The 57,671-nt window shown below is 59.3% G+C and carries 52 protein-coding genes (1 of these 52 running past the window's edge); 31 read left to right on the forward strand and 21 right to left on the reverse strand.

Translation table 11 applies throughout. The annotated features are described in order from the left end of the window. Positions 1-74: 74 nt before the first annotated feature. From Q1A91_RS21515 to Q1A91_RS21545, 7 genes are all read right to left on the reverse strand, one after another. The gene (locus Q1A91_RS21515; protein WP_299882495.1) at positions 75-239 is read right to left on the reverse strand and encodes a hypothetical protein; all 165 of its coding nucleotides are present in this window, start codon (positions 237-239) and stop codon (positions 75-77) included. Beyond that, positions 236-475, reverse strand: coding sequence for a hypothetical protein (locus Q1A91_RS21520; protein ID WP_299882496.1), 240 nt, complete (start codon positions 473-475; stop codon positions 236-238). Before Q1A91_RS21520 ends, Q1A91_RS21515 begins: the two co-directional genes overlap by 4 nt. Positions 476-1,258: 783 nt before the next feature. Continuing rightward, positions 1,259-2,263 carry an ABC transporter ATP-binding protein gene (locus tag Q1A91_RS21525; RefSeq protein WP_299882499.1) on the reverse strand — a complete coding sequence of 335 codons (1,005 nt, stop codon included), beginning with the start codon at positions 2,261-2,263 and terminating at the stop codon, positions 1,259-1,261. Further along, positions 2,260-3,261, reverse strand: coding sequence for an ABC transporter ATP-binding protein (locus Q1A91_RS21530; protein ID WP_299882501.1), 1,002 nt, complete (start codon positions 3,259-3,261; stop codon positions 2,260-2,262). The genes Q1A91_RS21525 and Q1A91_RS21530 overlap by 4 nt, the downstream gene beginning before the upstream one ends. Further along, a complete protein-coding gene (locus tag Q1A91_RS21535) occupies positions 3,258-4,400 on the reverse strand; it encodes an ABC transporter permease (RefSeq protein ID WP_299882503.1) in 1,143 nt (380 codons plus the stop codon). The genes Q1A91_RS21530 and Q1A91_RS21535 overlap by 4 nt, the downstream gene beginning before the upstream one ends. A gap of 5 nt (positions 4,401-4,405) precedes the next feature. Next, the gene (locus Q1A91_RS21540) at positions 4,406-5,410 is read right to left on the reverse strand and encodes an ABC transporter permease (RefSeq protein WP_299882505.1); all 1,005 of its coding nucleotides are present in this window, start codon (positions 5,408-5,410) and stop codon (positions 4,406-4,408) included. Positions 5,411-5,510: 100 nt separating this feature from the next. Then, positions 5,511-7,550, reverse strand: coding sequence for an ABC transporter substrate-binding protein (locus tag Q1A91_RS21545; protein ID WP_299882507.1), 2,040 nt, complete (start codon positions 7,548-7,550; stop codon positions 5,511-5,513). 412 nt (positions 7,551-7,962) lie between these two features. Between Q1A91_RS21545 and Q1A91_RS21550 the strand changes: the two genes are divergently transcribed. From Q1A91_RS21550 to Q1A91_RS21605, 12 genes are all read left to right on the forward strand, one after another. Further along, a complete protein-coding gene (locus tag Q1A91_RS21550) occupies positions 7,963-9,072 on the forward strand; it encodes an FAD-binding oxidoreductase (protein ID WP_299882509.1) in 1,110 nt (369 codons plus the stop codon). A gap of 39 nt (positions 9,073-9,111) precedes the next feature. Beyond that, on the forward strand, positions 9,112-10,011 hold the full coding sequence (locus Q1A91_RS21555; protein ID WP_299882511.1) for a MurR/RpiR family transcriptional regulator: 900 nt from the start codon (positions 9,112-9,114) through the stop codon (positions 10,009-10,011). After that, on the forward strand, positions 10,008-11,531 hold the full coding sequence (locus Q1A91_RS21560; protein WP_299882513.1) for a M81 family metallopeptidase: 1,524 nt from the start codon (positions 10,008-10,010) through the stop codon (positions 11,529-11,531). The genes Q1A91_RS21555 and Q1A91_RS21560 overlap by 4 nt, the downstream gene beginning before the upstream one ends. 166 nt (positions 11,532-11,697) lie before the next feature. Then, positions 11,698-12,537 carry an EamA family transporter gene (locus tag Q1A91_RS21565; RefSeq protein ID WP_299882515.1) on the forward strand — a complete coding sequence of 280 codons (840 nt, stop codon included), beginning with the start codon at positions 11,698-11,700 and terminating at the stop codon, positions 12,535-12,537. 466 nt (positions 12,538-13,003) lie between these two features. Continuing rightward, positions 13,004-13,480 carry a BLUF domain-containing protein gene (locus Q1A91_RS21570; protein ID WP_299882517.1) on the forward strand — a complete coding sequence of 159 codons (477 nt, stop codon included), beginning with the start codon at positions 13,004-13,006 and terminating at the stop codon, positions 13,478-13,480. 58 nt (positions 13,481-13,538) lie between these two features. Then, positions 13,539-14,090 (forward strand): 2OG-Fe(II) oxygenase, encoded by a 552-nt coding sequence (locus tag Q1A91_RS21575; protein WP_299882519.1) that lies wholly within the window; start codon positions 13,539-13,541, stop codon positions 14,088-14,090. Positions 14,091-14,637: 547 nt separating this feature from the next. Next, positions 14,638-14,991 (forward strand): hypothetical protein, encoded by a 354-nt coding sequence (locus Q1A91_RS21580; protein ID WP_299882521.1) that lies wholly within the window; start codon positions 14,638-14,640, stop codon positions 14,989-14,991. A 115-nt stretch (positions 14,992-15,106) separates the two neighbouring features. Beyond that, complete coding sequence (locus Q1A91_RS21585; RefSeq protein ID WP_299882522.1) at positions 15,107-15,808, forward strand: hypothetical protein; 702 nt, start codon at positions 15,107-15,109, stop codon at positions 15,806-15,808. Next, positions 15,757-17,076 carry a DUF1611 domain-containing protein gene (locus Q1A91_RS21590; protein ID WP_299882637.1) on the forward strand — a complete coding sequence of 440 codons (1,320 nt, stop codon included), beginning with the start codon at positions 15,757-15,759 and terminating at the stop codon, positions 17,074-17,076. The genes Q1A91_RS21585 and Q1A91_RS21590 overlap by 52 nt, the downstream gene beginning before the upstream one ends. Next, complete coding sequence (locus Q1A91_RS21595; protein ID WP_299882524.1) at positions 17,073-18,194, forward strand: alanine/ornithine racemase family PLP-dependent enzyme; 1,122 nt, start codon at positions 17,073-17,075, stop codon at positions 18,192-18,194. Before Q1A91_RS21590 ends, Q1A91_RS21595 begins: the two co-directional genes overlap by 4 nt. Before the next feature lie 49 nt (positions 18,195-18,243). After that, complete coding sequence (locus tag Q1A91_RS21600; RefSeq protein WP_299882526.1) at positions 18,244-18,468, forward strand: hypothetical protein; 225 nt, start codon at positions 18,244-18,246, stop codon at positions 18,466-18,468. A 68-nt stretch (positions 18,469-18,536) separates the two neighbouring features. Next, positions 18,537-18,818 carry a hypothetical protein gene (locus tag Q1A91_RS21605; protein WP_299882528.1) on the forward strand — a complete coding sequence of 94 codons (282 nt, stop codon included), beginning with the start codon at positions 18,537-18,539 and terminating at the stop codon, positions 18,816-18,818. A gap of 228 nt (positions 18,819-19,046) precedes the next feature. Here Q1A91_RS21605 and Q1A91_RS21610 read toward each other — a convergent pair whose 3' ends face one another. Then, entirely contained in the window at positions 19,047-20,435 is a 1,389-nt protein-coding gene (locus tag Q1A91_RS21610) for an IS1182 family transposase (protein WP_299882639.1), read from the reverse strand. A gap of 365 nt (positions 20,436-20,800) precedes the next feature. Continuing rightward, positions 20,801-21,616 (reverse strand): GntR family transcriptional regulator, encoded by an 816-nt coding sequence (locus Q1A91_RS21615; protein WP_299882530.1) that lies wholly within the window; start codon positions 21,614-21,616, stop codon positions 20,801-20,803. Positions 21,617-21,705: 89 nt separating this feature from the next. Between Q1A91_RS21615 and Q1A91_RS21620 the strand changes: the two genes are divergently transcribed. Genes Q1A91_RS21620 through Q1A91_RS21650 form a run of 7 tightly spaced genes read left to right on the forward strand, consistent with a single transcriptional unit; the run spans position 21,706 to position 28,768 of the window. Next, complete coding sequence (locus tag Q1A91_RS21620) at positions 21,706-22,884, forward strand: NAD(P)/FAD-dependent oxidoreductase (protein ID WP_299882532.1); 1,179 nt, start codon at positions 21,706-21,708, stop codon at positions 22,882-22,884. Continuing rightward, positions 22,881-23,603: an SDR family oxidoreductase gene (locus Q1A91_RS21625; protein ID WP_299882534.1), complete on the forward strand. Its 723-nt coding sequence runs from the start codon at positions 22,881-22,883 to the stop codon at positions 23,601-23,603. The genes Q1A91_RS21620 and Q1A91_RS21625 overlap by 4 nt, the downstream gene beginning before the upstream one ends. Further along, the gene (locus Q1A91_RS21630; protein WP_299882536.1) at positions 23,600-25,111 is read left to right on the forward strand and encodes an aldehyde dehydrogenase; all 1,512 of its coding nucleotides are present in this window, start codon (positions 23,600-23,602) and stop codon (positions 25,109-25,111) included. The genes Q1A91_RS21625 and Q1A91_RS21630 overlap by 4 nt, the downstream gene beginning before the upstream one ends. An 18-nt stretch (positions 25,112-25,129) precedes the next feature. After that, a complete protein-coding gene (locus Q1A91_RS21635; protein WP_299882538.1) occupies positions 25,130-26,131 on the forward strand; it encodes a TRAP transporter substrate-binding protein in 1,002 nt (333 codons plus the stop codon). Further along, positions 26,131-26,685 carry a TRAP transporter small permease gene (locus Q1A91_RS21640; RefSeq protein ID WP_299882540.1) on the forward strand — a complete coding sequence of 185 codons (555 nt, stop codon included), beginning with the start codon at positions 26,131-26,133 and terminating at the stop codon, positions 26,683-26,685. The genes Q1A91_RS21635 and Q1A91_RS21640 overlap by 1 nt, the downstream gene beginning before the upstream one ends. Beyond that, a complete protein-coding gene (locus Q1A91_RS21645; RefSeq protein ID WP_299882541.1) occupies positions 26,685-27,998 on the forward strand; it encodes a TRAP transporter large permease in 1,314 nt (437 codons plus the stop codon). Before Q1A91_RS21640 ends, Q1A91_RS21645 begins: the two co-directional genes overlap by 1 nt. Continuing rightward, a complete protein-coding gene (locus Q1A91_RS21650) occupies positions 27,998-28,768 on the forward strand; it encodes a hypothetical protein (protein ID WP_299882543.1) in 771 nt (256 codons plus the stop codon). The genes Q1A91_RS21645 and Q1A91_RS21650 overlap by 1 nt, the downstream gene beginning before the upstream one ends. Positions 28,769-28,777: 9 nt before the next feature. Here the strand turns inward: Q1A91_RS21650 and Q1A91_RS21655 are convergent, their stop codons facing one another. Next, on the reverse strand, positions 28,778-29,761 hold the full coding sequence (locus tag Q1A91_RS21655; protein WP_299882641.1) for a sterol desaturase family protein: 984 nt from the start codon (positions 29,759-29,761) through the stop codon (positions 28,778-28,780). A gap of 102 nt (positions 29,762-29,863) precedes the next feature. Here Q1A91_RS21655 and Q1A91_RS21660 point away from each other — a divergent pair, with 102 nt between their 5' ends. Further along, complete coding sequence (locus Q1A91_RS21660; RefSeq protein WP_299882545.1) at positions 29,864-30,796, forward strand: LysR family transcriptional regulator; 933 nt, start codon at positions 29,864-29,866, stop codon at positions 30,794-30,796. Between the two features lie 148 nt (positions 30,797-30,944). Here Q1A91_RS21660 and Q1A91_RS21665 read toward each other — a convergent pair whose 3' ends face one another. The 6 genes from Q1A91_RS21665 to Q1A91_RS21690 form a co-directional block, all read right to left on the reverse strand. Next, positions 30,945-32,933, reverse strand: a complete 1,989-nt coding sequence (locus tag Q1A91_RS21665) for a proline/glycine betaine ABC transporter permease (RefSeq protein WP_299882547.1) — start codon at positions 32,931-32,933, stop codon at positions 30,945-30,947. After that, complete coding sequence (locus tag Q1A91_RS21670; RefSeq protein ID WP_299882549.1) at positions 32,933-33,949, reverse strand: glycine betaine/L-proline ABC transporter ATP-binding protein; 1,017 nt, start codon at positions 33,947-33,949, stop codon at positions 32,933-32,935. Before Q1A91_RS21670 ends, Q1A91_RS21665 begins: the two co-directional genes overlap by 1 nt. A gap of 97 nt (positions 33,950-34,046) precedes the next feature. Then, complete coding sequence (locus tag Q1A91_RS21675; RefSeq protein WP_299882551.1) at positions 34,047-34,994, reverse strand: ABC transporter substrate-binding protein; 948 nt, start codon at positions 34,992-34,994, stop codon at positions 34,047-34,049. 299 nt (positions 34,995-35,293) lie between these two features. Next, the gene (locus tag Q1A91_RS21680; protein ID WP_299882553.1) at positions 35,294-36,808 is read right to left on the reverse strand and encodes a tripartite tricarboxylate transporter permease; all 1,515 of its coding nucleotides are present in this window, start codon (positions 36,806-36,808) and stop codon (positions 35,294-35,296) included. Between the two features lies 1 nt (position 36,809). Then, entirely contained in the window at positions 36,810-37,292 is a 483-nt protein-coding gene (locus Q1A91_RS21685; protein WP_299882555.1) for a tripartite tricarboxylate transporter TctB family protein, read from the reverse strand. A gap of 67 nt (positions 37,293-37,359) precedes the next feature. After that, positions 37,360-38,346: a tripartite tricarboxylate transporter substrate binding protein gene (locus Q1A91_RS21690; protein ID WP_299882557.1), complete on the reverse strand. Its 987-nt coding sequence runs from the start codon at positions 38,344-38,346 to the stop codon at positions 37,360-37,362. Between the two features lie 120 nt (positions 38,347-38,466). Here Q1A91_RS21690 and Q1A91_RS21695 point away from each other — a divergent pair, with 120 nt between their 5' ends. From Q1A91_RS21695 to Q1A91_RS21720, 6 genes are all read left to right on the forward strand, one after another. Continuing rightward, entirely contained in the window at positions 38,467-39,132 is a 666-nt protein-coding gene (locus Q1A91_RS21695) for a response regulator transcription factor (RefSeq protein WP_299882559.1), read from the forward strand. Beyond that, the gene (locus Q1A91_RS21700) at positions 39,125-40,489 is read left to right on the forward strand and encodes a sensor histidine kinase (protein ID WP_299882561.1); all 1,365 of its coding nucleotides are present in this window, start codon (positions 39,125-39,127) and stop codon (positions 40,487-40,489) included. The genes Q1A91_RS21695 and Q1A91_RS21700 overlap by 8 nt, the downstream gene beginning before the upstream one ends. Next, positions 40,468-41,484, forward strand: a complete 1,017-nt coding sequence (locus tag Q1A91_RS21705) for an ABC transporter substrate-binding protein (protein WP_299882563.1) — start codon at positions 40,468-40,470, stop codon at positions 41,482-41,484. Before Q1A91_RS21700 ends, Q1A91_RS21705 begins: the two co-directional genes overlap by 22 nt. A gap of 272 nt (positions 41,485-41,756) precedes the next feature. Beyond that, the gene (locus Q1A91_RS21710; RefSeq protein ID WP_299882565.1) at positions 41,757-44,978 is read left to right on the forward strand and encodes a CHASE domain-containing protein; all 3,222 of its coding nucleotides are present in this window, start codon (positions 41,757-41,759) and stop codon (positions 44,976-44,978) included. Between the two features lie 134 nt (positions 44,979-45,112). Further along, a complete protein-coding gene (locus Q1A91_RS21715; protein ID WP_299882567.1) occupies positions 45,113-46,762 on the forward strand; it encodes a PAS domain-containing sensor histidine kinase in 1,650 nt (549 codons plus the stop codon). Positions 46,763-46,774: 12 nt separating this feature from the next. Beyond that, positions 46,775-47,143 carry a response regulator gene (locus Q1A91_RS21720; protein ID WP_299882568.1) on the forward strand — a complete coding sequence of 123 codons (369 nt, stop codon included), beginning with the start codon at positions 46,775-46,777 and terminating at the stop codon, positions 47,141-47,143. Between the two features lie 93 nt (positions 47,144-47,236). Here Q1A91_RS21720 and Q1A91_RS21725 read toward each other — a convergent pair whose 3' ends face one another. From Q1A91_RS21725 to Q1A91_RS21740, 4 genes are all read right to left on the reverse strand, one after another. Then, on the reverse strand, positions 47,237-47,554 hold the full coding sequence (locus Q1A91_RS21725; RefSeq protein WP_367278704.1) for a phosphorelay protein: 318 nt from the start codon (positions 47,552-47,554) through the stop codon (positions 47,237-47,239). Positions 47,555-47,610: 56 nt separating this feature from the next. Continuing rightward, complete coding sequence (locus tag Q1A91_RS21730; protein WP_299882570.1) at positions 47,611-48,582, reverse strand: response regulator; 972 nt, start codon at positions 48,580-48,582, stop codon at positions 47,611-47,613. A gap of 193 nt (positions 48,583-48,775) precedes the next feature. Continuing rightward, positions 48,776-49,969, reverse strand: a complete 1,194-nt coding sequence (locus Q1A91_RS21735; protein ID WP_299882572.1) for an FAD-binding oxidoreductase — start codon at positions 49,967-49,969, stop codon at positions 48,776-48,778. Positions 49,970-50,050: 81 nt separating this feature from the next. Continuing rightward, the gene (locus Q1A91_RS21740; protein WP_299882574.1) at positions 50,051-50,662 is read right to left on the reverse strand and encodes a 2-hydroxychromene-2-carboxylate isomerase; all 612 of its coding nucleotides are present in this window, start codon (positions 50,660-50,662) and stop codon (positions 50,051-50,053) included. Between the two features lie 198 nt (positions 50,663-50,860). Between Q1A91_RS21740 and Q1A91_RS21745 the strand changes: the two genes are divergently transcribed. From Q1A91_RS21745 to Q1A91_RS21760, 4 genes are all read left to right on the forward strand, one after another. Next, on the forward strand, positions 50,861-51,262 hold the full coding sequence (locus tag Q1A91_RS21745) for a DoxX family membrane protein (RefSeq protein WP_299882576.1): 402 nt from the start codon (positions 50,861-50,863) through the stop codon (positions 51,260-51,262). Positions 51,263-51,344: 82 nt separating this feature from the next. Beyond that, positions 51,345-52,325 carry a membrane dipeptidase gene (locus Q1A91_RS21750; protein ID WP_299882578.1) on the forward strand — a complete coding sequence of 327 codons (981 nt, stop codon included), beginning with the start codon at positions 51,345-51,347 and terminating at the stop codon, positions 52,323-52,325. Continuing rightward, positions 52,322-53,977: a hypothetical protein gene (locus tag Q1A91_RS21755; protein WP_299882580.1), complete on the forward strand. Its 1,656-nt coding sequence runs from the start codon at positions 52,322-52,324 to the stop codon at positions 53,975-53,977. Before Q1A91_RS21750 ends, Q1A91_RS21755 begins: the two co-directional genes overlap by 4 nt. Beyond that, positions 53,967-54,485 carry a hypothetical protein gene (locus Q1A91_RS21760; protein ID WP_299882582.1) on the forward strand — a complete coding sequence of 173 codons (519 nt, stop codon included), beginning with the start codon at positions 53,967-53,969 and terminating at the stop codon, positions 54,483-54,485. The genes Q1A91_RS21755 and Q1A91_RS21760 overlap by 11 nt, the downstream gene beginning before the upstream one ends. Before the next feature lie 3 nt (positions 54,486-54,488). Here the strand turns inward: Q1A91_RS21760 and hrpB are convergent, their stop codons facing one another. Beyond that, positions 54,489-56,903, reverse strand: a complete 2,415-nt coding sequence (gene hrpB / locus Q1A91_RS21765; RefSeq protein WP_299882584.1) for an ATP-dependent helicase HrpB — start codon at positions 56,901-56,903, stop codon at positions 54,489-54,491. Between the two features lie 81 nt (positions 56,904-56,984). On the opposite strand from hrpB, the gene meaB reads away from it, so the two are divergent. Further along, positions 56,985-57,671 carry the 5' portion of a methylmalonyl Co-A mutase-associated GTPase MeaB gene (gene meaB / locus Q1A91_RS21770; protein WP_299882586.1) on the forward strand. It continues 294 nt past the right edge of the window, so the window shows 687 of its 981 coding nt (coding positions 1-687); the start codon lies at positions 56,985-56,987; the stop codon falls past the right edge of the window.

A 57,671-nucleotide genomic window follows, 5' to 3' on the forward strand; every position in this document is an offset into this window, starting at 1 on the left:
CTTTGGTCGCTTGTTGGCCATGTGTCTCCTCCGTTTTCCTAAACATAGCGGAGGACCAATTCAGTGGGGGAGGATCAGGCGCTCAGCGTCATGCCCGCCGCCAGCTCCTCTAGCTTGGCGCGTTCTTCTGCAGTCATCCGCAACGTGACGGGGGAAAGGGTTGGATTGGGCTTTTTCTGAGAGGTTGCGTCAAATGCCGTTGTGAGTGGTGGATCAACCTCAGGTCTTGCAATGCTCATGGCGATGGCTCCCATGTTGCAGGCACATCGGGCGCGTCATCTAATGTGTCGATTGAGCCTTCGGAGGCGTCCGCAAATGCCGCTAACCTGTGGATAACTTCGGGCTCAGACTTGAGAACCTCTGTCCAGTTCTCTAACTCTTGAAGCAGTTCCGGGGCAGAAAAAGGTTCTAGTTTGTTCCCCTCCGGTGCACCATTTAAATCAAACAAATACAATATCTTGCTGTATTTCTGCATCGCAGCATGAATCGATGAAAACCCGAAAATACCCTATCACAGTGTTAGCACAGTGCGTTGTGTGCGCCGCGCCGTGCACCTAGCACAGTTCTAGCACACCGCCCTAGCAACGCTCCTTGCCGTGCTTATGGTGCTTCACGTGAGTAAGCTGTTGGGATTTCTGATAGAAACGTGCGAATGTCACAGATCATTGCCAAATGACTGATACAGGGCCATTTCAGCAAGTTTCCACGGTGTTCAATTGGCCCATTGCCACGCCCACACCTGCGAAGAACTAGGGCCTTCTGCCGGAAAACTCCTCTGAGAACTTTCCTCAGGAAGATTTCTTCGAGTTCTTACGCTGAGACAGAGGTAATCGAAAAGTTGATTAAATCAGATTTTCCAGTGATCCAGCCTCTCGCCGCACGGTGCTAGAACGTTTGAGTTTCATGGGTATAGGTGGAACGCATCCCGCAGGATGTGATCTCCAGCATATTCGTTGTATCTCATGAGGTAGTCCTTTTGCTGCTCCTATTTACTCAGCAGCAGGCCTGCCAATCAGCTGTTTTCAGCTCTGCGTGCCAAAATCGCTGCAAAGAGCAGCTTGACGAATATTGGAGCTTCCGAGCACGGCAAAGTTGGTCAACGTCCGCTTGGGAGAAGCCGCATCGCGGCGCGCGGGATACAAGTGAACCGCATCAAAGGACCGTCTTCAAAGGTCGATCACATCGTACGAGCCTTGCCGCTGCAAACACCTCAATGACAGTTCTGAGTCCTTTTTCACTTCTTTGAGCATCCGAAGCGCTAGTTGGTCTGATCACGGAGTTCCTGCCAACGGTGGCACGCAACGTGATGCTCTGTTCCTGCAGGCTCAAGCGATGGTTCCTGGATGCGGCAGACATCGATTGCGTGGGGGCAGCGGGTCTGAAACTTGCACCCCGGCGGCGGGTTGGTGGGCGAGGGGATTTCGCCTTCCAGCTTCTGCACCTTGCCACGGTCATCGGGATCAAGCGAGGGGATCGCGGACAACAGAGCAGACGTATAGGGATGGCGCGGGTTCGAGAAGAGCGTGCGCGTCGGGGCCGTTTCGACGATGCGGCCCAGATACATGACGGCGACATGGTCGCAGACATGCGCCACCACGCTGAGATCGTGACTGATGAACAGAAACGTCAGCCCCATGTCTTCCTGGATCGCCTTGAGCAGATTGAGAACATCGGCCTGGATAGACACATCGAGCGCCGCGACGCTTTCATCGGCCACGATGAATTTGGGGCCAGACACCAAGGCGCGCGCGATTGAGATGCGCTGGCGCTGTCCGCCTGAAAAAGCGTGTGGGAAACGGCGCAGATGTTCGACGTTCAGTCGGCATTTGGCGGCAATTTCGCGCACGCGTTCGTCCGTCTCGGCCCGCGAACTGGTCAGACCCATCACTTCGAGGGGTTCCGCAATGATATCGCGCACTGTCATCCGGGGGCTGAGCGCCGCATAGGGGTCTTGAAAAATCAACTGGGCACGTTTGCGATAATCCTTGAGGTCCTGTTTTCCCAGATTCTTGAGGGAGTAAGACACTTCGCCATCGTCAAAATGCACGTCGCCCCTGCTGATTGGAGCCGCGCGTAACATCGCACGACCCAGCGTGGTCTTGCCTGAACCGGATTCGCCGACCAGACCGAAAAAGCTGCCTGACGCGATCTCGATGTCCACGTTCTCGACCGCACCCACGTAGGGTTTGGGGCCGATCAGGCCGCCGCGTAGCGCGTAATGGACCGACAGGCCCTGCGCGCTGATCAAGGTGGGCTGGCTCATGCGGCGCCCTCGCTTGCATCATGGATGTGGCATGCGGCTGCGTGGTTCGTATCGACCTGCAGGAACTGTGGAGCCTCGGCAGAACAGCGCGGGCCAATGACCTCCTGGCAGCGGGTGTGATAGACACAGCCCGAGGGCCGTTCGAGCGGTGAGGGGATGTCGCCGGGGATCGGTGTCAGCGGGGCGTCGATGTCGTCCAGCGTGGGCAGGGCCGCCAACAGGCCACGTGTGTAGGGATGCGCCGGGCGGCGGATCACATCGCGTACCTCTCCCTGTTCGACCAGTTTACCCAGATACATCACCGCGACCTTGTCGGCGGTTTGTGCAATGACACCCAGATCATGGGTGATGAAAATGATCCCCATGCCAAACTCGGTCACGAGGTCTTTCATCAGGTCGATCACCTGCGCTTGAATGGTCACGTCAAGCGCAGTGGTCGGCTCATCCGCGATCAGCAGTTTGGGTTTGGTCGACAGCGCCATGGCGATCATTGCACGCTGCCGCATGCCGCCCGACAGCTCAAAGGCGTATTGGCCAAAGCGCGTGCTGGGATCGGAAATGCCGACCCGGTCGAGCATTTCAATCGACAGCTCCTTGGACTGCGCCTTGGTGAAATCCGTGTGGATCATCAACTGTTCGACCATCTGATCGCCGATGGAGATGGCGGGGGCGAAGCTGGCCATCGGTTCCTGAAAAATCAGTGAGATTGAGCCACCCCGCACGATCTTCATTTCAGTGTCGTTTTGCAGGGACATCACGTCGACGGGGCCGTCTTCCAGATGCAGCGTGATCCTGGTGTCGGGGCCATAGACAGCATTCCGCGGGTTCAGCTTCATCAGCGATTTTGCCGTCACGGATTTGCCCGATCCGCTTTCGCCGACCAGTCCCATGACTTCGCCTGCCTCTAGGCTGAAGGACACATTGTCTACCGCCGTGATACGTCCTTCGTCGGTGTCAAATTGCAGGGTCAGGTTCTCGACATCGATCAGGCGGCTCATTTCTTGGTGTCTCCGTAGGGGTCGGCCGCGTCGCGCAGACCGTCACCGACAAAGACGAAAGCCATCACGAGGATGATGAAGAAAATGACCGGGATGAAATACCATTGGTAGTTCAACAGCACGTCCGCACTGGTGACATTCTGTAGCATCACGCCAAGGGAGTTCACCGGGTCTTTCAGACCCAGCCCGATAAAGCTGAGCGCGGTTTCGGAAAGCACCATGTAGGGGAAGGAAATCACCAGATCGACGATGATGTAGCTGGTGAAGCTGGGCAGCAGGTGCTTGCGGATTACATGGCCTGAGGAGGCGCCGCACAATTGCGCGGCCAGCACATATTCCTGATTGCGCTCGGTCAAGAGATGCGTCCGCACACGCCGCGCCAGCGTCGGCCAGCCGATGAAGCCAAGGATGATCGAGATGAAGAAAAACCGTTCTTCCGCGCTCCAAGTGTCGGGGATGAAAGCCGCGAGCGCCATGAACAAGGGGATGGCCGGAATAGTGCGCACTGCGTCTGTCACCATCTGGATAAAACTATCCACCCAGCCGCCGTAGAAGCCGGAGATGCCGCCGATCACCAGCGCCAGCACAAAGGCGATAAGCACGCCGATGGTGCCGACCGCCAGCGATGTATTGATGGCGTGGAAGGTCCGCGAAAAGATGTCCTTACCCGTCGAATCCGTTCCGAAAAGGTGGACATAGCCGTCTTCTATGCCGAAAAGATGCGTGTCGAAGGTCATGAAAAACAGCTTGTATTCAGAACCTTCGACAAAGAACTGCATATACTTGCGTTCGTCGGTGTTGACCGTGGTGACCCATCTGAAATTCGTGGCGGCGGAGCGTTCGCGCTCAAGCGCATAGACAAAGGGGCGGAATGAGCAGCCGTTGTCGTCGCAGAATTGCGGGATGGTGGGTGCGCCGTTCAAATAGTCCTTGTCGCGCCCCGCGATGGTGGGGTCATAGGGCGTCAGGAAGGGCGCAAAGAGGCCTGACAGGATCAAGGCCAGCAGCACCCACGCGCCGACCATTGCAGCCTTCTGTTTTTTGAACCGGGTCCAGATCAGCTGCCCTTGGGAGGCCGTGAAATAGGCATCCTTGGCCGATTGATCCACTGCGGCATCATAGATGTTGGTTTCAGTCATATCCGTTATCCCAGGATGCTGCGGCGAATGCGCGGATCGAAGATGGCCAGCGCGATATCGGTAATGAAATTGATGGCGACGATGCTGCCCGTCAGGAAAAAGATAATCGCCCCGGCAAGCTGCTGATCGTTCGAGCGGGCGAGCGCTTCGATCAGAAGCGAGCCTGCCTCGGTCAAGGTCAGGATCAGGGCGACGATGGGCAATTCGTTAAAGATGCGGTTCAGATCGAAGCCGAGCGAGTTGATGATCGGGCTCAGCGCATGGCGCGCGGGGTATCGCATCAGCAGTCGGCGCCCCGACACGCCGCGCGCCGATGCCGCCGTTACATAGAGCTTGCTGATCTCATCCGACATCAGGGCGCGCACCGTCTGGATGGCAAAGGCGGTGGCGGACCAGCCGAGGATGAACACAGGCAACCAGACGTGACCCAGAAAATCCTTGATCTTGGCCATATCCCAAGGCGCATCGCGGTATTCAGGGGAAAAGAGGCCCGTCAGGCTGTTGCCGAAGACCACTGTCGCGAACAGCATGATCATCAGCGCCAGCAGAAAGTTCGGCAGGGCAAGGCCGAGATAGCTGACCAGACGCAGGCCATTGTTCAGAAAGGGATTGCGCGATGTGGCGGCAACGACGCCCACCGGGATCGCGATGGCATAGGCCAGAAACAGGGAGCCAAGGCAGATGCCGATGCTCAGCCAGACCTTCTGGCCCAAAAGCTGGTTGATGTTCAAGCGCAGAATGCAGCTGTCGCCAAACTCTCCCTGAAAGGCGTTGAAGATCCATTTGACCCATCGTTCAAAGAACGGCCGGTCCAGACCCAGCCGCACACGCTCGGCTTCGATGTCGGCAACGGAGATTTGCGCGCCTTGGCTGTTCTTGAAGGCAAGGTAGCGTTCGGCGCAGTCACCCGGCACCAGTTCCATCAGGGAAAACACGATGAACGACACAAGGCAGAGTGTCAAAAAGCCAAGGGCCGCACGGATACCTGCAAATCGTAAGAACTGAACCATCAGACTGCGTGCCCCGCATCTAAGACACACCACGCAGGGCCGTCTTGTTAGTATCGCGGGCCGGTTCTGCGGCCCGCGACAGTTTCATCAATTCGCGCGCTTATTCGTCCAGAAACCACTGCGACGGACGATAGGGGTATGTCCTGTAGTAGGCATAGGAGGCCGTTTTGAACGTTGGGACATTCTTGAGCGCCGCTGCGCGATAGATCGGCTTTTGCTCTTTCACAGTGCCGATGAACAACAGGTTCCCCGTCATGTTCTCGACCAGCTTGAGACCCAAAGCATCCGATTCAGGCGTGCCGACTGCCGCTGCCTGAAATGCGTTGATGTCTTCCATCATGGTGAGGACATACGCAGGAGGTTCCACACCCGCAGACCCATCAGATTCAACCCATTCGCCCCACAACATCGCGGTCCGCATGTTGAAGTAGTTGTCGAATGGCGGGATGAAGATCTCCGGATTGCCCAGAACAGTGGTCAGCGGAACGCTTTTCTCCCACATGGTGACATCAAGCTGGTTGGAGGATTGCGCCGAACGATATTCGTCCGTCGTGACCTCTTTGACCGTGTTGTCGATGCCAACTTCACGCCAGCTTTGGCCGACCAGTTCCACGATCTTGATTGACATGCCTTGGGTCGCAACCTGCAGGTTCAGCGTCAAGGCATCCCCATTCGGCAGTTCGCGCATGCCATCACCGTCGGTGTCGACAACACCGATTTCGTCCAGCAGGGCCTTGGCCATGTCCGGATCATGCTGCGTCAAGTAATTCTCCCACTCAGGCGTGATGAAATCAGGAGACGGCGAGAACCCGACGTATTGTTGTGGTGTCCCAAGGCCGAACATCGCAACTTCGTTGATCTCATCGCGGTTCATCGCGACAGACATCGCCTGACGGAATTTCAAATCACCAAAAACCTTGCGCTTTTCAGGGTCCTCTGAAGTGACGTTGAAGGCAAAGGTCGGCATCGTGATGTCAGGTTTCAGATCGACAACAAAGCCGCCTTTCTCCTGACTTTCCATCAGCAACGGCACATAGTCGGTTTGCAGCGCCTGGGCTTTGTAATCAACTTCACCGTTGACCAATTTCAGCAGCCGCACTTCGCTTTCGCCAACAAAGATCTCATCCATCTCGTTGATGTAAGGTAGCTGATTGCCCGCCGTATCGACCATGAAATAGTAGGGGTTCGCAACAAACTGGCGTCCCTCGGTGGTCTCGCCAATCACGATGTGGCTTTCAAGGGTGGGTGCCGCATCAAGAGGCAGATTGGCGACCTTGTCGGGATGCGCCAACATCGGTGTCGGTGTGTCCATCCAGTCGGAACTGCCGTAATAGGCCTTGATCGCGTCATAGCCATTCTCAAAGCCAAACGATTGGGCAAACGTGTCGGCATCCGGGTTGATGTCCGGATGGAATTGCCCAAGGAAATGCTTGGGCTGGAAGCCCTGTCCGTAGTGGTTTGCAAAATGTGCCAGGAAGCCCAGTTTTGGCGAAGGCATATTGAAGCGCACCGTCAGCGGATCAAGGACATCAACCGTCATCTGCTCGCCACCCGCCAGCAGCCACGCTTTCGGGACTTCGATCACGTTGGTGTCCATGTTCAGGTTTTCGTACCAGAACTTGACATCTTCGGCGGTGAAGGGCTGGCCGTCGGACCATTTGTGACCCTCCCGAAGCACAAATGTCAGCTGTGTGTAGTCGTCATTCCACGCCCAACTTTTTGCGACATGCGGCACGATCGTCGTCAGATCGTCGGAAAAGCGGACAAGGTTGACGTGGCGCACCGACATGAAGTCGGACGTGCCTGCTTCGGTTGCGTTGGACAGCGCATTGAACGTGCCGCCATAGCTGCCGATCATGTCATAAGGGGCAACGACCAGCGGTTCGGACGGCAGACGCATCGCCAAGGCAGGCATCTCGGGGTTGCCGCGGATACGCGCGTTCATCGCGGCGATGTCGGGGTTTTCAGACATCTCCATCGTACAATCAGCAAGGCCTTGGAATTCCGTCAGTTCGTATTGCTGCGGGAATGCCCCCGCGGCGATGCCCATGGGGTCCGAAACGGTCACAGCCGGACAGGCGGCCATCCCGGCCCCTGCGAAGGCAGAAAGCGCCGCGCTTGATAACAGGATCTTCTTCATTGGTGTCTCCTTGTTGGTTGTTCGGTGCGTATCCAAGAGGGGACCGCGCAGGCGTTTTGCCCATTCTTAAATTCTGGTTCAGGCCGGATATCGCCGCGACAGCGGGCGGACGTACGCCTGATGTCACAGGTCCGATGTGCCAAATTATTGGTGTGGGGAGCGAGCAGCAGACTTCCTTTGTGGCCATGTGCAGACCTCGGCTCACGCCCGAGCCGAGGGTCCGCGTATGCTGAATGCTGGAACAGCACAGGCGATGACATTGGCTTTGAAACTTCCCACGAGATAGCCGAAGTAAGAAATATTACTTTCAAAGAGTCAACAAATTACATTTTTCTTGCATATGCCGCGAAAGGGGTCTCCTTTGAACCCGGCCATCCGCTTTTTTGCATATGCCGTCTGAAAGGCAGGTTCGTTGACCTACGATTTTCTGATCATTGGAGGCGGGATCGCAGGTGCATCAGCAGCGGATATGCTTGCGCGCCACGGCTCCGTGCTGCTGCTGGAAAAGGAAGACACCCCGGGATACCATGCAACGGGACGGTCGGCGGCACTCTTTACGCGAAACTACGGCAACCCCGTTGTGCGGCAGGTGAACGCTGCAAGCGCGGCATTTTTCCATACCCCGCCTGACGGGTTCTGCGAAACACCTCTTTTGACGCCGCGCGGCTGTCTGACGGTGGGGCAGGGGGACGACACAGGCGAACTTGATGCCCTGCTGGCCCTCTCGAAACCTGGGGAGGAAGTCACCAGGCTGGATGTCGACGAAGCCTGCGCCATGGTCCCTTTCTTGCGACCCGACCGGGTGAAACAGGCAGTGTTCGAAGCCAATGTCGCCGATATCGACGTGGCGACCTTGCATTCATCTTACCTCAAGGGCGCAAAGGCGCGCGGCGCTCTGATCGAGACAAAGCAGGCTGTAACGGCAATGACACGGACAAACGGGATCTGGAACGTTCAGACCGCCCGGAACAGTTTTTCAACCGGCATCGTGATCAATGCTGCCGGTGCCTGGGCGGATCAGATCGGGGCAATGGCCGGTGCACGGTCGATCGGGCTTGTGCCAAAGCGGCGCACAGCGATTATCATCAAGCCTCCGGCCGGCATCACCAGTGCCACCTTACCAGCGGTGGATTTTGTGGGATCAGATGCCTACCTGAAGCCAGAAGGAGGCATGCTGATGGCCTCCCCCGGAGATGCCACCCCGGCGGAGCCGCACGACGCATGGCCTGACGATATGGAAATCGCCGAGCTTGCCGATTGGATCGAGCGCGAGACGACAATCAAAATCACCAAGATCGAACACAGCTGGGCCGGATTGCGCAGCTTTGTGGAGGATGAGGCGCCGGTCGTCGGATATGACACCGAGGTCCCAGATTTCTTCTGGCTGGCTGGGCAAGGCGGATTCGGGATCATGATGGCACCCGCTCTGGCCAACCTGACTACCGAGATAATCAGCACGGGACGTCCTGGTACGCAATCGGAGGATTTTGCACACGCCTTGTCACCGGCCAGGCTTTTGTGAAAATTGCGCCAATTGTATGAGCCAGGAAGGGAGGGGGTCATGACAAAAACTCTGCGTGAACGTCTGAGTGATGCGGTCTTGTCCACATCCAAGGCGGATCGGGCCCTTGCCACCTATATGCTGGCGGAATTCGGGACATTGCCCTTTGAGACAGCCGCCAGCCTCGCGGCCAAGGTCGAGGTCAGCGAGCCGACGGTTGGACGTTTCTGCCGGGCGATTGGCTATGATGGGTTCAAGGACCTCAAGTTGAACCTGCGCAGTGACATGGGCGACCAACCTTGGCTGATCAAGGACAGGCTGCGCGACCTTCAAGAACGGACACTCGCTGGAGAAGATCAGCTGACCCGCGGTCTGGAGTTGGAAATGGCGGCCCTCGTTGCGGTTTATGAGGCCGCCTACACACCGGAATGGAAGCGGGTGGTCAAACGACTGGCCACGGTGCCTTCGGTTTTCGTTGTTGGATTTCAGACCGAGCGCGGCATCGCCGAGGTGTTTGCGCATCAGTTGCAATACCTCCGGGACAAGGTGCAGTTGCTTGATCTTGCCAGCGGCAATTTTGCCGACCTGCTTGCGACTGACAACACTGAAACTGCCCTCGTGATGTTCGAGGCGCGCCGCTATTCCAAGAATGCGCCGTTGCTGGCGGCAGAGGCGAAGGCGGCGGGTATTCCGGTGACCCTGATCACCGATCCCTATTGTGATTGGGGCCACAGTGTTGCCGACGAGATTTTCGTGGTGCCGACCTCGTTCAACCTGTTCTGGGAATCGACGGCGCAGATGGCCAGCCTTGCCAACCTGCTGGTCAACGGTGTGTTCATGGAACTGGGTCCACAGGTCGAGGCCCGCATGAACAGAATTGCGCAGCTCTACGGAAAATTCACGGGCCATGTGGATCACACCGCGCCTCACAAACCAAAGACCAAGGGAAAACGATCTTGAGCTTGAAGGTTCTGAGCGCCGAAATTTCCCATGAAACCAACACGTTCAATGTGTATCCCACGACGTTGCGATGCTTCGAGGATCGCTATTTTCTGGAAGGCGATCAGGCGATTGCAACACGGGGCGACAAGAACACGGAGCTGGCCGGGCTACTCGATGTCGGGCGTGACTACGCCTGGGAGGTGACCCATGTCATCAGTGCGGCCGCCGGGCCGGGTGGCAAGGTGACGCGCGCGGCGTTTGATGCACTGATCGCCCCACTGATTGCCGCGGCCGAAACCAGCTGGGATGGCGTGTTCCTGATGCTGCACGGCGCAATGGTCACTGACTTTTGTGAGGATGGCGAGGGAGAGATACTGCGGCGCCTGCGCGCAGTAATCGGCCCTGATGTGCCCATCGCCCTCACGCTGGACCCGCATGCCAATGTCACGACGGAGATGTGCGATCTGGCGCAAATCCTCGTATCCTTCACGACCTATCCTCATGTTGACGTCCGTGCCACGGGTCGGCGCGCGGCTGAGCTTTTGCAGCGCACCATGACGGGCGACATCCACCCGTGCACCTTGCGCTTTCATGTGCCCATGCTGGAAGAGGCCAATGGCGGACGTACCGACCTTGGCCCGATGATCGAACGCCATGCCCTGGCCCGCGCATTTGAGACCCGCAAGGGTGTCTATGCCATCAGCATCAACGGCGCGTTTCCCTGTGCAGATATCTCCGAGGTTGGCCCAACGGTTTTGGTCACATGCGACGGAGACTGCGCGGAGCATCGGAAAATCGGAAACACGCTGGCCGATGACATCTGGGCGCGACGCGGCGAAGTGGTGAACGTCTATGTGAGCAGTGCCGAAGCCGCGGATGAGGCCCGGACCTGGAACGCCAGCGCCGGGCCGCTGATCCTCGCAGACTACGCGGACAATCCCGGATCAGGCGCCTACGGCGATGCGACAGGCCTGTTGTCTGCATTGCTTGAGGCGGGTGTGGACAACGCATGCTTTGGCCCCCTCATCGATCCGGTGGCGGCGGCGTATCTGAACGCGCAGCCCTTGGGTGCTGAGGTGACACTGCCCATCGGTGGGAAAACCGCGCCAGAGTTTGGCGGGGGGCCTTTGAGTGTCACTGGCACGGTGAAATGGACCGGCGATGGACGTGTTGTGGGCAGTGGTCCGATCCTTGGTGGACTGGAACGCAGCTTTGGCCCCACTTCCGTATTGCATGTGGCGGGCATTGATATCCTGATCGTCACCATTGCCCACCAGATGCTGGATCTGAAACAATTCGAAACCTTCGGCATCGATCCCGCTCGCAAGGCCGTTGTTGCGCTCAAGTCCATGCAGCATTTCCGGGCGGCTTTCGCCCCAATTGCAGGGCGGATCATCGTTTGCGACAGCGGCGCGCTGTGCACACTGAATTACGGGTCGCTGGAGTACAGGTTTGTGCCGCGCCCGATGTTTCCGTTGGACGCGTGCCCCGACAATCCTGCGGCGTCTTCAAGACGCGGGGCGGGTTGCGCTGGGTAAACAGGCTCGGTTGCGATGCTATTGCTGCGCGATCATAGGTGATCGACGGGAGCTACATGTCGCACGTTAAGGTGCATCGCGAACGTTGATTTCACACAAGCTGCGCTTTGGGCTGGTGAAGGAGGCGAGGTCCGATACTCTGGCATCGAATCCTTTAAGGAAAATTATGTCCCCGTTCATCGTGGCGCTCATCCTGTCGGCGGCCTTGCTGCATGCCGTCTGGAATACAATCATCAAAACCGCAGCGGATCGCACCGCAACTCTGGGTCTGGTCGCCCTGGGTCACGTCATACCCGGCGCGGTGTTGATTGCCCTGCTGCCGCTGCCGAGTGCTGAAAGCTTTGTCTACATCGGCCTTTCGACGGTTGTGCACTTTGCATATTTCTATCTGCTGGGGCGCGCGTACCATCACGGGGATCTTGGCGTGGTGTACCCCATCGCGCGGGGCAGTGTACCGGCCCTTGTGGCCCTTTGGGCCTGGTTGCTGTTGGGAGAGGTGTTGCCGCCTTTGGTATGGACCGGCATAGGTCTGATCAGTGCGGGCATCTTGTTGAGCAATTGGAAGGCTCTGAGATCGGGCGTTGGTGCCACGGCCCTGTCATTGTCGTTGGCAACCGGGTTTTGCATTTCCGTCTATTCGCTGGTTGACGGGGTCGGCGTGCGCCTGTCGAGCAACACGCTGAGCTATTGGGCATGGGGTGCGTTCCTGCATCTCTTCATCGCCGCGTTCGCCGGATTTCGCAGGCGGCAGACTTTGAGCGCATTGCCGCTGCGCACCTGGTGCGCTGGAATCGCGGGAGGTATGGTTTCAATGACGGCCTACGGTCTTATCCTCTACGCCAAGAACTTCGCTCCTTTGGGCGCGGTATCCGCCTTGCGCGAAACCTCTGTGATCTTTGCCACGCTGATCGGTTACTTCCTCTTGAAGGAGGGCAATTGGAAGCGTCGCGTAGGCGCGGCTGTGATTATGGTGTTTGGCATCGCTTTGATCGGTCTCAGCACGTAGCGCCAAAACGGGCAGACACTGCTTTGGGTCAGAAAGCGCATGTCGCTCTTTGGACAGTGCTGGTATTCGGCGATCGGTTAAGTGGCTGTTTCTACACAAATCATGGCATCTGCATCAAAGCGCTGCACCACCAAATGAGTGATGCTGCATGGGCGAGATACTTCTGCGCTCATACCGGTTGCATCTGCCCGAAACCGCTTCGTCCCGCGTTGCCGGCCCTGAAGGCGCGCAAGCAACAAGAAAGCCTGATTGAAAGCGTCAGATGTCTCCAATGTGCCCATCCTGTGAGCGCACAGTTTCCCGCAGCACGCGCGCGCAGCGTAGAACATGCGGCAAATGTCTAACCTTTGGTGCTGCAATGGCGCCAGGCTCTCGATGGTGAGCCGATTTTCTCCAAACTGGCCGTTCGTTCGCTTTAGTCGAGACTCGGCGCCGCATAAGCCCTACGGTCTTTATCTGAAGCGATGTGATCGTGCGTCTGTCAAAGTATGCTCATGGTTCGCTTAATCCCGCAGGGAGCCAAACCATCACAAAGCTCATCCAGATTATTTATGTGTCTCAGCCGTTTGGCTTCGATGAGCCGACACTGGCAGGCATTCTGCTCGATGCCAGACGCTGCAACAAGCGGGATGACGTTACTGGCGCGTTGATTTGTCGACATGACATCTACCTTCAACTGCTGGAAGGCCCCGAACGTCCAGTGCGCGCAGCTTACGCACGCATTCGTCAAGATGATCGTCATGCCGGGGTCAGAGAACTCCTGAATGGGGAGATACAAAGTCGGTTGTTTGCAAATTGGGCGATGCTTCATGATCCTGCAAAGACATGGATTTGGACAGAAGAGGAAATCGCAAACGCGGCACTTGATCGCGCGGATGCCGTAGAAATCATAAGAATATTCAAAGGCCTATCGGATCGCTCCGGGAATCCGGCTGTGAATTGATGCAAGCCCTTCGCGCGTCGACGCAAACCCGATCCACGATGTGTATGAGGTGGACGGGATGATGACGCTGCACTCAGTGCCCGATGCGTTTACCACGGGGGAGTGTGATCGCATTGTAAAGGCAATTGCGAACATGCCCACCGATGACGCGCTGCTTGTGGGTCACAATCGGGATCACAATCTACGCAATGCAGAACTTGTTTGGATGGACGATGTAGGCGACCTGAGTTGGGTGATGACCCGGTTGATTGACCTTGTCAGGCGTTCCAACAAGCACCAGTTCAACTTCGATGTGCACGAATTTGCGGAAAGCCCGCAAGTGGCCAGCTATGAGGCAGCCAAGGGTGGCCATTTTGCGTGGCATTCTGACATTGGCCATGGTCTTGCTGCTGGTAAAAGAAAGCTCACGCTTGTGCTGCAATTGAGCAATCCGGACACTTACGACGGGGGGGACTTGGAAATCAGGCCAAGTGCTCAAATCCTATTGGCCAATCGGGCGCAGGGATCTGTAAGCGTGTTTCCGAGCTTTGCTCTGCATCAAGTCACGCCGATTCAGCGGGGCATTCGGCGTTCGCTGACCGTCTGGGCGCATGGCCCTCCGTTTCGCTGAAAGCGGCTCGAAGAAGCCAAAGTGATAGAAAACGTCGAATTCTCTGACACTACCTTACCAGATAAGCAACATCCGGGCTCCAATTTCGCTAAGATGCGGATCCGCTATCACCATAGGCGCATCCCTTGGCGGACACGCAATATTGGCGGCCCATCCGCGCGCCTTACTTCAGAACCATCGACGGTGTTGCAGAAAAGGCCAGGTTCGTCAGCATTGTAAACTGGGCGCGAAGCGACTACATACGAAACACAAAGTTGTGGTATTCTTCGGCAAAGGCGCATCGCTCTGCCAGAGCCAACTGCAATCATTATCATTGAAATTCGATTGTCACATTCCGGAGCAGGGATCTGACGTTTGGGAAGGTTGTCGATTTCGACCACATCGACCATCCGTCATGCTCATTCGCTTCGATGGCGGGAAAACCCGCGATTTGGAATTGGACATGGACAGCGCGCTGTCAATCAGACGATTTCGAAAAGGCCCTGACAAAATGCCTTGTCAGCGCAACAAAAAGTGAGGCGGCACGTTCTCCGTCAAAGGATCAAAAATGACTTTTCCTGAATGGACGAAACCCGGCCTCTACGGGGCTTTGGGTGGCGCAGTTGCTGTTTCTCTCCTTGGCTTCACCTGGGGGGGCTGGACAACAAGCAGCAACGCCCAAACCATGGCGCAGAACCTGGCGACTGACGAAGTAACCTTGGCGATGGTTCCGGTGTGTCTCAACATGTCTGCGGCTGATCCGACGCGCACGGAGAAGCTCGCAAGTCTCCGGGAACTTTCCGGCTTTGGCCGCCGCAATGCGATGATGGAAACCGGTTGGGCGACCCGCCCCGGTTCAGATGCGCCAGACCGTGACCTTGCAGACGCATGTCTCGCGGGGCTTGAGTTGGATGGATCGTAATTCAAAGACTGCGCTGCACTCGTCACAAGCAGTCTGCGGGACACCTATGAAGGCGGGCGCCCACAATCTGTGGGTCATTTTGATGGGCCCCATTTTCGCTCTCGTTGTGTTTGCAATGCCCGTGCTTGCCCAAACCATGCCGGAAAACGCCAGCGCAAGGAGCTATGGTGACGGTTGGGACTGCAACGTCGGGTATCGGCCTGCCGGTGATACCTGCGCCGCTGTTTTGGCACCGGAAAATGCGTTTGAGACGAACCGCACATATGGTTCTGGATGGGAATGCCTGCATGGGTATCGCAAGGTCGAAGGAACGGAGTGTGTCGCCGTGGCTGTCCCAAACAATGGGTTCCTCGATCCTTCTGGCGAACGCTGGCACTGCCTGCGTGGATTTCTGAAAGTTGATGATGCTTGCCAAAAGGTCGTCGTCCCGGAAAACGGCCATCTGGTGGAGACGTCTTATGGATCCGGGTGGAAGTGTGATCGCAGCTTCGAGCGGGTGGCTGATCTTTGCACTGCCATTGCGGTTCCGACCAACGGATATCTGAATACAGCGGGTTTCGGTCAACCCTGGACATGTGAACGTGGGTTCTTTGAACGGGACGGTCGCTGCGAGGCTGTTGTCATTCCGGAGTTCGCATACTTCGATGATGCAGCCTACGGCGAAGGATGGAAGTGTCAGAGGGGATATGAAGCCTCCGATGCTGGCTGCGACTCGATCGAAGTCCCGGCAAACGCCCATCTTGACAGGTCTGGAAACCGTTGGGCATGCAACCGGAATTTCCAGAAGTCCAAGGGGCTGTGCGTTCTGAAGAACTAGGCTCATCTCACGGTGTTTCGCCCGCGTCTCTTCGGCGAAGGACCTGTTGCTCTCAAAAGGAAAACAGCATGAAAACCGAACTTCAATCGGCGGATACCGTTCGCCGTCCGGTCAGAGGTGCACAAATGCCGCCTCTGACCCGTGACACACCGACACAAATGGCTTCGCTCACTGAGATCGCGGCGCAGCCGACTGCGGTTGTCTATTGCGAGGGCAACTTTGCCAGGATTGATGGCAAAACAGCCAATGGCCTTGTGCGTCATTCAGAGGCCTACCGGATCGTCTCGGTCATCGATAGCACCCACAGTGGCGAAAACAGCGGGCTGGTTCTTGATGACGCGATCAACAGCACTCCCATATTCGAGAGTCTGGATGCCGCGGTTGCCCAGGAAGCCAGCATGCCCGATACTTTCATCTATGGAATGGCCCCCTCAACCGGGCGCCTTTCGATGGCTGACCGAGGTGTTATTCTGGATGCGATTGCGCGCGGTATGAACATTGTCAGTGGCTTGCACGAATACCTGAGCGAGGATGTCGAAATTGCACAAGCGGCATCGGAAAGACAGGTCAGCATCCGCGACATCCGCAAACCCAAGCGCAGCAAAGATATGCGCTTGTTTGATGGCAGCGTCGCAGATGTTCACGCGCTGCGCATCGCTGTTCTTGGGACCGATTGCGCCATCGGAAAGCGGACCACTGCGACGGTTTTGGCCCGTGCGTTGAACGCGAAGGGCATCAAGACCGTGCTGGTTGGCACCGGCCAGACGGGTCTGATGCAGGGCGCAAAATATGGTGTGGCCATGGACGCCGTCCCGCCCCAATTCTGCTGTGGCGAACTTGAAGGCGTGATTGTTGCGGCGTCAGAGGCTGAGCAACCCGATGTCATTTTGATCGAGGGTCAAGGCGCGCTCAGCCACCCTGCCTTCTGCACATCGGCCTTTATCCTGCGCGGCAGCCAACCGGACGCCGTTATTCTCCAGCACGCACCAAAGCGCGCCCATCGCTGTGACTTTCCCAATATGCCAATGCCCACCCCGGCAAGCGAAATTGCATTGATCGAGGCGTTTTCCGATACCAAGGTCATTGGTATGACGCTCAATCACGAGGGTATGTCTGACGCCGAGATCAAAAGTACGATTGCGGCCCAAAGCGAAAAACTGGGACTACCCGTCACTGATGCGCTCAGCCGACCGGCGGCACATTTGCTGGCGATGGTTGTCGGGGCCTATCCCGGCCTGGAGCAAGGCATACCCAAGGTCGCGGTTTGAACTGCCCGCGCATTGATGTTGATCTGCGGAAGATACGCCACAACACGCAAACTATTGTCGGGAGGCTGAATGCGCGGGGCATCCGCGTGACCGCCGTGACCAAAGCCGCAAGTGGACATCCGGCCATCGCACGGGCCATGCTTGACGGTGGCGCTGCGGGCCTTGCCGAAGCGCGTTTGAGCAACGTGAAGCGGTTGCGCCATGCTGGCGTGACTTGCCCGATCACGTTGATCCGCACGCCGATGCTGAGCCAGGTCGATGACGTCGTGCAGGTCTGTGAGGCGAGCTACAACACCGAGATGGCTGTGATCTCGGCGCTCGCCGCTGCGGCGGTCCGGCACAACACGGTTCACGGCATTATCCTGATGGTTGAGATGGGTGATCTGCGCGAAGGGATACTGCCGCACGACCTTGGCGACATGGCACAGCGCGCGGTGGATATGCCCGGTGTAGCCTTGAAGGGCATTGGGGCCAATTTCGCCTGTCTGAGCGGCAACGCCCCGACTGCGGCAAAGATGCAGGCACTGTCTATTCTTGTGAACGAGGTCGAGGGGCAGTGTGGCCCTTTCATTGAAACAGTATCGGGCGGCAACTCTGCAAACCTGCCGTGGGCGCTTGGGGGGCGTGCGACGGGTCGGATCAACGATCTGCGCATCGGTGAAGCCATACTGCTGGGTGTTGATCCGATCACAGGGGATCAGATTGATGGCATGTATCGGGACGCGTTCACGCTTGTTGCCGAAGTCATTGAGACGGACGCAAAGTCTGTGCCTCCGCTGATCGGCCAAGCTGATCCAGCCGTCGCAAAGATCCGCCTTGTCCCTGACACGTCAGAAACCATGCGCCTTATCTTTGCGATTGGGCATCAGGACACGGATGCGACCGGGCTGACAATGCCGCCAGGATATACCTTTGTCGGTGCAACAAGCGATCATCTGGTTATTGCGACGCAAGATCCGACGCTCTGCGTGGGGTCGGAAATGCGGTTTCAGATGAACTACAGCGCTTTGATGCGGGCCATGGCCGCTCCCGACATTCAGATACGAACACGCAATGCTCGACCGTGGCCAAGCCCACGCACTGCCAAAAGTCCAAGCAACCATCTGGCCTTGGTTTGAACGCCAACAATCCGATGTGCCCCGACAAAAACAAAGAGGAGATTGACACTTGGCAAAGCTGACAAAAACAAGCGTCTTCAAAGCACAAGGTCCCGGTGCGGAAACACCGATGGACAAGACAACCCGCATCGTTCGTGAGATGGTCGAAGAAGAAGCCGAGCAGCGGCAAGCCAAGATCGACCGCCTCCGTAAGGCGCGCCTCGAAAGAGAAGCGAACACACCGATAAAGCCGTCGCGTGGGAGAAAGAAAGCTTCATCCAAAGTTGCCAAATAGCGACCAAGAACTCTTCAGCCGCGCCTGTCCATTGACGGGGCGACCGAACACATCTGAAGGATTTTCTCATGACGGATGCAGACAAGAGCACAACAAAAGTCCACTATATCTGTCAGACATATGTGGAACAGAAGCCTGGACGTGATGGGCAGGCAGGCCTGAAAATTGGCAAGCAATTCCAGTATTCTACCGCAGCAGAGGCCCAAAACAGAGCCGAACGGGAAGCCCAGAACGCGGATTGCGCTGGGGCTGATGCCTATATGATCAGCGAAGATCCAGACAGCGGTGAAGTCGGATCACCAAGCTTTCTTGTCAGGCTTGGGAATGTCCCGGAGACTGATGATTTCTAGAACTGAATTTCTGACAAAGGATCTTCTGCAAGCCATCCCACAAGCATGGGCGGCGTTCACAAAAAAAGCGGCCCTTGGCGCTCGCGCAGCGAAATGGCGCTATGTCCTATTTTGTTGAAGAAGTCGCTGTGATTTGGGGAGTTGGGCGCGTCGGTGCGTTGACCGCGGGCTTAGTTTTCCGCCTGTTGCACTGGGCGGCTTGTTGGTCTGTGGTTTTGCCGTTTCAGATCATATCGCGATCCTCGTTTCGTGCGTCTTGGGTCTTAGTTTTGCGAGTTTTCGGAGATTTTGGGCGATTGCTGCGAGCGTAAAATCGTCCTGCACACCGCATGGCCCTCGAAGTCTGAGCCTCCCGAGGCCAAGAATGCGTTTGAGATGGGCAAAGAGCATCTCAACCTTTTTGCGTTTGGCTTGCGCCTTGGGATTGAAGGGTGATTTGGCAGCCAGCCTGGCAAAGTCGCGTGCGTCCTCGTGCTCCTCACGACCGATAAAGCGGGTGTTGGTATTCGGGCAGCATTTTGATTTCGATGGGCAGGCATCGCAAATGGCTTTGGTGGCGCGGTAGCGGCGGCGGCCGGTTTTGGGTTCTCTCCTGCGTGGGTCAGAGTAGTTGCGCCGAGACTGCAACAGGTGCTGGCCTTCTGGGCAAGTATAGCGGTCGTTGTCTTCGTCCCATTCAAAGTCTGAACGGGAGAACGTGCCGTCTGTGCGCTCGCCCTTGTCGACCAAAGGAATGAACGGAATGATGCCGCGCTTCTTTGTCAGCCAAGCCAGGTTCTCTGCCGATCCATAGGCTGTGTCCGCCACCAACCAGTCGGGTTTGATGCTGAAGCGGTCCTCGGTCCGATCGATCATGGTTTGTGCGGCACCCACTTCGGCCTGTCTGATTGAGCGTGTCGCTTCGACGTCCACAATCACAGAATGATCTGTGTCGATCAGATAGTTGTTCGAATAGGCGAAGATCGCAGGTCCCTTGCGCGCGGCAGTCCATTGGCTGGCAGGATCAGAATGTGACGTAAACTTCGGCTTGACCGGTGTCGAAGCCCCAAATGCCTTGTCGTCAAGAACGTCGAGATATTCCCGGACAGCCCGGGGCGCATCACCAGGATCGATGGTGGATGTATCCCAATCTGCCTGCGCTGTTGAGTTCATCCTGTCGACATCTGCTTCGACCAGACTTGCATCAACAGCAAAGCCGTGGCCGCCGACAAGACCTTCAGAAATACAGCGGGCAACGGTGGCTTCGAACACGGATCGGAGCAAATCGCTGTCTCGGAATTTGCCGTGGCGATACTTTGAGAAGGTGCTGTGATCCGGCACTTTGCCCTCAATGCCAAGACGACAGAACCACCGATAAGCCAGGTTCAGATGGACTTCATCACACAGACGTCTTTCAGATCGGATGCCGAGAACATAGCCAACCACCAACATCCGCACGATCAACTCCGGGTCAATCGAAGGACGGCCTAGATGGCTATAGTGTGGCGCAAGTTGCTGCCGGATAGTGCAGACATCCAGAAACCGATCAATCTCGCGGAGAAGATGGTTTGCAGGGACATGTGCCTCCAAATCGAAGTCGTAAAACAGCCGCGCTGGAGCTTCCTGAACACCCATCATCGCCAAATTCTTCCTCATCTTACAAAAAGAAGTGAATCAAACGACTTGAACCAAAGCAACTCCGACTTCTTCAACAAAATATCCCAAGATGTGTGCCCGCTCCCAACCATTCCTTCCGCAATCCTATCGGTTTCCCTCCAGCACATCGTACCTGCCTGGAGCGGGAGGCCACGTCAGAAGCCATTTCACCCCGGTTCACCTTCGTAAGAGATGATGTTTCCTGCTTCAGCCGCACAAATGCCGTTTGCATTTCTGTGAACTTGCTTCGCGCCGAAAAACCCTCCTTCTCCCGCAAATGGCACCAAAGATAGAAAAACGCCCGACGGTTGGGGCCACACTCTGGACAGCAGGCCAAAGGGCAGGGGTTACAGGCTGCGCAGGCGGTCTGGGGCGTCGGATTGCCAGGTGCGCCCCGCCTCTGCGGTGACGCGGCGCATGGAGATCTCAAAGCGGTACATTTCCGGACGGTAGAGCACGCGGATCATTTCAACAGGTCGGCCTGCCGTGTCGCGCACCAGCCGGTTTACTTCGATCAAGGGTGATCCGGCGGTTACCGACAAGGCCCGCGCGACTTCTGCATCTGCGATTGTTGCGCTGATGGTCTGGGTGGCAGCAGCGACCGGGACTCCGGCCTCTTCCAGCAACAAGAGCAGCGGTATCTGCGACAAATCCTTGCCCTCGATCCGGTGTCCGATGTCTTCGGGAACAACGGTCACAAGGTACGACATCGGTGCGCCTCCCAAGGCACGTACCCGCACGGCCCGCTGTACGGTTGAGCCCTCCTGAAGCTCCAGCACCTCAGCCACTTCGGCGGTGGCGGGCAGGTAGCTGAAATCGAGCACCTTCACCGTCGTGGTGCGCCCCATGTGGCCGACGTTCTCAAGCAGGCCATCAAGTGAGGCTGTCATGGCTGCGGGGGGGCGTTCGAAGGGCAGCACGCGGGTGCCTCTGCCCCGTTCGCGCACCACCCGGCCCATCGCTGCGAGTTCATTCAGGGCCCGCCGCGCCGTGATGCGGGAGACGCCGAATTCAGCGCTGACCGCTGCTTCTCCGGGCACAGGGTCGCCGGGCCGAAGGGTGCCTGCGTTCATGCGGTTGGTCAGGATGACCACGATTTGCCGGTAGAGCGGCAAACCACTGGCCGTGTCGAGCGGCATCGGGGGGGCTTCGGGTGGCGACATGAGACGGGCACCTGTGTGGAGGGAAAGAACGCTATTGATATAATGGTATACTATAATAACATTATTGAACACTGAAAGGGATCTGCTGGGTGGAATTGGCGGGGGAACCGATATTGATTGTGGGGGCAGGGCCGGTCGGTCTGACCCTTGCCTGGCGCTTGGCGCAATCGGGATTGCCTGTGCAAGTCTTTGAAGCGGAAGATGCAATTGCCGATCAGCTGCGTGCCTCCACGTTCCATCCGCCGACCCTTGATTACTTCGAGCAGAGCGGCGTCACAGCGGAGCTGATTGCCGCGGGGCGCATCACGCCGACATGGCAGATTCGCATGCATACCTCCGGTGAACGCGCTGAATTCGACCTTGCCGTGCTGCGCGAAGACACTGGCCACCCTTACCGGTTGCAATGCCGTCAGGCGTTGCTGAGCCGGGCTCTGGCCGCGCGGCTGCCGGATGGTGTTGTGCATTTTGGCGCAGCCGTGACCGAGGTCGCTCAAGACGCCGATGGCGTGTCCATCACCGTGAATGGAGAGATGGTGCGCGGCAGTGCCCTTGTCGGCTGTGACGGTGCCCGCAGTCTGGTCAGGGAGGCGATCGGGGCGGCGTTCGAAGGCTCGACCTATCCGGAGAACACGATCCTTGTGACCACCCATTTCCCCTTCGAGGCGCATCTGAGCGGGTTGTCAGGCGTAAATTACATCTGGAAACCCGGCGGCACGTATTCCTTGCTGAGATTGCCGGACCTTTGGCGCATCTCCCTGCATCCAACTGACGGGCAGACGCCGGAACAGGCGCTGGAGGACGATGCGATCCGCGCGCAAACCCGCGAGGTGCTGCCACAGGCCGATGACCTCGATATCGTTGAGAAGCGGATCTACCGGGTGCACCGGCGAGTGGCGCGGCAATACCGGAAGGACCGCATGTTCATCGCAGGCGATGCCGCGCATCTCAACAGCCCCAAAGGGGGGATGGGCATGAATGGGGGGATACATGATGCCTGGTGTCTTGCGGATGTGCTGACCCAAGTGGCAAACGGCGGGGATCCTGGACTGCTGGACAGCTATGAAACCCGCCGCCGACCAATTGCGCGCGACGACATTGTCGCACAGGCGGACAAGAACCGCGCGCGGATGAATACAACGGATACCGCAGAGCGGCACGCATACCTCAAAAACTTGCAGGAAACCGCTGCTGATCCGGTCAAGGCGCGGGCATTCTTGCTGCGCTCGTCCATGATCGACGGGCTGCGGCGGGCGGAGGCACTGGCATGAGCGGCGCATTGGCGATCCTCGGGGGCTGCGGCGGGATTGGGCGGGTTCTTGTGGCTGATGCGGTCGCGGCGGGCTACGACGTGCATGTGATCGACTTGCCGCGTTCCATTGAGGCGCATCCACCGGATGTGCCGGCCATTCCCGCGGATGCCACGTCCGAAGCTGACCTGAAACGCGCGGCAGCGGCATTGCCGTCCGATCTGGCTGGCTTGGTCAACCTGTCCGGTTTCATGTCTGACAATCGTCCGCTTGCGCAGACAACGCCAGACGTCTGGGACGAGGTGCTGACAGGGAACCTGACCGCAAACTACAATGCGGCGCGGATCTTGCACGGGAACCTGGGCAAAGACGCCTCCCTTGTTATGACGGGATCCGGGTTGGGCCATTTCGCGCGCCCCGGCTATGGACCCTATGCGGTGGCCAAGGCAGGGATCGCGGCGATGACGCGGCAGTTGGCGCTGGAACTGGCCCCCGCTATCCGGGTGAACTGCGTGGCGCCCTCTGCCGTCGACACGGCGTTCTTACGCGGCGGGACCGGGCGCTCAGACGAGGAGCAGGCCATGCGCCTAGATCTTGAGGCCTATGCCCGCGCCATCCCGCTTGGCCGGATCGCGGAGCCGCAGGACGTCACCCAGCCGATCCTTTTCCTTTTGTCCAATGCCTCCCGCTACATGACCGGACAGGTGCTTCACGTGAACGGAGGCACGTATATGCCATGAGTGATCTTCCCCGTTTTGACCTGCCCATCACGCCTCCATCCCGGATTTCCGGCTGGGCAGGGGACAGCGCAACGCCGGGCGGAGGGCCCGACCTGCCTGTGTTCTACCCGGCGACGGGGCAGCAAATCTCCATCCTTGTGGAGGATGATGCAGCATCTGTGGATGTGGCGGTGACGGCGGCGCGTCTGGCGTTTGACCGGGGGCCTTGGCGGGGGCTTTCAACGGCTGAACGGATCAACGTGCTGGAGCGCTGCGGTCAGTTGATCCGCGACAATGCGGATGAACTGGCACGGCTCGAGTGTGCGGCCACCGGGCTGCTGCTGCGCGAGTTGAAAGAGCGTCACATGGCACGGGCGGCCTACAACTTTCGCTTCTTTGCGGATTTCATCAGCCAACGCGCCGGGGAACGGTATGACCAGACGCCGGGCTACATGACCACCGTTGTGCGCGAGCCGGTGGGTGTGGCGGCGTTGATCGCGCCCTGGAATGCGCCTGTGGCGTTGGCCACGATGAAAATTGCCGCCGCCTTAGCCTTTGGAAATACCTGTGTCCTCAAACCATCCGAGCAGACGCCGCTTGCACTGGCCCGTCTGGTTGCCTTGTTGCAAGAGGTGCTGCCGACGGGGGTCTTGAACCTTGTGAACGGACGCGGGCCGGTGACGGGGGCTGCATTGGTGGCGCATCCCGGCGTCGATCTGGTCAGCTTCACGGGAGGGACGGAAACCGGGCGGGCGATCATGTCCGCAGCAGGTCAGCGTCTGGTGCCCTGCACGATGGAGTTGGGCGGCAAATCGGCAAACGTGGTCTTTGCCAGTGCGGACCCTGAACGGGCACTGGATGGCGCGCTTCTGGGGATCTTTTCCAACAACGGGCAGCAATGCCTTGCTGGCTCGCGCATTCTGGTCGAACGGTCGATCTTCGATGACTTCGTGGGGCGTTTTGTTGAACGTGCTGAACGCATTCGCATCGGCGACCCGACCTTGGCAGCGACAGAGCTTGGCCCGCTTGCCTCCCACCCGCATATGACGCGCGTGTTGGGTTTCGTCGATACCGCGCGGGCCGAAGGCGGCGCCGTTCTGACCGGAGGCACCCGGCGGGATGATCTGGGGGAGGGGTACTTCGTTGCCCCAACAGCCGTCAGCGTGCCCAGCAATGCCGCGCGCACCGCCCAGGATGAGATATTCGGCCCCTTCGCGACCTTCCTGCCGTTCGACAGCGTGGAAGAGGCTGCTGCAATCGCAAATGACACGCAGTTTGGCCTCGTCTCCTACGTCTGGTCGGATCATTTGCCAACGGTCATGACCATGACAGAACAGCTGCGCTCAGGCGTGGTTTGGGTGAACACACCGATGATGCGCGAACTGCGCGCGCCGTTTGGTGGCTACAAAAACTCGGGCGTGGGGCGCGAAGGCGGCGCGGCCTGCGAAGCATTCTACACCGAGGAAAAAACCGTCACCTTGCCCAAGACCCCACCGCCGCTCAGGCGGCTTGGGGACACGGGCGGATAAACCGACAAGGAGTATAGGATGAAACACTTCAAGACAGTTTTGGCGGCCGCTGCGGTCGCGCTTGCCGGCCTTCCAGCCAGTGCGCAGGACCTTGTAAAGATCGGGACGTTTGTGCCCGAACAATCGGTCGGTGTGGCCCGTGTGATCAAACCCTGGATGGACGCGGTCAGTGCCGAAACCGACAGTGTCCGCTTGCAAGGGTTCTGGGGCGGCACCCTTGGAAAATCACCGTTCAAGCAATTCGAACTGGTGCAGAATGGTGTGATGGACGTCAGCTGGGTGCTGCCCTCCTATACCGCCGGGCAATTCCCTGAAATGGGCGTGTTTGAGCTGCCGTTCCTGTTCCGCACAGCGGATGAGGCAAGCGTCGTGGGTTGGAAACTGCATGAGCAGGGCCTGCTGACCGGTTTTGACGGTGTGCATGTCATCGGCTTTTTTGCAGCCGAGCCAAATGCGCTGTTCCTAAAAACCAAAGCCGATGATCTGTCTGGCCTTCAGAACATGAAAATCCGCGCTGTGGGCGGCATTCACGCATCATGGCTGGAAAGCCTCGGCGCGGCATCCGAAACCCTCAGCTCTGCTGAGATGAACGAAGCGCTCAACCGCGGTACGCTGGATGGGGCGGTGCAGGGCTGGACGGGCATGCGGACCTTCAAATCCCTGCCGCTGGTCGATCAGGCGCATTCGGTTCCCGCAGGTGCAATCCCGTTTCTGCTGCTGATGAACAAGTCCAAATGGGATGCCCTCCCACCCGAGGCGCAGGACAAGATGATGGCGCATGGTGGCATGGCCATGGCTGAAATGGGCGGCGGTGCCTATACGGCGGTGGGTGAGGACATCCGCGCGGGCATCGTCGATGAAGGCCGGATCGAGATTGTCGAATACTCCGATGATCAATTGGCACAATGGGCTGAGGCGGCAGAGGGCGTGCATCAGGCCTGGATTGAGGCGACACCCAACGGGCAGGCTGTGTATGACGCAGCAGTTGCTGCGTTGGCTGAGATGCGCGGCGCCATGTAATGGGGCCGTCCGCCACCGCCCAACGCCTTGACCGGATCACGCAGGCCGTGGCCCTGATCGGCTTTGCCGGGCTGGTGGGCGTGGCGTTCCTTATCTTCTATGACGGCGGCGCGCGCTATCTGAACGCGCCGCGCATTCATGGGCTCAAGGACTATGGAGAGGTCGTGTACCCGCTGGTCATCGCAAGCTGCTTTCCTGCGGGTCTGCTGCGCCAGACCAACGTCACCGTGCGGGTGTTTGGCAAGGTGGGGGGATCGCGGCTCAATGCGTGGCTGGAAGCCTTCGCGGCCTTTGTGGTGCTGGTGTTCTTTGCGATCCTCGCGTGGCAATTCGTGAAGTTGACGGGGAAATACGCGGAGGCAGGGCGCACAACGCGCACGATCGGCATTCCGCTGGCGCCATGGTGGTGGGTGACAACGGCGATAATGGCGACCTGCGTCCCGGTGCAGTTCTATGTCTTTCTAAGTTGGGTGCGGGCCGCCCTGTCAGATAACGCGGCAAGCCATGAAGGATTGGCGACGGCAGAAATAGAAACGCTGGGCGGTGGCACCTGATGGTCAGTGATCCCTTGACGACCGGGCTGCTGGGGCTTGGCGCGATGTTTCTGCTGATCGTCCTGCAAGTGCCTGTCGGCATTGCGATGGGGGTTGTGGGTGTCGCGGGCACCGGGTTGATCATCGGCTTTGGCCCCGCCTTGACCCTTCTGGCGACAGAGCCGTCATCGGCAATGTCTGCCGAGGGGCTGGCGGTCATTGCGCTCTTTCTGCTGATGGGGAACCTTGCGCATGCTGGGGGCCTGTCGGATGAACTCTACCGGCTTGCCTATGCCTTTCTGGGCCATCGACGCGGTGGGTTGATCTTTGCCACCATTGGCACCTGCGCGGGTTTTGGGGCGATATGCGGGTCTTCGGTTGCAACGGCCGCGACCATGGCGCGGATTGCGCTGCCGCAAATGATCGAACGCGGCTATGCGCGGTCGCTGGCTGCGGGCGCAATTGCATCTGGCGGGACCCTTGGCATGATCGTGCCGCCGTCTGTGGTGATGATCCTCTATGCGATCCTTACCGAGAATTCGATCATCGCCCTGTTCCTCGCGGCTGTGATCCCCGGTATCCTGGCGGTTGTCTTTTACTTCGTGGCGATTGCCATTGTTGTGCGCCTCTACCCCGAAACCGCGCCGCGGGGGGAGCGGCTGAACTGGCGGCAACGCCGCCGTGAGGTGCGCAACAGCTGGGCGGTTGTACTGCTGGCGGTCTCCGTCTCCGGCGGGATCTATTCAGGCATCTTTACCGTGACCGAAGCCGCCGCGGTTGGCGCATCAATGGCGTTGGTCATCTCGCTGGTCCGCCGCCGCCTGACGGGGCGGAGCTTTCTGGCAAGCCTTGGTGATACCGCATCAAACACCGGTCTGATCTTTGTCATCATCATCGGCGCATCGGTGTTTTCCTATTTCGCCACCTTGTCCGGACTTCCGGCCGCGATTGTCGCCTGGATCGAAGCGATGGGTCTGCCCCCACTTGCTGTGATCGCGCTGCTGATGGTGTTTTTCCTGATCCTCGGGTCGATCTTTGACACCATCGCCGCGATGGTCCTGACGCTGCCCTTCGTCTATCCGCTGGTCATCGGACTTGGCTATGATCCGATCTGGTGGGGCGTGGTCAACATCGTGGTGATTGAATTGGGGATGATCACGCCGCCCATCGGCATCAATGTCTTTGTCTTGCATGGCATGGCGCGCGATCTGCCGTTGCGCACGATCTTTCGCGGGGTGACGCCCTTCCTTCTGGCCGATCTGGTGCGCCTGATCGTGCTGATCCTGTTTCCCGCTCTCAGCCTGTGGCTGCCGGGTGTTCTGGGGTGGCTGTGATGGCGCTGGAGTACGGGCAAAACGGGTTGTGGGGGGTGCTGACACCACAGGCCAACACCACGGTTGAGCCGGAACTTTGGGCACTTTTGCCCCCCGGTCATTCCATGATCAACGCGCGGCTGGTGTCCGAAGAACCCACGATCGAGGAGCGGCTGGTTGATTACACAACCCGTTTTGAGGAAACCACAAACCGCTTTGCCAATGCGCCTTTCACCTGCATCGCAGCCGCCTGTACCGGGGCGTCCTACCTGATCGGCCCACAGCGCGAGGCTGAGATCGTCTCTGGGATGCAGGTCCGCTTTCACGTCCCCTTCCTGACCGCAGCACTGGCCACAGTGGCAGCCCTGCGTGCGTTGGGCGCGCGGCGGATTGCATTGCTGACACCCTATCCGGAAACCCTGAACCGGCCCTGCATCCCCTATTGGGAAAGCTTCGGGCTGGAGGTTGTCACAAAGGCGGGGCCAGGCCTCGAAGAGGCGGCCTTTCACCCGATCTACGCGATGGCGAGATCTGGCGTATTGGCGGCATATCGGCAGCTGTCCGACACCGATGCAGATGCTGTTTTGATGCTGGGAACGGGCATGGCCACGCTTGGTCCGATCCTGACCGGGCTGGACGAAGGGTTGATGCCAGCCGTTTCATGCAATCTTGCACTGGCATGGGCCGCCTCCCAAGCCCGGACCTGGGATGACCTTGACGCCGGGACGTTTGACGCGTGGCAACAGGCCCATCACTGGCGGGACCGATTTGAAGCCATGTCGCGGGGCTGAGGGCAGTGATCAACTCCCGTTCGTCAACCGCTTGCGCCGTTCCCTGATCTTTGCATCCGATGCGGCCGTCCCGTCGTGGAACGACCCGAACCACTTGTCCCAGGGCAGCTCAAGCGAGCCATAGTTACACTCAAAATACCGGTGGTGCATCTGGTGGTGGAACGTGCCCAGCTTCAGGCGGTTCTTGTCCTTGACCACCATACCCTCAAATCCGGTATGCGTGGTGGCTGCGGTCAGCGCGTAGTATTGCAAATGGAACAGGATATGGATCGGGTGGGCCGCAACAACAAAGTGGATCAGGACCGAGCCGAGGAAGATCAGATGCTCAACCGGGTGCATCGCCATGCCTGACCAGGGGCCCACATTGATGTTGCGGTGATGCAGGGCATGAACGTGTTTGTACAGGAACGGGATGTGCAGGAAGCGGTGGATCCAGTAGAAATAGAAACTCTCCCAAACAGGTATCAGCAAGAACAGGGCGATGAACCAGACAGGGGAGGCGGCCCAGGTCAGCATCGGCGCGACCCCATTGGCGAGCGCCCAGAACATCAATACCTCATAGGCCGTCCAGATGGTCACACCGCTGGCAATTGTCCAGAACATGTTGTCCCTGATCTGCCCGCCCAGGGTGAACTGCCGCCCGTTTTTCATCAGCGGCCGCGCGTCATATTTCAACGCCTGTCCCTGTTTTGTGAACGTGTAGAAATACAGATGCAATCCACCGGCAACGAGGCTCATCAAAACCACATTGCGCACAAACATCTCAGCGATCCAGCCAAAGGCCAGCGTCCTTGTCTCCGCCAGCGGCGGCTGAAACCAGTAAAAGGAGATACAGGCGATGGCGACGACGATCAGCCGTTCCGTAATGAAGAACCACGAGCTCCAGAGCCATGCCACCATCTGCATCGGACGGGGCGGCCATTGAAAGAACGGCGAGACCTGAAGCGGTATATCAGGAACATGGTTCCAGCCTTTGAGCGGCGCGTCGGACATGATGAACCTCATGGGGTTGCGATGGTTTCAGTCTGACATGGATGGCTTCATGGCAAAAATAGTATAAATAGATAAACAAAATCGGACAAGCAGAGGTAGGCAATGGCGCTCACGCTCAAGGCTATGGCCTATTTCACCACCGCCCTGCGCCACGGCAATATCGCCAAAGCCGCGGCAGAGTTGAATATCGCAGCATCTGCCATTGCGACGGCGATTGATCAGGTTGAAGCGGAGTTTGGTCTGACGCTCGTCACCCGGCAACGCGCACGGGGCATTCAGGCCAATGCGAGCGGGCGCGAAGTCGCACGCAAATGCGCGCGTCTGCTGGAGGAGTATCGCTCTCTGCTGGCAGAAGGCGCTGCGCTCAAACAATCGCTCAGCGGCACGTTGCGGGTCGGGTATTATGCCCCTATCGCCCCGGCGTTTCTGCCCCAGATCCTCGAAAACTGCCTGCTTCACGGGACCGACGTCACGCTTGAGCTGGAAGAATGCGACAACGATCAGGCGCAGGACGGGCTGCTCGAGGGTAGATATGATGCGATCCTGTTTGTGACAGAGGACCTGCGCCCCGCGCTGACCTACGACACGCTCCTGACGGCGCCACCTTATTGCCTGTTGCCTGCAACCCACCCTTTGGCTGCGCACCCCAGCATCACAATGGCGCAGATCGCGCGGGAGCCGCTGGTCGTCCTCAACCGTCCCGTCGCCGCCTCCTACTATGAAGGGCTTTTTGAGCCGGGCGCGCGGCAAGCGCCTGTCGTGGCCTATGCAAACTCAACCGAGATGGTCCGCAGCCTCGTCGCTGCCGGACGGGGCTGCGCGATCCTGAACATGCGCCCGCTCACGTCGGAGAGCTATTCAGGTGCCAAAGTGGTGGAACGACCCATCACGGACGACCTGCCGCCACTCACCCTTGCCATTGGCTACGACAGGTCCGCGCCCCGCCGGATTGTACAGGTATTTGCTGATGGCTGCCGCCGCCATTTCGCCAGAACGGGGCGGGCGCAATGTATCGTGCCGCCGGCACCCAGATGATCTGACTATAGCGTATCCCGACACCTCCCGGCCAATCCCTGCTTCCAAATGGTTCAAAAAACCTCGGGAGTATGAGGGCAGACAGCCCTCATCCCGCCGCCCTGCGTGGCGGCGGCACCTTTCCACCAGCGCGATCCTCAGGAAAGGATCAATCCCCCAATCCCAGCGCCTTCTTCTGGTCTGACGCCCATTTCAGGATGGTCAGATCAAACGTCAGCGCCATCAGCGACACACAAATCCCCAGAACGAAGTTCTTGCCCAGATCCGTTCCCGCAAGGGTGCGCTGCAACTCCTGACCCAGATCCTGCGTCCCGATGAAGGCCGCGATGATCACCATGAAGAAGGCAAACATGATCGCCTGATTGAACCCCACCGCCATTGTCGGCAAGGCCAACGGCAATTGCACGTTGATCAGCTTCTGCATACGCGTGGCCCCCGACATATCCGCCGCTTCTGTCATTTCCTCAGGCACGGACCGCAGTCCTTCAATGGTGTAGCGGGTCAGCGGCACCATGGCGAAAATCAGGATCGAGAAGATGACCGCAATGTCCGTAATGCCGAACAACATGATCGCCGGGATCAGATAGACAAAGCTGGGGAAGGTCTGGGCCGTGTCACAGACCAGCAGAATACGTTTTGACCATCTCTCTGTCCGTGCAGCCCAGATGCCCAGCGGCAGGCCGATGATCATCGCAAGTGCCACGGCAGAGATCACCGAATAGAGGGTGATCACCGACCGGTCCCACCAGCCCGACAATGCCACGAGGGAAAAGAACACCGCCGCAAGGATCGCCTGTTTGCGTCCCCCAAGCCAAAGGGCAAAAGCCGTCACCAGCAGGATCAGGGCGGGGGTCGGGATCGACAGCAGGAAGTTGCGGAAGGGGATCAGCACCTGAACGTTCAGGAAGGCGCGCAGAAAACCGGTTACGGCTTTCACGGCGTCGATGTTCAGGAACCCCTTGATCAGCGTGTCGATTTCCTTGCCCTGACTGAAGTTCTGTTTCCGCCCGATGGTGGCGGCAACTTCAACAAATTGCGACACGATGATGAAGAACACAAACAGGCCGACCGCCAGCACCAGGGTGAGATGGCGTTTCCACCATGGCGTGCCTTTCTCGAAATGCTCGGGCTGTTTCACCACCCAGGCTTTCGACATCCGGTCGAGCGTCACGGCAAGCAATACAATCGTGACACCAATCTCAAACGACCGGCCCAGTTTGAAGCTGCCCATCATCGCCAGCAGCTTGGCGCCAAGTCCGGGCATGCCGATGAAGGCGGTCAAAACGACCATCGCCAGACACAACATGATGACCTGATTGACGCCCACCAATATCTCTGTGCGGGCGGAAGGGATGTAGACGTGGCGCAGCAACTGCCAGCGGCTGCATCCGCTCATTTCACCTGCCTCAACCACTTCTGGTGAGACCTTTTGCAATCCCAGCGTGGTCATCAGGATCATCGGCGGAATGGCATAGATCGTCGTGGCCACAGCGCCCGCGGTGGGGCCCACTTTGAAAAAGATCACCGCAGGCAGCAGGTAGGTGAAAAAGGGCAGGGTTTGGAGGACCGACAGGATCGGTTTGAGCGCCCGGTTCACCCAGGGCTTGCGCCACGCCAGAATGCCCAGCGTCAGACCAATGACAAAGGCGAGCGGGGCGGCCACGACGAGGACAGACATCGTCTCCATCGCGATTTTCCACTGGCCGATCAGCGCGGTCCAGACAAAGGTACCGCCCGCCAGCAGCGCCATGCGCCAGCCGCCCAGATAATACCCGATCACGGCGGCAACGGCTGCGATGGAGGTCCACGGGATGGGGCCAAGGTTCGGCCAGCGTCGTTTGCCAAAAAGCAGGTTCGCCGTGGCGTCCAGTATCCATTCCAGCCCTTCGGTCAGGGTTCGGGTGACGGCAAGCAGGCCCAGATCATCCTTAACGAAATTGAAAATCGCATCCAGCCAGATCGCAAAGGGGGGCACCATTGCTTCGGGGACGCGAAACAATGCGTCTGGTAGCAGGCCCGCATAGCGCAGCAGGGTGAGCGCAACCGCAACGGCGACAAGCACCAGCGCGGCCTTGCTGCGCGACAGGCCGCCAAAGCCGGGGGAGATATTGCCGTGAACCTCTGTCGCGTCGGCCATCAGCCTGTCTCCAGCAGAATGGTCAAACCGGCCTGACGCTCCATACCGCCGATCACCTGACCTTGCTTGGCCACGGGAATGACATCGCGGGTGTCATGCACCAGCAGTTTGGCCAATTCCTGAATGGTGGCGCCTGCATCCACCGGTTCGCCTTCGCCTTTGTTGTCAGGGCTTGCCAGCACACCGGCGTGGACCACGCGGGCCTTGTCGATCTCTTCGGTGAATTTGCGGACGTATTCCGTGGCCGGGTGCAGCACGATCTGATCGGGTGTGTCGCACTGCTCCACCGCGCCGTCTTTCATGATGGCGATGCGGTCTGCCAGCCGCAGGGCTTCGTCAAAATCGTGGGTGATGAACACGATGGTCTTGCCCAGCATGTCCTGAAGGCGCAGGAATTCGTCCTGCATCTCACGCCGGATCAGCGGATCAAGGGCGGAGAAGGGTTCATCCAGAAACCAGATATCAGGCTCAATCGCCAGCGACCGGGCGATGCCCACGCGCTGCTGCTGACCGCCTGAGAGTTCGCGGGGGAAGTATTCCTCCCGGCCCTCAAGCCCAACGAGCTTGACCACTTCCATCGCACGCGCCCGGCGTTCATGTTTGTCCTGCCCGCGCATCTCCAGCGGGAAGGCCACGTTTTCCAGCACCGTGCGGTGCGGCAGCAGGCCAAAGCTCTGAAACACCATGCCCATCTTGTTGCGCCGCAACTCGATCAGTTCTTTCTCGGACAGTTGCATGATGTCCTGACCTTCGACCTCAATCGTGCCGCCGGTGATGTCGTGCAGGCGGGAGAAGCACCGCACAAGCGTGGATTTGCCGGAGCCGGAAAGCCCCATGATGACCAGCATCTCGCCGCGCCCCACCTCAATAGAGACGTCCTTGACACCGGCGATGTATCCATCTGCCCGGATCGCATCAAAGCTGTGATCCTGCGGCATCTGTTTGATGTATGCGGCCGGGTCGGGACCGAAGATTTTCCAGACATTCTTGCAGGAAATTACGGGCGTTTCGGTCATTGAATGGCTCCCCTGCACCGATCTAGCACATCGGTGGAAAAAACGCCCGCCCAGAACTTCTTCGGGGCGGGCGGTCGAACATGTCTACGCGGGTGGCTTAGGAGTTGCCCAACCAGGGCTGCCAAACATCCGCGTTGTCTTCCAGCCACGCTTCGGCTGCTTCTTCGGGCTCCATCTCGTCGATGTCGACCAGCTTGGCCATCTCAGCAATCTGCGCGTTGGTGAAGGAGATCTTGGTCAGTGTGGCGTAGGCTGCTGGCCACTTCTCTTCCATCCCATCCCACGCGGCTTTCTTGAGGTAGCCCTTGGCCGGGTTGCCACAGTCATAAAGCGCATCCGGGTTGGGACCCACAGCCGGGTCTTTGTCACAGCCGTCAACCCACTCAGGGAACTCCACAAATTCACCGGGCCAGACGGCTTCGGCAAAGTTGGGTGTCCAGTTGAAAACCACCACGGGGCGTTTGTCCGCTTCCGCGGCGCCAATCTCAGCCCAGAGGGCTGCGGCGGAGCCTGCGTTCACCACGACGAAGTCCATACCCAGCGCTTCGACACGTTCCTGACCATGCTTGAGCCAGTCAACCGGACCGTCCAGATAGCGGCCCTTGTCGCCAGTCTCTGCGGTGGCGAAAACTGCGGCGCAATCGTTCAGCGCTTCCCAGCTTGGCAGGCCGGGGCAGGCTTCCTTGGTCCACATCGGATACCACCAGTCTTCGCGGGTGACGGCGTTGTGGTCGCCAGCGTCATGCAGGCCGCCCTTTTCCAGAGCCGCGCGGAAGGATGCACCAAAGGCGCCTTCCCAGACTTCCAGTTCAAGCGTCACGTCGCCAAGGCGGACGGATTCGTAGACCGCCTGGCTGTCCGTGGTCACATATTCGACGTTGTTGCCCATCTCCTCAAAGATCTGGCCCACGACATTGGACATCACGATCTGCGAAGACCAGTTGTGCACAGGGATCACAATGGGATCGCTGCTGTCTGCGGCCAAGGCCGAAAGAGGGGCGAGGGCAAGGACCCCGGTGGCCAATGCTGTTGTAAATCGGTTCATCATATTCTCCCTGTTGGTGCGACCTGTTGGCGTCGCTGGCTTGTGGCGGCCGCCGCATCCTTGCGGTCTGAAGCTGTTTCACGTGGGCGAAACCGGTTGCCGAGGTCCACTTCTCCAGTCTTGCACGATTTTCCTAACAATCAAGTTTTTTTCTTGAGGCGGTGCGTTTCTATTTCATGCGCAGGCGATGAAATTGCGGATCTGCTCACGGATTACTCAAGAAAAACAGGCGGGCGCGCGTTGCCCAAACGCGCGCCGATGGTTTTAATCTGTTTTGTTGTCAGGGTATTAGAGTTCGCTCAATCGCCGTCAGCCACACCGGCCTGCCGCAGGCGTGCGCGCCGTGCCCGATAACTGGGCAGGACAACCAGCAAAAGCGCAATCACCAGCAGCCCGAGGGTCATCGGACGCTCCCAGATGAATCCAATGCCATCATAAAGCTGCATCGAGCGGGAGAAATTGTCCTCCAGCATGCCACCCAGAATGAAACCGATCAGCAGCGGGGCAAGAGGGTAGTCGGCAAACCGCAGTGCTGTCGCGCAAATGCCGAACCCGACGAGCAACAGTAGCTCTGTCGCGTTGTTCTGGCCGATATAGGCGCCCATCAGTGTGAAGAACAGAATGAACGGTATCAGATAGTTGCGGGGAATCGACAGCACCTTTGCGATGTAGGGGATCAAGGGCAGGTTGAGGATCAGCAGGACCAGATTGCCGATGAACATCGACATGATCACGGCCCAGAAGACCTGCGGCTCATCAATCATCAGACGCGGGCCCGGTGTCACGTTGAGGGCAATCAACGCCCCCAACAGAATCGCTGTTGTTCCCGATCCGGGAATGCCGAGCGTAAGCAGCGGCACGAAGGAGCCGGTGCAGGCCGCGTTATTGGCTGTTTCCGGTGCGGCCAGACCCTTGATTGAGCCTTTGCCGAATTCTTCCTGCTCCACCTTTGTGGCGATGTTGCGCTCCACGGCATAGCCGAGGAAGCTGGCAATGGTGGCACCCGCACCTGGAAGCACGCCGATGAAGAAGCCTTGAATGGACTGTCTTCCGATGACGGGCGCGATGGCTTTTGCCTCCGCCCGCGAAATACGCAGATCCTTGATCTTGCCGTCGTCACCCTTGTTGATTTTGGGTGGGTTCAGCACCAGGAACAAGGCCTCGGGCAGGGCGAACATCGCCATGGCGAGGGTGATGAACCCAAAGCCAGACTGAAGGTCCATGATCCCCATGGTGAAGCGGGGCAGATTGAACAGCGCACCTTCCCCCACAGTGGCCATGATCAGGCCGAGGATGGTCATCATCAGTGCCTTGGCCACCTGTCCTGTGCCTGCAAAGGCCGCAATGGCCGACAGGCCAACGACCATCAGCGCAAAATACTCGGCCGAATGAAACAGCAGGGCGACTGACGACAGGGCAGGGGCGAAGATCATCAAGAGCAGCGCGCCGATTGTGCCACCGCAGAAACTGGCCACAGCCGCAATGGTCAGCGCCTTGCCGGCCTTGCCCTGTTTGGCCATGGGAAATCCGTCAAAACTGCTTGCGACCGTGCCCGCGACCCCCGGCGCGTTCAGCAGGATGGAGGAGGTCGAGCCGCCAAAGATCGCGCCGTAATACACGCCTGCAAGCAGGATCAGCGCGGCGGAGGCATCGCCAAGGGAAATCGCCACCGGGATCATGATCGCGATGATTGACATCGGGCCCAGCCCCGGCAGCATGCCGATGAATGTCCCGATCAGGCATCCGCCGATGACCATGGCGAGGTTTTGAAACGATAGGGCCGTTTGCAGGCCGATCAGCAGTCCTTCAAGCATCTCAAACCCCCATGAAAAATGGCAATGGCCGCAGGAAGATGCCCAGCACCTCCTGCACCAGATACCACACGATGAATGTGGCCAGCAGCGACACCGGGATCATGATGTGCCACTTCCGCTCTCCCAGAACGAACGATCCGAGGATCAGAAAGGCTGCCGTGGAAAACAGGAACCCCAGCGGGCGCAGGCACAGCGCGTAAGCGACCATCAGCCCCAGCAGGATCAGCGCCTGTCCGATGTGGTAATCCCCAAGGCGGCGGTAATCTATGTCGCCAATCTTGGCTTCGCCCTTCTCCAGCCCCAGCAGGATGATCAGCGAGGCGAGAATGCCCAGGATGGACAGAACCTTGGGAAAGGTGCTGGGCCAGATCGGATTGCGGCGCATGAAAGGCGCAAGGTTTGCATCCATCGTGAACCATGCCGCATAGCCATAGGCAAGGCATATCCCCAATAATATCAATGCGATCCAGCGATCCAGCGCCATTGCCTATCCCCCCAAAGCAAATACGTGATGGCAGAGCGGGCACGCCGCTCTGCCACTCAAGGTTTCCTTAGAGAAAACCGAGCTTTTTCATCAGGTCGCCGATGACCTGTTCCTGACCTTCGAGGAAGGTTTTGAAGTCATCGCCCGAGTTGTGGATGTTCACCCAGCCATTGCGCGCCCGGACGGCTTCCCATTCCGGCGTGTCATACATTTTCGCAATGGCGTCCTGATACATGGCCAGCTTGTCTGCGGGCAGACCCGGCGCACCGAAGAAACCGCGCCAGTTGACAAAGGTCGTATCGATCCCTTGCTCTTTCATGGTCATGGCGTCCGGTGCGGCGTCCACGCGCTCGGCTGAGGTGACGCCGATGATCTTCACTTCGCCCGCATTGGCCAGATCGACCGCTTCGGAGAAGCCGGTGGACAGTGCCGCGATTTCGCCTGACAGCAGGGCTGCCATGGCTTTGCCGCCCGCGTCGTAGGGGATGTATTTGACCGCCAGTGCGTCCTTGCCTGCCGCTTCCATCACCATCGCTGCCACGAGGTGATCCATGCCACCGGGGACAGACCCGCCGCCCACAGCCGTGCCGGACGGATCGGCATCAAAAGCCGCCAGCAGGTCCGCCATGGAGTTCAGCTCGCTGTCCTTGCCCACAACGATGGCGGCATAGTCACCGATGGTGCCTGCGACCAGCGTCAGATCGCGGAAGTTATGCGGGAACACACCCGTGAGCGAGCGGATCACGATGGGGGTGGAGTTCACCATCAGCGTGCCATGGTTGCTTTCCGCGTTCTCGATCAGATAGCCGATGGCCTTGCCGCCACCCCCGCCTGACATGTTCTCAAAGGATGCAGTGCCCACAAGTCCAGCGCCTGTCAGCGCCTCGCCTGTGCCGCGGGCCGTGCCATCCCAGCCGCCGCCAGCCCCGCCGGGGATCAGGAAGTGGACGGAATCGAGCACCTGATGCCCATCGGCGAGGGCCGGTGTGCCAAAACCAAATGCTGCCACAGCAGCCGCCATAAGGGCCCGTCGGCCCAGTTTCAAAGTCGTCATGATGTCCTCCCATTTGACAACCGTCCGCTTTGCACGGATCAGTTGAGGGGCAGAACACCACTCCAAGCTGACATGGACCTGTCACACAGGCGCCGGGTTTGAAAAAGAGCGTATCCCGAGATGAAATTCCTGCTGATCGAAGACAATCTTGATCTGGCTCAGGCGGTTATGACCCGCATGAAGATCGACGGGCATATTATTGATCATGCAGAAAAAATCGAAGATGCGATCGCCTTCTCGGAGACTGGAGAATACGATCTGATCCTGCTGGATATCATGCTGCCGGATGGGGACGGCCGCGACTTCCTGCGCCGCCACCGGGCGGGGAAAAAGGACACGCCGGTGATTGTTCTGACCGCGCGGTCACAGGTTTCTGACAGAATCAGCATTCTTGATCTGGGTGCGGATGATTACGTGACCAAGCCCTTTGACCATGCCGAATTGCAGGCGCGCTGCCGGGCGGTGCTGCGGCGCAATGCGGGCTCCGCGCAGACGGTGATGCAGCTCGGTGATGTGGCTTTTGATCCCGTTGCGGGACAGTTGACCGTCCGGGGCAGGGACGTCAGCCTGCGCAACAAGGAGTTGCGCCTACTGGAGATCCTGATCAACGCGCCGGGCCAGATCTTTCCAAAGCAAAAGCTGGTCGACCGGCTGTTCTCCTACGACGATGATGTGTCGGAAAACGCGATTGAGGTCTATATCGCGCGGCTGCGCAAGCATTTGGGCGGGTCCGAGGTGAGCATCACCACACACCGCGGATTGGGATACAGGCTGGATCATGGCTGACGCGGTTCAGATCTCGGGATCCCTGCGCAGCCGCCTGACGGCAACCCTCATTGGTGGGGCTGCGGTGCTTGCGGTCCTGCTTTATCTGATTGCCCGCACCTATGCCGCACAAATCGCGCAACAGGGACAGGACAACGTTTTGGGGGCATCAGTGACCTCCATCCTCGATGCGGCGGTTGTGCGCGATGGGCAGGTGGAAGTGGACTTTCCCTATGCGGCGTTTTCCATGCTCAGCACACCGGCTGATGATCGCATATTCTATGCGATTTATCAGGATGATACGCTGCTTTCCGGGTATGATACCTTGCCCAAGGCGGCGGCCACGCCGGGCGATGTCTCCTTTGACACAGGATCGGTTTCAGGGGCACCCGTTCGCATCGCAACCGCCTCGCGCCGCATGATCGGGGCGGAGCTGCGCACGGACATCACCGTGTCCGTCGCGCAAACGCAAGACAGCCTCTCAGGCACATTGACGGAGATCGGCCGCAACGTCGCGCTTTTTGGGGCGGGGTTCTTCCTGCTCGCGGTGGCGTTGTCGTTCTGGGCCACATCCGCCACCATCGGTCCCTTGCAACGCCTCACCCGGTCCGTGATGCAGCGCGGCCCGCAGGACCTCAGCCCGGTGTCGCGCCCAGTGCCCTCTGAAATGGTGCCGCTGGTCTCCTCCCTGAATTCGCTGATGGGGCGGCTGGACCATTCGCTGCGACAGTCGGAGGATTTCATCGCCGAAGCGGCCCACCGGGTGCGCACGCCGCTCACCACCGTGCGGTCCTATGCAGAGACGACATTGCAGCGTGTGGACAAGGAAGAGAACCGGCAGGCGTTGCGCTCCATGGTGCGGGCGATTGATGAAAGCAGCCGGGCGGCTGGACAATTGCTCGACCATGCGATGATCACCTTTCGGGCGGATCATCTGGACCGGCAGCCGCTTGATCTGGTCGATCTGGTGCAGGATCTGGTGCAGGGGCTGACCCCGGTGGCGGATATGAAGGACATCACATTGCGCGTGCATGGCGACGCGGTCGTGCCATACGCAGGGGATGCGATCCTGTTGCAAAACGCCGTGCGCAACCTCATTGATAACGCGCTGAAATACTCGCCGGGGGACGGGGCCATCGACATTACCGTGAAGGCTGGCCCCACACCCACGATAGACGTGCGCGATGAAGGGCCGGGGTTCCCGCAGGCGGACATGGCAAGACTGCCGACGCGGTTTGCGCGGGGCAGCAATGCAGCGGGGATCATCGGGTCCGGACTGGGGCTGACCATCGCGCAGGATGTGGCTGTGGCGCATGGCGGCAGGCTTGTCTTGGGCAACGATCCGAAAGGCGGCGCATGCGTTTCATTGTCTCTTTGATTCTCGCCGTCTGGGCTGTCACGGCGGCAGCACAGGATTGGGAAGAACGGCAGGTCTTTGCGTCGGGTGCCGCACAGGCCACACCACTGCGGGTGCTGTCCAGCACGGATATTGCCCTGTTTGAACCTGTATTGCAGAGCTTTCTGGCCCGCTATCCGGGGGTGGAGGTGGAGTATCTGGTGACAAGCACCGCGTCGCTGGACACATACTTCCGTGCCGATCCGGACGGTTATGACGTTGTGATCTCAAGTGCCATGGATTTGCAGCTGAAGCTGGCAAATGACGGTTTCGCCCTGCGGCTTGAGGACGTCAGCCATCCGCCAAGGGCGCAATGGCGCCAGAGCCTGTTTGCCTTCACGACGGAGGCTGCGGCGTTTGTCCTGAACCGCGCAGCCTTTGCCGGGCAGGAGCTACCGACAACCCGGCAAGGGTTGATCCGCGTTCTGCGCGCGGCACCGGAGACCTTTCGGGGACGGGTCGGAACCTACGATATCCGCGCCTCCGGGCTGGGCTATCTCTTTGCCACACAGGATGCCCGCGCGTCAGAGACGTTCTGGCGGCTGACCGAAGTGATGGGCGCGTTGGAGGCGCGGCTTTATTGTTGCTCGGGCGAGATGATCGAAGACGTCGCGGCGGGGCGCCTGCTGGTGGCGTATAATGTTCTGGGCAGCTACGCGGCGGCGCGGGGTGATCTTGGCGGGCAGATCGAGATCATCCAGCCCGTGGATTTTCCAACGACGATGATGCGCACCGTTTTTGTCGCGGAACGGACCAAGGTGCCGGGACCCGCGGTTGATTTCTTGCGCCACGTCCTCGCCTTGCAATCCGCAGACGCCGGAGAGGAGGGCTACGCCCTGCCGCCGCTGGCAGGTGCGACAGGAGAAGCCTTGCCGTCGACAATCGCGTTGGAGCCTGCATTGATCACCTATCTGGATCAACTCAAGCGCAAGACATTCATTCGCGAATGGGAAAGTGCGATCATCCAGGGGCCTTAGGGCGTGTCCTATTTGGCGCAGTACAATGGTCTGATTTAGCCACCCGATTGGCACAGCGCGGCGATGCGGTCACATTCCGGCTCGAACCGTTGCAAAAACATCAAAAACCCTGACCCTACGAAGGCTTACGCATTGAGGCCCCTTATTCATCTGTGGACGTGGTCAAATTCTCAACCTAAAATGGAACCAACGAAATTTTGCCTCATTTATCAGCCAAATGAGGTGGGTGCCGGGGCGTTTGGGCCTCGCGGCGATTAAAGAGGCGACGCATTTTGCGCAGGTTTGAGCTCTTTCTGATTGCGATTTGCCTGACCGTGACGGTGGGTTTGTTTGCCAATAGCGTAAACAACTACAACGATACGGCGCGGGACGATTTCCTGAGCGTGACCGACGAAAGTGTCGACGCCGTGCGCAACCGCATGCGCACCTATCTCCAGAGCCTCAATGGTGCGGCAGCCTTCCTGAGCGCGTCAGAGCGTGTGACCGTCGCGGATTTCAACGGCTATGTTGAAACGCTTGAAATTGATCAGTTTCTGCCGGGGATCAACGGGATTGGCCTGATCGAACCTGTGCTGCGCGCCCAAGAGCAAGCGTTTCTGGACGAGATGCTGGCGCTTGGTGAAACCCGGCTGACAATCAGACCCGAAACAGAAGGCGGGGAGCGGTTTATCATCAGCCGGATCTCACCCCATGAGCCAAACAAGGAAGCCCTTGGGCTCGACATCACGTTTGAGCAGGGGCGGCGCGAAGCTGCGATCCGCGCGCGCGAGACCGGCGAGCCGCAGATGACGCCACGCATCCTGCTTGTGCAGGATGAGATGAAGGAACCGGGTTTCCTGCTGCTGCGTCCGCTTTTCCGCAAGGATCGGAACGCCCCCGCGGAAGAGGCCGCGCGTGGCACGTTTGTCGGCTGGGTCTATGCGCCCTTCATTGGCCGCAACCTGTTGTCCGCGATCACCCCGAACGAGGGCCGCGTCTTTCACATGAGCGTCTATGACGGCGATGTCGCAGACCCTGAAAACCTGATCTATGGCAGTCAGGTGCCTGATCCGGCGGCCGAAAGGCCGATGTATACCTCAACCTATATGATCGATTCATTCGGTCGGAACTGGACCCTTGTCTATCAAAGCACCCCGGCGTTTGAGAGCGGCTATCGCACACTTGTGCCGCTGGCGATCCTGATCGTCGGTGTCTTGTCGACAGCGATGCTGCTGTTCTCCATGCGGAACCTGCGCATCCGCAGCGAAGCGCTGAGCGAGGTTGCCGCGATGCGCGCCCGCCAGGTCAGTGCGCGGGAGGAGGAAAACCGGTCGATCGTTGAGAATGCGGTCACAGCGGTTTTCATTCTGGACGATCAGAAGAAAGTGATTTTCGCCAATCAGGCAGCGCTGTCGTGCTTTGGCTATGAGCTTGCCGAGATGGGCGGGTTGGAATTTGACCAGTTCATCAAGTTCTTCCACGACGCGGCAAGCACGGAACCCTACAACGCTTCGGGTCTGACCAAGCAGGGGGAGCGTCTGGTGCTGGACGTGCAGTGCAACGACTGGCTGACCTTTGATGGCGCGACACGCACCACCGCGATTGTGCGGGATCTGACAGCAGAGCAGGAAGCCCAGAAAGAACTTCGGCGCACGAAGCGGCTTTATGATCAGGCCCTCGAAGGGGCGCGGATCGGTGTCTTTGATGTCAATCTGGTCGATGGCACTTCTGATGTCTCGGATACCTGGTGTGAGTTGATGGGCTATGGTCCGGGCTGCAACGGGTTAGAGACGCAGCGGATGTTCTTGCAACGCATCCACCCCGATGATCGCGAGATCATGCGAGAGGCCGACCGGGGTGCAATTGACGGCACCACCGAACGCTCCATCGCAGAGTACCGGGTGAAGTTCGGAGAGAACGAGTGGCGCTGGATGCGCTCTGATGCGGTGGTCGTGGCACGGGATGCTGCCGGAACGGCCACGCGGATGATCGGCGCCCAGACCGACATCACCAGTTTGCGACACTCCCGCAATGCGCTGGAAGTCAGCGAAAAGCGGTTCCGCCGCGTGCTGGCGGCAGCGCCCGTCGGCATGGCGCTGATGGATGAGAACTGGAAGTTCACGGATGTGAACGGCGCCTTCAGCACCCTGTGTGGCTGGGCCGAACGGGATCTGACCGCAGGTGCGGCGCGCTTGTCTGATATGATGGAATCGGGTGATTTGGCCGCGTTGGAAGAAAACGTGGCCACATTGGTGCACGACAATTCACAGACCTCCTATCAGGGGGAACATCGCATCCTTCACAAAGACGGGTTTGAGCGGTGGGGGCTCTTCAACCTGTCATGGGCCTATGACAAGAACGAAGGGCGGAACATGTTCATCGCCCAGATCAACGACATCACGGATCAAAAGAAACTTGATCAGATCAAGAATGAATTCGTCTCGACGGTCAGTCACGAATTGCGGACACCGCTGACCTCAATCAAAGGGGCGCTGGGCCTGATCGCTGCGTCTGACGCCAGCGGTCTGACCCCGGCCAGCGAGCGTCTGATTGAAATTGCGCGGACCAATACCGACAGGCTGACGACAATTGTGAACGACATTCTCGATCTTGAGAAAATCTCCTCCGGGGATGTGAAGTTCGAATATGAAAACATCGACATGGTTCAGATCATCGAAGATGCCGTGCAGGAGATGTCGCCCTTCGCCGAGACGCATGAGAACACCCTTGTCGTTGATGTGCCCGAAGCGCCCGTGATGGTGCATGCCGATCCCGGCCGTACCCGTCAGGTATTGGCCAACCTTATTTCCAACGCCTGCAAATACTCCTTTGAGAAGACGGAAATCCTGATCAAGACGGAGCGACTGGACAATCTGGCGATTGTCTATGTGCAGAACACTGGCGTCGGCGTGCCTGAAAGCTTCAAGTCGCGCATTTTTCAGGCCTTCTCGCAGGCTGATGGGTCAGACACGCGGGCCAAGGGCGGCACCGGTCTGGGTCTGAACATCACGCGGCAGATCATCAACCGCCACAACGGGCAGATCGGGTTCAAGAGCGTTGCCAATGGCGTCACCGTCTTCTGGTTCACCTATCCGATTGCCCGCACCGTGCTGAAATCCGTACCGGCCCGCGCGATCCCGGAAGATCAGGCGCATGCCAAGAAAAAGCTGCGTGTTCTGCATCTTGAGGACGATCTGGATTTTGCGGAAATTCTGCAATCAGGCCTGCGGGATGTGGCCGACATTGTGCATGTCGATACCATGGCCCGCGCACGCGACGTGATGTCCGCCAGCGAACTGGACGTGGTGATCATTGACTGGTCACTGCCCGATGGAAACGGCGAGTTGCTGCTGGATGAGATTTTCGAGCGGTTCCCGGATGTGCGCGTGTTGGGGCTGTCCGCAGATTCCGATGTGCGTGGGGATGACCGGCTCTTTGCCAATCTGGTGAAATCCCGGACAGAGCTTTCAACCATCGCAGCCTGTGTGGCAGGACGGACGGCCCGCGCCTCGTGAGCGCTGCGCTGTTCGTAACAGATTTCCTAAAAAGACCATAATCGTGACACCTTCATTTGCGAGGTAGTGGACAAATACCACGGAGTGCGCCGCAAGAGCGCGCCCTGGCTCGTACAGTCCAAGTGAGGTGATCCGTGTTCAATGCGGTCAAAGAGAAGTCCACCCGCCACACCGCCATCGGTGCCGCCCTTGGCGCAGGATGGTATGTCTCCGCGGCGGCGCTGCTCAGCGGATCTGTTGCCACTGTGGCGCCCGCTGCCGGCGCGATTGCGCTCACTGCGCTGGTCCCCATGGCGCTGCGAAAATGGGCCCGTCCGACATCTCCACATCTCAAGGATACGCTTCTGGCGCAGCGTATGGCGGTGTGTAACCGGCATACGATGATCAACGTTGTGGACCGCAATGCCAAACTGGTCGAAGTCAACGACCTGTTGGTGGAAACCACGGGCTATGCGCGCGAAGACCTGATCGGGCAACCGATTGATATGCTTTACGACGACACGGGCCGGGCGCTGGTGCGGCGCATCCGCCGGATGTTGCAGCGCGGTGAATCCTGGGCTGGTCAGACGCCGCTGCGCAAAGCCGATGGATCGTCGATTTTCACCCATACGACGACCGCACCGCTTTATGACGATGACGGCGAATGGGTTGGCTCGATCTCGGCCCGGACGGACGTCACACAGATCAACAAACTGATGGCTTTGCAAAGCAGCGCCGAGATCCTGAACGAACTGCGGGATGAGATCTGGATCCTTGATGCGGATGAATTGGCGTTCTCTTACATGAACCACGCTTCTCTGGATCGGCTGGACTGGCGTCAGGAAGGGTTTCGCGGCCGCAGCCTGAGCGATGTCGCAGATGCCGAAGCGGTGCGGGTCATTGGCAATGCCTGCCAGCTTCTCAAAAAGACGCATCAGATGAATTCGCGCTTTGACGTCGATCTGATGGGCACGCCTTTCTCGGTTGGTATCAAATTCCTGCCTGCGGCAGCGCAGCCTGCACGCTTCCTGATCACCCTCACAGATTTGACCGAAGCCCGCGCGCAGGAGCAGACGAAGTCTGATTTCATTTCCATGGTCAGCCATGAATTGCGCTCTCCGCTGACGTCGATCAAAGGGTCGATGGGCCTGTTGTTGTCGAATGCGGCAGGGGAGTTGCCGGACAAGGCGGCCGAGCTGTTGCAGATCGCGCATCGGAATGCCGACCGGCTGGTGTTGATCATCAACGACATTCTCGACCTTGAGAAAATCTCCGCAGGGCGGATGGATTTTGTCATGGAAGATGTCGATCTGGGTGCGTTGATCCGCGAGACCGACCAGGCGAACGAAATGATGCGCCAGCGTCTTGGCCTGACCGTCAAGATTGAAGGGACGGAGAACCCGATCCCGCTGTCGACCGACCCCAACCGGATCATTCAGGTTTTGACCAACCTGTTGTCCAACGCCTGCAAATTCTCCAGACCCGGCGGGATCATTACGATCTCTGTTCGGGACGACGCAGAGAAGGTCCGCATTTCTGTTCGGGATCAGGGCATGGGTATTCCGCAAAAGGACCAGCACAAGATTTTCCAGCGCTTTGCCGATCTGGAAAACTCCGAACGTGCAGCCAAGGGTGGAACCGGATTGGGACTTAACATCTGCAAGGCTATTGTCGAAAGCCTTGGCGGTAAGATAGGGTTCGAGACAGAAGAAGGTGTGGGCACCTCATTCAACTTTGTGTTGCCCAAAGATTCCGGGTCTCGGCTTATCATCTCGAAGAAGGATGACGTGCGCGAGGCCTCTTAAAGAGGAGCAGGCATGATAAAGCTGCTACACGTCGAGGACGATGCAGACATCCGCGAAATCGCCAAGATGGCGCTGGACCTTTCTGGTGAATTTGAAGTGGTGCAATGTGAAAGCGGGGAGGACGCGCTGACCACAGTGCCGGGGTATCTGCCTGATGTGATCCTGCTGGACATGATGATGCCCGGCATGACCGGCAAACAAACGCTTGAGAAAATGCGCGAGATGCCTGAACTGGCAGATACGCCTGCGATCTTCATGACCGCGCGGGCACAGCAATCAGAGATGGAAGAATTGCGCAGCCTTGGTGCGGCCGAGGTGATCAGCAAACCCTTCGACCCGATGTCGCTTGCCGATCAGGTCAAAAGTGCGATTGGAATATAGCCGCGTTCAGGTGTGTTCAGAGCAGAACAGACAAAAGAAAAGGCGCCACACTTGATACAGTGGGCGCCTTTGTTCTTACAGCCAGTTTGTCAGTTATTCCGCTTCAACGGGCGTCCGCTGCGCCGCGATAACCTCGCGACAATTGGTCACAAAGACGTCGAGGTGGTAGATCAATTCGCCGGGGCAAATGGCCAGATCGGCGTCAGGACCTTCCAGATGAGCAATGATCTCCATCTCACACTCCCGCGCGGCTTTGCCCAGATCTGCCCAGCCCAGCGACCCTGCGCTGCCGGAAATCTGGTGAAGTACAGCTTGCGCAGAGGCAAGGTTTTCGTTGATGTCTTCGAGGGTCTGTCCGTCCCATGCCGCAAGCGCATGCCCCGCAATCGCCGACTGGCGTTGTTCCAACATTTCTAGAAAGCGACCGCGGACCCGATCGATCCCTGGCAATTCATTCATCATGTCTTTCACGCTGTTTGACCTAACTCAAAATAGTTACTCTGTGACTTCTCAAACGCGACGCAGGCCTCTTCGGCACTGGCATGGGCGGCGGCAAGCGCCTCCATTACGGAATTCCCTGTTTTCCAGACAAGCCGGATCGCACCACCTGCGCTGACGCGCGGCTGCAAACGCTGACCTGCATTATTGTAAAGCTCTGTCCGGGCAAGCGACAGGTTGATGGCATCCATCAATTGCTGCATGTCCGGGCGCCAGCCGCTTTCTGTGATGCACACGAAAGTGCCGCTGCCGGCGTAGGACATCAGATACTGACGCCCAACCAGGGTGTCGGAAATGATCTCGGCCACATCCTGAATCAGGCTGTAGAATTCAAACGCGCTCAACCCGGCGTGGAACGCGTCGATCTGGCGGATGGTGAAGGCAAAGGTGGTGGAGCCGAACAGCGACTGCTTGGACAGCTGTGCCACGTAGTTTTCCATCGCAAGATAGTCGATGACGTTCTCAACATCATAGATGGAGATCGGCTCGTAAATCTCGACAGTGTTGACATCTTCGGCCAGAGACTGCGTTGCGAAGATCTTCTTGGTGCGGGTCTGGCGGGCCTCCAGCAGCCCTTCAACCGTGTTCAGCCGTGCTTTCAGTTCCGCCACTTCAAACGGTTTGGTCACATAGTCCGTGGCGCCAGCAGCGAAGGCGTTGTCGATATAGCGTTTTTCGGCCATGGCCGTCAGCATCAGCACAGGTGTATCGGCAAAACGGGAGGTTTCGCGCAGTTTCCGGGTCAGATCGATCCCGTCCATGCCTGGCATCTGGATATCGAACAGAAAACAATCAAAAACGTCGTCTGGATTGCTCTCCAGAAATTCCAGCGCATCAATCGCGGAAGGGGCGGTGCTGAGATTATGGTCGCCGACAGCCTCGATGAACTGACAAAGCAGCTCGAGGATAATTGGGTCGTCGTCAACGGCCAGGATACGCATTGCTCTCTCCGGTTTCGCGGGCTGGTTTTATTTTTTGCCCCGTTCTTGCTTACTCCAACTTCTACGGGAAAAGTGGCACAATTTTGGCGGATTGGCGAAAAGTAATGGAATTGAAGGGGCGCTGTTTCGGCAAATAGAGCAATTCAACTCAAACTGAGACTGTTTGGGCCATTTCTTGCTCAGCGCAGCGTTTTCAGATCACCGCTTTTTCCAGAAACTTCGTTTGGTTCATGACCCGTTCGAATCCAAAAGGCGACAGGTCAAGTGATTCATACGCCCCATGGGTGATCAGTTCTGCAACCCCGCGTCCCATTGCAGGGCTTTGCTGCAATCCGTGCCCTGAAAATCCGTTTAAAAATATGAGGTTAGAGATTTCAGGGTGGGCGCCGACAATCGCGTTTTGATCAAAGGTGTTATAGGCGTAATGCCCCACCCATTCGTTGATAACCTTGATCTGTTCAAAGGCGGGGACTCGGGTTGCCAAGACAGGCCAGACTTTCTGCTCCCACAGGCTATGGTCAAACACGAAATCGTCATAGGCGACGTCCGGGTCTTCATCTGGCGGACACCCGGCCAGGTAGTATTTTCCATCTGTTCGCATGTGCACGCCGGAGGGGTCAATTGTCAGTGGCAAATCGCGGTCCAGTGGCTGGGCCGCATCGAAGATAAACGTGTACCTTTTTCGGGGCCGCACGGGCAGGTCGATGCCTGCCATCGCGGCGGTGGCCGCGGCGCGTGGGCCTGACGCATTGACCAACGTGCCACAACTCAGGGTTTCTCCGGATTTCAGCGTGACCCCTTCAACTTGCGTGCCCGCCGCGTTCAGGGTCAGGCCGGTGACCTCATCATGCAGGTAGGTGACACCGTTCCGTCTGGCCATGCGTTTGAACCAGTCAAACATCGTGCCGCCGTCAAAGTATCCTTCATCCACAAGGTTGTGGTTGCCACCGATGATGCCATCGAGATTGTAAAACGGATAGGCTTCCGCGATCTCATCTCGGGTCATGTGGCGGGTGTGCGCACCCAGCGCGCTTTGGATCTGCTGGCTTTCCCGCAGGGTCGCGGCAAATTCTTCGGTATCGGCAAGATACATGTAGCCGTAACTTTGCAGCGGCAGATGCGGCACTTCGGGGTCACCGCCCATGAAGCTGCGGAAATTCTTGATGAATTCCGCACCGAATTGAGACACCTGAATGTTCGTGCGATTGCTGAATTGCTGGCGGATGCAGGAATTGGTGTGGCTGGTGGAGGCAAAGGTATACGTGGGGTCGCGCTCCACCACGGCAATCGTGCCGTCAAAACCGGGCGTGTTTGTCAGCCACCAGGCCAGTGACGATCCGTAAATCGCCCCGCCCACAATGATCACGTCGAAAGAAGATGAAGGCATGGCCGGGCTCACAATTCAGGGGATGTCCGCGCGAAAGGTATCAAGCGCACGGCAGGGGCGTAAATGTCATTTTGCGACGTTTCACCGGGAAAATGCCGTATCCAGCGCGCGTTCCACCATCATCAGCCGGTCTTGTCCGTAAAACATGTCGCCGTCCACGAAATAGGTGGGGGACCCGAACAGCCCGCGATCAATGGCCTCTTTCGTGTTGGCCTGATGCTGCGCCTCAATGGCGCCAGAGCCGGCGGCGGTGAGCAGGGCTTCCGCATCCATGCCCATCCCCTCTGCAAGAGCGTGCAGAACAGCGGCGTCTGCAATATCCGCGTCGTCGCGCCAATGGGCCTGAAGCACCGCACGGGAGAACGCATCTGCATGCTCACCCGCCGCGATGATCGCGCTGTTGGGCAGGTGCAGCGGGTTGTCATGGTAGGTCGGTCTGAAATCCACGATGGGCAGGCCCCGCCATTCGGCCCAACGGACCAGTTCACGCCCAAAGAAGTAGTCAACATGCGCAGCGGAGCGTTTCTTGAACGGTTGCCCGCCTGCGGCATTGATCACCGGATGGAAATCAAAGGGGCGGTGGATGACCCGCGCGCCGGTCTGGTCTGCAATTCGGGCCAATTCCCAAGCGCCAAGATAGGCATAGGCGGAATGGGCGGAATAGAAGTATTCGATTTCTCGTGTGGGGCGCATGGGGTTTCCTTGGTTCCGGGGCAGGCCAGACGTGAGCATGACTCACGCAAGCGGGTATGAAAAGAGCGGGCATCGCACCCATTTTCCCTGTCCCAAGGTCACCCGTGCAATCGGGCGCGCAAATTGTTAACGCGCGCCATATTCTGATCGCACCCGTGTCAATCCGGCGGGCGTCCCTGGCTCTGAAAGCATCCTGCAATGAACACCGCCGTTTTGATGAAACCCGCCCGGTTCGTGCGGCCCCTCGCCAGTGCCGGCATGTTTGCGGGGCGGCTGTGTCTTGCCGCTCTGTTTCTGGCAGGGGCATTGCAAAAGGCCTTTGCGCCGGAAGTGGTGGAACACTTGCTGGCCGCACAGGGATACGCGCCCGCGTTGATCTGGCCTGCCTTGATCCTCAGCGCTTTTGGGGCGGCCTGCCTGATCATGGGCCTGTGGTTGGCGCCGATAGCCCTTGTGCTGGCGCTTTATTCCATCGCGACGAGCGTGTTTCACTTCATCCCCGATGATCCGGTGCAAATGTCGATCTTCCTAAAGAACTGGGCCATCGCGGGCGGCCTTGTGATGCTCAGCGCGCATGAGGTGCTTTCGGCACCGGAATGAGTGCTGGACGGCAGGGGCGCGCGCGCATGCGCGGGTCGTTTTCCTGATTGAGCCGGGCGGCGTTTTCATTGAATGTGGCGCTATGAAAACGCCTTTGATCGACAATCTGCAATACGCCAATTTCTCCCCCCGCATCTTTGAACAGATGCGCGCAGGCGGCGTGGATGCCGTGCATGTCACCATCGCCTATCACGAGAATTTCCGTGAGATGGTGCTGAACCTTGAACGCTGGAACCGCTGGTTCGAAGACCATCCGGACCTGATCTTCAAAGGCACCACTGCCGCTGACGTGCGCCGCGCGCAGGAAACGGGCCGCACGGCGATATTCTTAGGCTTTCAGAACCCCAGTCCGATAGAGGACGACATCGGGCTGGTTGAGATCTGCCACCAGCTTGGCATCCGCTTCATGCAGTTGACCTACAACAACCAATCCCTGCTGGCGACGGGCTGTTACGAGGAGGACGACACGGGCCTTACCCGCATGGGCAAGCAGGTGGTGGCAGAGATGAACCGCGTCGGCATTGTCGTGGACATGAGCCATTCTGCGGAACGCTCCACGCTGGAGGCGATTGACCATTCCACAAGACCGATTGCCATCACCCACGCCAATCCGCACTGGTGGCACGCAGCGCTGCGCAACAAATCCGACAGGGTGCTCAAGGCGCTGACAGGGGCAGGGGGGATGCTGGGCTTTTCCGTCTATCCGCATCACCTTGCGGGCGGGTCCGATTGCACGCTTGAGAGCTTTTGCCAGATGGTTGCCGAAGCCGCTGACCGCTATGGGGCGCGGCATCTTGGGATCGGGACAGACCTGTGTCAGGATCAACCCGACAGTGTGGTGGAATGGATGCGCGTCGGACGCTGGACCAAGGCGATTGATTACGGCGAAGGGTCTGCCAGCAATGCGGGTTTTCCGCCGATGCCCCCGTGGTTCGGCGACAACCGCGACTTTGGCAACATCCGCGCGGGTCTGATTGCCGCGGGCCTGAGCGGGGATGATATTGACGGCATCATGGGCGGCAATTGGCTGCGGTTTTATGAAGAAGGGTTTGGCCCGGCATGAAAGACATCGCTGATTTCACACCACCCCCCCAAGCGCCATTGCGCCCGCCAGCGCAGGTGATGCGGCTGGCGCGGATGGGGTCGATGTTCCCCACGCGCCTGTCCTTTCTGCGCAGTCTCATACGTCGCCTCGCCGCTGAAGAGGTCACCGTGTCGCGCCCTGTCTGGGAGATGGATGCAGACGGGTTCGGTCATGCGGTCTATTCTCTGGTGCTGGGCGGGCATCGCTACAGCCTTGTCGCCGTCTCCACCGATCTGCCGCCGGAGCAACGCACCGACCGGGTGATCGCAACCGCCTGGGACAGCGCCTATGTGCTTTTTGACGGAATGCCGGACGCAGATGACATCGCCCGTATCGTTGCCAGCGCGCCCTTGCAGGAAGCCGCCCGTTTCACCGAACGCGACCTTGTGCTGAGCCGCGCGAACAAATCGGTGCGTTTGTTTGCCCATGTGACAGAAAGCCTGCGCGCAGGCTGTCAGCCGAATGAACAGATGATCCGCGATGTGGGCTATCTGATGCGCACCACGGCTGTCTATGGCAACGGCAAATTCGGCATCGCCGACCGCGCGGTGATCGAAAACCGTCCCGGCCTTGAAGGGCCCTTTGCGGCTGAGATGTTGACCGTCTGGCTGATCCGCCATTTCACCCATGAGCTGGCCGAACATGTCGGCGGCGCGCCGCTGGATGCGCCTCTCAAACGTCATCTGGGGATCGGCAATTCCACGGGCCTTGGCATGGCCCCGTTTCTGGTCAGCCACCCGGTATTGCTCAACAACTGGATGCTGGCGCGGGAAACCGCACTGGCGCGGGTCTGCGCGATTGAAAGTGTGGATGCCCCCACCGCCGCGCGTCTGCACGCTTTGGCGGAACGTGCTGCACAGCATCTGGGCGAATGGCAGGTGCCTGACGCCGATCACCAGCGGCGGATTGTGGCGCTGCGGGGGGACTGGGACATCTTCCGTGCGACACTGGATTTCGGCGGACCGACCCCGCTGGCGCGTGTGATGGCGGCGGCCGAGGATCAAAGCCTTGATCTGCAAGAGCTTCTGGCCGCGATGCTGATTGAGCCCTTCGGCGATCTGGTTGATGGTCTTGCGGAATGTATGGGGGACCCCTTCGGCCCGATGACCCTGCCACTGCGCGACACTGCCGCCCTCAGATCCCGGATCGAGCAGTATTTCGACTGGGCGCTGACGCCTGATTATGACGCCGCCGACCACTGCGGTCAGTTCTGGTATGTCTCTGAAGCCAAACAGGAACCCCGGCTTGGTCTGCGGTTTGAGGAACCGGGGGCGGAGCTGGAAAGCCCGCTGGATATCGCGCGGCGGGTCAAGGCGCTTTACCGCGACATTGGCGATGGCGCGCAGCCCGTGTCGGCGCTGCTGGAACAACACCCCGAACACGGCCTTGCCGTGGCGCGCGTGCAGATGGCAGACCGCTATCCCTACGGCGAAATCCGCGACAACCTGATTGCCACCTCCTGCCTGCCCATTGATATGCTGCGTTGCAAGCTCAGCTTCTTCGGCGCGTCCAAGTTCGATCCGAAATCCGACCGGTGGACCCGCATCACCCTGTGTCAGGGCGCGCCTTTGGCGGGTGATCTGGCAACGGGCGACGCGGACGACTGGTGGCTGCCGGTGTTTGCACAATGAGCCTGCGGTGATCCTGTCGGGCAATGAACTGGTGGCGCTGGCCACCAAAGCCGCGCGGGGGGCAGGGGCACCGCCGCAACAGGCCGCCGCCTTTGGCCGCGCAGCCCTGTGTCACTTTCAGGCGGGCCGCGCCCCGCAACATCTGCGCGCCGCCCTTGAGGCTCTGCCGTCCGGCCCCATCCTTGAGATACCTTTGGCCCTGACGCGGCTGATGGAATCCGCCGAAGGCGATGTGGCAGAGGGTGTTCTGCACGCAGACGCCCCACCCGATTTCATTCAGAGCTACCTTGAGGCTCAATCCTTTGCCATCACAGCCACAGCGTCACAGGACGGCTTTGTGCTGACCTGCGCGCTCTCCACCCCTGCGCCGCGCGTGCTGCCTGTGCGTGTCACGCTGCCCGGCGGTCTGGCCGCACGCATGACCGCGCTTGCCGCACATCTGCTGGTCCCGGATACCGCAGCCTCCCGCGCGGGCGGCGCCGGGGCCGGGCTGACGGACAACGACTGACGCTCAGGTCCCGCGTGGTTTGGCGCGCACGGTGGGCGCGGCCTGTGTCGGGTCCTCGGGCCAGGGATGGCGCGGATAACGGCCGCGCATGTCCTTGCGCACATCGGCATAAGACCGCTCCCAGAACCCCGGCAGATCATCGGTCACCTGCACGGGCCGCTGGGCAGGGGACAACAGCGTGATGCGCAAGGCCTGCCCTGCCACCTGCGGATGCCGGGTGACACCAAACACCTCTTGCAGGCGCACCGAAATCGCCGGTTGCTCCCCGCCGTAGTCAATCGGTACCTTGCGGCCCAAAGGTGTGACGAAATGCGAAGGGGAGGCGGCATCCAGCGCCTGCTGCGCGTCCCAATCCAATCGCGCCCGCAAGGCGGGCAGCAGATCAAACCCTTTCCAATCGCCCGCACTGCGTACACCCGTTAGATGCGGCAACAGCCAGTCTTCCAGCGTCTCCATCAGGTGCGCCTCTGAGTAATCCGGAAAATCCGCGCCCATCCCCCTCGCGCGGGCCAGAAAACGCTGTGCAGGAGGGGACGGGTTCAGCCCCAGTTGCCGGACGCCGTCCAACATCGCCCGCGCCACATCTTCGTCGGGGGCATCAGGCCAGTTCCGGTCTTCCAGCACCAGCGCGCCAAACCTTTCCTGACGGCGGGCCAGCACGCGGCTGTCCCGTTTCGACCACAGGCAAATGTCTTGCCAGCCGATCTGCTCGGGGAAAGTTGCGCGCAGCGCGGCTTCACTGATCGTTGCGGCCTGCCGGACCTTGGCCTCCCGCGGGTCGCCATCCAGATCGGTTGCCACGATCAACCGCTCCCCAGCCAGCCCATCGCCTTCGGGCATGACCGCGCCTTTGCCGCCCGACAGCACATAGCGTGGCGCATCGCCCTTGCGGCGCAGGCCCACGCGGTCCGGATAGGCGAGGGCCGCCAGCACACCCAGATCATCCGGTCCGTCCAACGGCTGACCTTTCGCCAGCCGCTTTGCCTCTTGCCGGATGCGCGCCAGCGTCGGGGCGTGGGCTGCCGCCTTGGGTCTGGAGGCCTTGACCGCCACCAGCCGCCGGTTGAGATCGCAGCCCACCCCGCGCAGCGGATCGCGCTCCGCCAGCAATGCCGCGAGCAATGGTGCCGTGGGTCCGCCCCGCGCCACCATATGGGCCAGACGCGGATGCAGCGGCAGGCGGGCAAGGGCGCGGCCATGTTCGGTGATGCGTCCCTGCGTGTCCAATGCGTCCAGCATGTGCAGCACCGCCTGTGCCTCCCCCAGCCGCCCGTCATGGGGCGGCGTGACAAAGGCCAGATCATCCGCCGCAGCGCCCCATTGCGCCAACTCCAGCGCAAAGCCGGTCAAATCTCCGGCTTCGATCTCCGCCGGGGGGAACGCCGCAAGCGCGCCTTCCTCCCCCTTTGTCCACAGTTTGAACGCCTGTCCGGGGGCCATGCGGCCGGCCCGGCCCGCGCGCTGTGTGGCTTCGGCACGTGTCACCCGTTCCGTGACCAGCCGTGACATGGCCGAGGCCGCATCAAACCGCGCCCGTCGCGCGCGTCCGCCATCGACCACAATCGTGATGCCTTCGATGGTCAGTGACGTCTCTGCAATCGCTGTGGCCAACACCACCTTGCGACCCTTCGGCGCAGGGACAATCGCCGCGCGCTGGGCTTTGAAATCCATCGCACCGAACAAGGGGGCCAAGGTGCAATCGGCCGGCAGCCTGCCTTTCAACAAGGCCTCCACCCGGCGGATCTCCCCTTCGCCGGGCAGAAACACCAGCGCTGAACCGGGATCACACGCCAGCGCATGCAGCACCAGATCGGCGCAGGCCTCTTCAAACCGCTGCCGTCCCAGCGGTTTGTCCAGCCAATGCGCCTTCACCGGGTAACTGCGCCCTTCGGAGGTGACAACGGGTGCCGCCATCAGTTCCGCCACCGGGGCCGCATCCAGCGTGGCAGACATGACCACCAGCATCAGATCATCACGCAGCGCGCCCGCCACTTCCAGACAAAGCGCCAATCCCAGATCAGCATTGAGCGAGCGTTCGTGAAATTCGTCAAAGATCACCGCACCGACCCCCGGCAGGTCCGGTTTGTCTTGCAGCATCCGGGTCAGGATGCCTTCCGTCACCACTTCAATCCGCGTCTTGGGGCCGACCTTGGATGCGCCCCGCACGCGGTAGCCCACGGTTTCTCCGGCCTGTTCTCCCAGCGTTGCGGCCATACGCTCAGCGGCGGCACGCGCGGCAAGGCGGCGGGGTTCCAGCATCAGGATGCGGCCGGGCGTGAGGTCTGCCTCAAGCATGGCCAGCGGCACACGGGTGGTTTTGCCGGCACCCGGCGGGGCCTGCAACACCACGCGGGTGCGGGTGCGCAGGGCCGCGATCACCTGATCCAGAACGTCGTCAATGGGCAGAACATGTTGCATCGGTTCGGTTATCTGACAAAGACGCGCCAGCGCCAAGGGCAGGGGATGGACATTCCGCCTGCGCACCGCAAAAGATACGCCATGAGTGAGCAGGATCTGGCAAAACGCATCGCCGCAAAAGACCGCCGTGCGCTGGCGCGGGGAATCACATTGGTTGAATCGGGCCGTGCGGATCACCGTGCGCAGGCTGCCGCACTTCTGGCGGCCCTGCCGCAGGATCGCCAGGCGCTGCGCATCGGGTTGTCGGGGACACCCGGCGTGGGCAAATCCACCTTTATTGAGAGCTTTGGCATGATGCTGACCGGCATGGGCCTGCGGGTTGCCGTGCTGGCGGTTGATCCGTCCTCCTCCCGTTCCGGCGGCTCAATCCTGGGCGACAAGACCCGGATGGACCGGCTCAGCCGCGATCCCAATGCCTTCATTCGCCCATCGCCCAGCCAGACCCACCTGGGTGGCGTGGCGCGCCGCACGCGAGAGGCGGTGCGCCTGTGCGAAGGGGCGGGGTTTGACGTTGTGTTGATCGAAACCGTAGGGGTTGGTCAGTCCGAAACTGTCGTGGCGCAGATGTCGGATGTGTTTTTGCTGCTGCTGGCGCCGGCTGGCGGGGATGAACTGCAAGGGGTCAAACGGGGCATCATGGAGATGGCCGATCTGATTGTGGTCAACAAGGCGGATGGCGCGTTGAAGTCAACAGCCACTCGGACCTGTGCGGATTATGCAGGCGCATTGCGGCTGTTGCGCAAACGCGAACAGGACCCGGACGGGTAT

Source organism: uncultured Sulfitobacter sp. (assembly GCF_947500075.1).
In the GTDB taxonomy this organism is placed as follows: Bacteria; Pseudomonadota; Alphaproteobacteria; order Rhodobacterales; family Rhodobacteraceae; genus Sulfitobacter.

Excerpts from the sequence above, each read along its gene's own strand:
- Q1A91_RS21565 (WP_299882515.1), top strand. The coding sequence starts at position 11,698 with ATGTCCCCGTTCATCGTGGCGCTCATCCTGTCGGCGGCCTTGCTGCAT.
- Q1A91_RS21590 (WP_299882637.1), top strand. The coding sequence starts at position 15,757 with ATGCAACCGGAATTTCCAGAAGTCCAAGGGGCTGTGCGTTCTGAAGAA.
- Q1A91_RS21540 (WP_299882505.1), bottom strand. The coding sequence starts at position 5,410 with ATGGTTCAGTTCTTACGATTTGCAGGTATCCGTGCGGCCCTTGGCTTT.
- Q1A91_RS21585 (WP_299882522.1), top strand. The coding sequence starts at position 15,107 with ATGCCCGTGCTTGCCCAAACCATGCCGGAAAACGCCAGCGCAAGGAGC.
- Q1A91_RS21675 (WP_299882551.1), bottom strand. The coding sequence starts at position 34,994 with ATGAACCGATTTACAACAGCATTGGCCACCGGGGTCCTTGCCCTCGCC.
- Q1A91_RS21575 (WP_299882519.1), top strand. The coding sequence starts at position 13,539 with ATGATGACGCTGCACTCAGTGCCCGATGCGTTTACCACGGGGGAGTGT.
- Q1A91_RS21755 (WP_299882580.1), top strand. The coding sequence starts at position 52,322 with ATGAAAGACATCGCTGATTTCACACCACCCCCCCAAGCGCCATTGCGC.
- Q1A91_RS21690 (WP_299882557.1), bottom strand. The coding sequence starts at position 38,346 with ATGACGACTTTGAAACTGGGCCGACGGGCCCTTATGGCGGCTGCTGTG.
- Q1A91_RS21640 (WP_299882540.1), top strand. The coding sequence starts at position 26,131 with ATGGGGCCGTCCGCCACCGCCCAACGCCTTGACCGGATCACGCAGGCC.
- Q1A91_RS21580 (WP_299882521.1), top strand. The coding sequence starts at position 14,638 with ATGACTTTTCCTGAATGGACGAAACCCGGCCTCTACGGGGCTTTGGGT.
- Q1A91_RS21650 (WP_299882543.1), top strand. The coding sequence starts at position 27,998 with ATGGCGCTGGAGTACGGGCAAAACGGGTTGTGGGGGGTGCTGACACCA.
- Q1A91_RS21615 (WP_299882530.1), bottom strand. The coding sequence starts at position 21,616 with ATGTCGCCACCCGAAGCCCCCCCGATGCCGCTCGACACGGCCAGTGGT.
- Q1A91_RS21660 (WP_299882545.1), top strand. The coding sequence starts at position 29,864 with ATGGCGCTCACGCTCAAGGCTATGGCCTATTTCACCACCGCCCTGCGC.
- Q1A91_RS21685 (WP_299882555.1), bottom strand. The coding sequence starts at position 37,292 with ATGGCGCTGGATCGCTGGATCGCATTGATATTATTGGGGATATGCCTT.
- Q1A91_RS21670 (WP_299882549.1), bottom strand. The coding sequence starts at position 33,949 with ATGACCGAAACGCCCGTAATTTCCTGCAAGAATGTCTGGAAAATCTTC.
- Q1A91_RS21695 (WP_299882559.1), top strand. The coding sequence starts at position 38,467 with ATGAAATTCCTGCTGATCGAAGACAATCTTGATCTGGCTCAGGCGGTT.
- Q1A91_RS21705 (WP_299882563.1), top strand. The coding sequence starts at position 40,468 with ATGCGTTTCATTGTCTCTTTGATTCTCGCCGTCTGGGCTGTCACGGCG.
- Q1A91_RS21740 (WP_299882574.1), bottom strand. The coding sequence starts at position 50,662 with ATGCGCCCCACACGAGAAATCGAATACTTCTATTCCGCCCATTCCGCC.
- Q1A91_RS21645 (WP_299882541.1), top strand. The coding sequence starts at position 26,685 with ATGGTCAGTGATCCCTTGACGACCGGGCTGCTGGGGCTTGGCGCGATG.
- Q1A91_RS21515 (WP_299882495.1), bottom strand. The coding sequence starts at position 239 with ATGAGCATTGCAAGACCTGAGGTTGATCCACCACTCACAACGGCATTT.
- Q1A91_RS21680 (WP_299882553.1), bottom strand. The coding sequence starts at position 36,808 with ATGCTTGAAGGACTGCTGATCGGCCTGCAAACGGCCCTATCGTTTCAA.
- Q1A91_RS21520 (WP_299882496.1), bottom strand. The coding sequence starts at position 475 with ATGCAGAAATACAGCAAGATATTGTATTTGTTTGATTTAAATGGTGCA.
- Q1A91_RS21635 (WP_299882538.1), top strand. The coding sequence starts at position 25,130 with ATGAAACACTTCAAGACAGTTTTGGCGGCCGCTGCGGTCGCGCTTGCC.
- Q1A91_RS21530 (WP_299882501.1), bottom strand. The coding sequence starts at position 3,261 with ATGAGCCGCCTGATCGATGTCGAGAACCTGACCCTGCAATTTGACACC.
- Q1A91_RS21610 (WP_299882639.1), bottom strand. The coding sequence starts at position 20,435 with ATGATGGGTGTTCAGGAAGCTCCAGCGCGGCTGTTTTACGACTTCGAT.
- Q1A91_RS21630 (WP_299882536.1), top strand. The coding sequence starts at position 23,600 with ATGAGTGATCTTCCCCGTTTTGACCTGCCCATCACGCCTCCATCCCGG.
- Q1A91_RS21535 (WP_299882503.1), bottom strand. The coding sequence starts at position 4,400 with ATGACTGAAACCAACATCTATGATGCCGCAGTGGATCAATCGGCCAAG.
- Q1A91_RS21735 (WP_299882572.1), bottom strand. The coding sequence starts at position 49,969 with ATGCCTTCATCTTCTTTCGACGTGATCATTGTGGGCGGGGCGATTTAC.
- Q1A91_RS21745 (WP_299882576.1), top strand. The coding sequence starts at position 50,861 with ATGAACACCGCCGTTTTGATGAAACCCGCCCGGTTCGTGCGGCCCCTC.
- Q1A91_RS21545 (WP_299882507.1), bottom strand. The coding sequence starts at position 7,550 with ATGAAGAAGATCCTGTTATCAAGCGCGGCGCTTTCTGCCTTCGCAGGG.
- Q1A91_RS21605 (WP_299882528.1), top strand. The coding sequence starts at position 18,537 with ATGACGGATGCAGACAAGAGCACAACAAAAGTCCACTATATCTGTCAG.
- Q1A91_RS21555 (WP_299882511.1), top strand. The coding sequence starts at position 9,112 with ATGACAAAAACTCTGCGTGAACGTCTGAGTGATGCGGTCTTGTCCACA.
- Q1A91_RS21750 (WP_299882578.1), top strand. The coding sequence starts at position 51,345 with ATGAAAACGCCTTTGATCGACAATCTGCAATACGCCAATTTCTCCCCC.
- Q1A91_RS21700 (WP_299882561.1), top strand. The coding sequence starts at position 39,125 with ATGGCTGACGCGGTTCAGATCTCGGGATCCCTGCGCAGCCGCCTGACG.
- hrpB (WP_299882584.1), bottom strand. The coding sequence starts at position 56,903 with ATGCAACATGTTCTGCCCATTGACGACGTTCTGGATCAGGTGATCGCG.
- Q1A91_RS21730 (WP_299882570.1), bottom strand. The coding sequence starts at position 48,582 with ATGCGTATCCTGGCCGTTGACGACGACCCAATTATCCTCGAGCTGCTT.
- Q1A91_RS21725 (WP_367278704.1), bottom strand. The coding sequence starts at position 47,554 with ATGTTGGAACAACGCCAGTCGGCGATTGCGGGGCATGCGCTTGCGGCA.
- Q1A91_RS21665 (WP_299882547.1), bottom strand. The coding sequence starts at position 32,933 with ATGGCCGACGCGACAGAGGTTCACGGCAATATCTCCCCCGGCTTTGGC.
- Q1A91_RS21655 (WP_299882641.1), bottom strand. The coding sequence starts at position 29,761 with ATGTCCGACGCGCCGCTCAAAGGCTGGAACCATGTTCCTGATATACCG.
- Q1A91_RS21625 (WP_299882534.1), top strand. The coding sequence starts at position 22,881 with ATGAGCGGCGCATTGGCGATCCTCGGGGGCTGCGGCGGGATTGGGCGG.
- Q1A91_RS21525 (WP_299882499.1), bottom strand. The coding sequence starts at position 2,263 with ATGAGCCAGCCCACCTTGATCAGCGCGCAGGGCCTGTCGGTCCATTAC.
- Q1A91_RS21720 (WP_299882568.1), top strand. The coding sequence starts at position 46,775 with ATGATAAAGCTGCTACACGTCGAGGACGATGCAGACATCCGCGAAATC.